The organism is Prevotella sp. khp1, assembly GCF_900102205.1.
GTDB lineage: Bacteria > Bacteroidota > Bacteroidia > Bacteroidales > Bacteroidaceae > Prevotella > Prevotella ruminicola.
Map to the genome: position 1 here is coordinate 1 of NZ_FNJZ01000001.1, position 57,671 is coordinate 57,671.

The window sequence follows — 57,671 nt, forward strand, 5'->3', positions numbered from 1 at the left end:
TGAGACAGTTCGGTCTCTATCTATCGTGGGCGCAGGAGTCTTGCGTGGTGCTGACACTAGTACGAGAGGACCGTGTTGGACAGACCTCCGGTTTACCGGTTGTACCGCCAGGTGCACCGCCGGGTATCCGAGTCTGGATTGGATAAGCGCTGAAAGCATCTAAGTGCGAAGCCAGCCGCAAGATGAGGACTCCATTGAGGGTCGTCATAGACGATGACGTTGATAGGGTGCAGGTGTAAAGACGGTGACGTCAAAGCCGAGCACTACTAATTGCCCGAAATCTTTCGCTTCATGCTGATATTATCAGATGTAGTTGTTTCTGAAATGAGCTTCTACACAGTTTTCTTGTGTGCAATTGTCAACCTTATACGTTGTCATTGATTTGGTTGTTGATAATGTTCAATGGTCAATATTCAATGTTCAATGAACGAACTATTAGGTGGTTATTGCAGTGGGGTCCCACCTCTTCCCATTCCGAACAGAGAAGTTAAGCCCACCTGCGCCGATGGTACTGCAATGCAATGCGGGAGAGTAGGAAGCCGCCGTCTTTATTTAAAACGCGAAAGCCCTGAGTTAGCAATAACCCAGGGCTTTTTTTAATGTTTCGCTCGACATCCCAAAGGGTGGCGCTTGCTACCGAAGGGACGCAAGAATGTTTCATGTCTCAAACTGCAACGCAGCTTGTAGCTCCTAGCGCCGTCACAATCGCCGTTGCGATTGATGCAATCATCTGCACAATAAATTTAATCGTTTCCTTCTTGCTCATAACTTCATGATTTTTAGTTGGTTAGCATCTTTAATGTTTAATGTTTAATGTTTTAGGCACGGATTTACACGGCTCTCTTTTAGAGAAACACAGCTGTTCTTTTTCATTGATAACATCCGTGTCCTTTTTTTTTTAAAAAGGCCGTGTAATCCGTGCCTAAAAACTAATCGCCGATCGGTTCGTTGTGGTTTCCACCGTTTCCACCGGTATTACCACCGCCACCGGTATTTCCGCCATTCGATGGCTGATCGGGATCCTCAACCGTACCAGGATCGGTACTGGTTACACGCTTCACCTCCTTACCATCGCGGTCGTAGCAGGTAATCTGGATAGCTGTACCAGCCAGCTCCTCCTTCAGATCTACGGCAGGGGTGAAGATAATACGTCGACTGGTTACCAGTCCCGCTTTCACCTCATCAACCTTTGCCACACTCTTGGCGCGGATGCCGAATCGCATGGTTCCCAAACCTGGCAGCGCAACCGAGTGACCCTCAGTGGCCCACGCCTTAATCACCTCGCCAGCAGCATCCCAGCATGCCTGCATAATTCCCTTGCTAACTCCGCTGCGCAGCGCAGCCTCCTTAATCACCTTCTCCTGACTGAGCGAGGTGTACAACTCAGGCATCATGATGTAACGATAAGTTCCCTCATACTTGCCAATCTTCTGCAACTTTTCCTGTGCTTTAACTTTAAGTGCCATAATTTTTAGTGTTTAGTTTGTGTTGTAAATAAAATTTTAATGTTTAATGTACTCGTCTCATCGATTTTGACAATGCAAAGGTACGGCTTTTTTCTTGCTTCTGCAATTTTTAAGCCCCAAAACTGCCTTATTTTAAGGCCCTTTTCTACACCCTCTTTTTTACGCTCACACGTGCGCGTTTTTTCTCCCTCACGTGAAAGGCGAAAATGGCTCGTGAAAAAACTCGAAAATTCAAAATTCAGAATTCAGTTTCTTTGTGAGCACACAGAAACTTGTAATACTTGTTTTTACTATATATATAATATATATATTATATATATAGTAATATTATTATGTAAATTTATTTTCTTGAATGGGTGTATGGCTGCGTAGAAAACTGAATTACTGAATTACTGAATTTTTTTGGTTGTTTCAGTTTTTTGTAATACCTTTGTGACTGCTTAAAAAACGAAGGAGGTGTTAGAACTCAGAAAGTAACCATAGATTGATAAATAGGAAGACGATCAACCGCTAATAGCTAATCAAACCTACTCTGAAGGTTTCAGAGAACTATCACATTATACAATAATTATGAATATTAGAAACTATATTTTATGTATGAATGAAGCCTGTAAAGGTTATAATAATCATCGTGACTTTGAATTTGAGGGTAATATCTACTTGTTTGGTTACACATTTTTGTGTAATGTCGGTGCTTGTGTATCAGAAATGCGTAGCTATATCAGTACTTTTTCTGATAAAGCGCATACAGCATCTATGGGGATCGATATGAAACTGTTGTTGTGTAAGGGCAGGATGTTGAATTGCCATCGTTTGCTGAAGGATTTGGAACAACATGGCGAAAAGCAGCTGGACGAGTTCGGATTTAAATATGGTGGTCAGCCCATAACAACAGCTTTGATGCTCAGTAATCTTATCAGAGAGAATGTAAAACTATTAAAGTCGCTCCTGGATGACGTTTGCCATTTGCTGCTGAAAGCTGGCAATGACTTTTTTGAGCGCTATTATCTAAACCAGAAAAAGCAGGTTGCGGAAGCGCCTTTAGAGGTGGAGTTCCATTATTGGAAACTGAATACTGTTGACGTGACACTGGACGTGCTGCGTGAGAAACAGGCGCTGGTTACAGCCGAAGTGCTGAAGAAGGGTGTGCTGAAGTACGATTCGCGGCCCACCGCCCGTGAACTGAAAATGGTGCGACTTGATATCCTAACTGATCTGTTACCAAAAGGTTACCCTTTGCCTGATGATTTTGATTGTACTTGTGCCAAGTTTAAACGTATCAGTTCGTGGGACGGTTTGATACTGAATTTGAACTACAGTATGCTGGGTAAGTATCTGTTTATGAACGACAGCCATCTTACTGCCAGCGATGTTCAGCATCTGGTTCAACTCGATATCAAGTTGCAGCTGATTAACAAAGAGATGTTGACGCTGATGTTTGAGAAAGCTCATGCCCCCGCGCCGCAACTGCCCCAGGGCGCCGATAAATATTGGCAGCGCCTGAAAGAAGAAGGGTTTGTAGATGCTAACTGCCAGCCGCTACCCGGTGTTACTCGCAAGCAAATGATGTATATAGCCGACTTGTTTTCGGAGAAGCTGGGCATGACGAAGAGTAAGTGGAAGTATTTCGAGGAGTTGTGGCATATTAATAATCTGGCTCAGGAAAAGTGGCAATGCCAACAAACAGGTACGCTACCCGAGCGATACAAGGATATCGATGCAGTTTTTAGTGATTAATGTAACTGTCTGATAATCAGTAGTTGTTTCCCCTATATAGTCCCTATTATAGCCCCTATAATAGCCCCTATATAGGGGCTTTTTGTGTTTCTATCGCCGTACCTTTGCAACGTCGAAAGGTACAAACGCCCAATCACCCAAACTTCGACAGCGATCTTTGACTTACTGATACAACGACCCCTCAGGTTGGCCTGGGGAAAACAACAGAAAACATTTATTATTAACTTAAATACATTATTAATTATGAAAATTACTATTACATGCGAAGAGGATGTGATTACCGCATCCGAACAGATTATCGCTCGCAAACTGGCTTACGAAAACCGCTTTGTGAACGACGATTGTTACACCGTGAAGCAGATAGCTGCTCCTTACCATCTGAAGCCTGGCGACTTAAACTCGTTTCTGTGCGATCGCCATGTGCAGCGCAAAGTAGGACGCAGTTATGTGTTGGAACCTAAGTACCGCGGCAAGGGCTATACTGCCGACCGCCGCCGTTACTACTTTAACGCCGATGGCCAGCTGCATTATAAGGTAGAAATGCTGTGGACGGCCAAAGGACGTGAGTTTGTTGAGAAAGAAATGCGTAAGTTGTGTAAATAAAAACAAGTATGAATGATGAAACAGAAAATTTGTAAACAAGTGGTGATGCACGATATCGCTGAGGGCGATCGCATTTACCAGCGTATGAAACAGGCGATGCTATCTGTCGAACCTAATATCGGTAGCACTGTATCTATGAATTATGCCCTCAGCAAGTTGATGGCCAACTATAAATTGATGATGAAACTACTTGACATCGAGGTGGAATCGTACATCGGCGATATGATGGCCTTCTGGGAGTATCAGCTGCAGCACAACCTGAACGATGAACAGCTTGATTTCGACGGGTTTGCTTATATGGTGGATCGAAACATGGAGGGCTTATGCAAACAGTAAGAAACCCTCAGGGCATACCTGTAAAAGTGTGTTGCGCCTCGTGTGCCTATCGCCAGTTGGTTGATACCCAGGCGCGCCGCCGCTGTGCCATCCGCGAAGAGAAAGTAAAGCCCAATCAGGTGTGTAGCCTATGGCAAATGAATACACCACTGAAGCTGGTCGGCATTGGTGCGGGTATGATTAAGCGTCGTGAGTATCTGCTTTATTACACCGAGCAGCGTGTAGAAGAACAACGCCGACGTGATGCAGGCGAGGCTGTGCGTGCCCGTAAAACCGAAACCATCCGCAAGGAATTTGAGAGTAACAATTGTAGTATTTACTTTTTACATTAAACATTATGGAAGCAATGATTTTAAGAGTAGTAAAGAGTGGTATGATGACCACTGTGAAGAGTGACAAGGCAGAAAATGGCGTACTTAACAAACGTACGTTGGTGCTGCAGGAAATGGGCGGTAAGTACGAGAGCAGTTATGTGGTAACGGCCCTGGGTAATCTGGCCACTATCGAGTTTGCTGAGGGACAGCTGGTAGTAGCCTCGCTGCGATTCACCACCCGCGAGTATAATGGGCAGGTGTTTATGGATGTGATTGCAAACGAGATCCACAAGATTAAAGATTAAACATTAAAAATTAAACATTGATGAAAAAGCTAAACAGAACAGTAACTATTAGCGGCATGATGGCCGTAAGTAAAAACCAGTGCGGACAGGAGTATGTACAGTTTCTGCCCGATGAACCACAGGCCGGATTGGTGCCGCCGTTTGCGGGTGCCGGTTACGGACAGATGTTGAGTAATGGCTCGATGGATTTCGTTAAACGCAAGTCGCGTCCCCGTAAAAAGCCTGTGTTTAAAGCTGATTATGCCAGTCTTTCGTTTGGCGGTAACGATCAGGACTACGTGTACATCAAGGTGCCCAGCTATATGCGAGCCGATCTGCCCAAACTGCTCCGTAAGGATATCAGTAAGATTGCAGCCTACCTGAAAAAGGAAGGATGGAGTAAATGATCTATCAGATTCTTAAAAACGAACACAAGTATGCTCGCTTGGTGAAAAATCGTGAAGATTTCTTAGCTCTACGAAACTCTCACGAAAATCTGGAAAACCTCGCCAAGGCCCGTGCTGGCGACGAAAAAGCAAAGGCTAAATTAGTGCAGTTTGCTTATAATCTGGGTGTGCTGTCAGGTTCGGCTTTGGCGGGTTGCAAAAGCATCGGCAGCTACTTTTTTCACGATGTGGATTGTTACGATGCAACCGAGAGTGCAGCGTTGGCACAACAGATTTTGGCTAAGAAAGATGAGATTGGCCTGATGCTGCTGGAGAAGAGCGCGAGTGGAGGATATCATTTGGTTTGTAAGCGCCAGCCAGGCTATACTATTCTTGAGAACCAGGTGCGCATTGCTACCATCTTGCAGATTGAAATGGACACCAACGTGCATGATTTACAAAGGGTGGTCTATTCGACTAGTGGTGATGAAAAAGATTTACTTTATCTTGATGACGAGCTGTTTAGTGAACCCATGACGGTTGAGGAGTGCGAGGCGGAATATGCCCGATTGAAAGACCGCGAACGTAAAGGTGAAGAGCAAGTGCCGGCTGGGGCTAAAAAGGCGAGGAAGCACTATAAGCCGTGGGAAGATGATTTAGCAACGGACAACAGGACTAACAGGTCTGATTCTGCTGCTGAAAATCCTTGTGACAGGGGACGGGTTCCTGTCACAAGACAAATCGCTCGCAGTGGTTGTGACAGGAACCCGTCCCCTGTCACAAGTAGTCCGTTGCAAAGAGAATTCCGAGGCATTGCATACTCCGATATTATTGCCGAATGGTGGCGGCAGAACGACGGATTGCCACAGGAGGGTGAGCGCAACGTAAAACTGTATCAGCTGGCCGTAAACCTGCGTGATATCTGTGATAATAACCGCGATTTACTTTTACAGATAATGCCTCGTTTAGGTCTCGGTGACGACGAGGTGCGCAGTATCCTAGATTCGGCTTGTAAGGAGTCGCCAAAGGGCATCTCAAAAGCCATGAATAATGTGCTGGATAGCCTGCAGCAAGAAGTGAAGCCGAATAGCGATTCCGATGATAGCACACCACCCGTTATGCCCGTCCGTCTGCCTAAACTTATTAATCTACTAACCAAGAATACCCCCAACCAATACAAAGCTGCGGTGGCCCATGCCGTGTTTCCGCCATTAGGCACCCATTTAAAAGAGGTGGAGTTTGAATATACCGATTACGTGCTGCATGAGGCCACGCTGATGAACTGCTTGATGGCACATACAGGTGCTGGTAAAGGCTGTATCGATGAGCCTATCCGCCATATTATGGCCGACATCAAAGCCCGCGATGCGGAGAATACCCGAAGAGAGGCAGAATGGAAAAAAGACTGTCAGAAGAAAGGCGCCAATAAGGATAAACTGATGCGCCCTGCAGGACTGGTGATTCAGGAGATTGATCCCGATATGACTAAGCCCGCACTCGTTACCCGTATGGACGAGGCTGAAGGCCACTTTGTATATGTAAAGCTGAACGAGATCGACCTGTTTGAGCAGCTGAAAGGTCAGACTGGCAAGCAGCATTTTCAGCTGATGTGCTTAGCTTTCGACCCAGGTGCGGAGTTCGGTCAAACACGTATCGGCACCCAGAGCGTAACTGCGCGCCCCAAATGTAGATTCAACTGGAACGCCTGTACCACTATCCAGAAAGGGCGCCGTTTTTTCAGTCGCGTACTTACCGACGGTCCCATCAGCCGTATCAATTTCTGCACCATCCCCGAGATGGAGATTGGTGCCGAACAGCCCATCTATGGTAAGTACGACGCGGCTTTTGATGCTGAGCTCAAACCCTATATCGATAATCTGACGTCGGCCCATGGCGTAGTTGACTGTCCGCAAGCCTTCAAACTGGCCAAAAAGTTACAAGAGGAGTGTGCCGAGTTCGCCCGCCTGTCGCAGGATGAAACCTACTGGAACCTGTCGCATCGTGCCATCGTTATTGCCTGGTTAAAAGCCTGTGTGCTTTACGTAGCCAATGGCTGTCAGTGGGAAAAGTCGATCGAGGCGTTTATCCGCTGGAGCCTGCAGTACGATCTGTGGTGCAAGATGCAGTTTTTTGGTGCTGATATCGAGGCTGCTAATTCTTTAGGTGAGCGTATTGCCAATCGTGGGCCTCGTAATCTGCTTGAATTGTTGCCCGATGAGTTTACGCTCGATGATGCCCGACGTGTAAGGAAACAGCAAGGTAAGGACGAGCAGAAAACGATATTTATGATTCGAAATTGGATGAACAGAAACTATGTGATTCAGAATTCAGAATTCAGTTTCGAGAAGAGCTATAAATACAAAAGTAAAAACAATAAGTAACAATGAATACAACACCTAGAGGAATACGTAATTGTAATCCACTGAATATCCGTCGCAGTGCGGCTAAGTGGAAGGGGCTTTGTGCCCAGCAGAACGATGCTTCGTTCTGTCAGTTCGAGAGCATGGAGTGGGGGTGGCGAGCTGCCTTCTGGTTGCTTACCCGCGTGTATTACCACACCTACCGATTGTTTACCATCCGTAAAATCATCACCAAGTGGGCGCCGCCTATCGAGAACCACACCGCAGCCTATATCCAGAGAGTGTCGCAGCTCTCTGGTATTGGCCCCGACGAGCCCATCGGCATCCCCAGCGATCGCCCCGCCCGTTGGATAAGCGTGGCCCGCGCCATGGCCATCCAGGAAAACGGCACCGTCCAGATTGATGATTTCGCCATGCTAAAAGGCTTCGACCTTTGCCGCCAAGACGCCCAATAGCATATCTACAGGGCTTTAGAATACCGCGCCGGATTGCAGTTCTGGAGGAAAGGGTTCTGAAGTCCTGTTTTTGTGTTGTTGAAAGTTTAAGAAATTTTCAGTGTAAAAACGAAGTGAATAATCGGGAGAAATATGCAGTGTGGCTTATTCCTTTTACTTTGGTTTAATGTTCAGGTGGTGAAAAATGCCATTTATAAAGGGATTATAGGTAACTTTATAAGAACATCTTACACATTTTCCTGGGGAGTTTCTGGTGATTCTCACACATTTTCCAGGCGACTTTTTGGTAGTTCCCACACATTTTCCGGGCGACTTTTTGGTAGTTCCCACACATTTTCCGGGCGACTTTTTGGTAGTTCCCACACATTTTATGGGCGACTTTTGGGAATAGGATTGTGTGGAATGTAAATAATCTTCGCTATGGTGGTATCAGCCTGAATTAAAGATATCTAACCTTTAACTTATTAAACTTTACGACGACGAAGAATAATCGGCATGCACACATAAAAATATCGAGAGGGATGAGCTTTGCGGCTCAACCCTCTCTTTGTTTTCGTTGGTAATAGTGTTAGTAGTAGTAAAGTTGTAGTTCCCAATTATTGGTAAAATCATCTTTTTCACCGCAAATATACGTAATAGTTGGTAATATTCGTCGATTAATGCTTAATTATTAACATCTTTTTACTATTTTGCGCCCTATTATTTTGTTGGGTGCCAAAAAATGTTGTATCTTTGCACCCATCTAATTAATCTTTTTGCAATATAAAACTATAGGTATGAAAATTTTTAAAACATGGATTACCGCCGCAGTGCTTTTTGGCGGATTGCTGTTAACAGCTTGTACTAACGATGACAACCCCAGTGGCAGCTCGGCCGGTAGCGTTGAGGAGCAGCTGCGAAAAATGACCCTTCGCGAAAAAGTAGGTCAGATGTTCTACGTGCGCCCCGAGGCCCTCGACACCACGATACACTGGAGCAGTTTCGAAGAACTTTCGCCCTACAAACTGCAGCAGATTAACGATTGCATGGCAGGTGTGGTTAAGAACTATCCCATAGGTGGCATGATACTCTATGCCTGGAACATCGAAGATGAAAACCAACTCTCTTCTTTCATCTCGCAGATACGTGCTCTCAATGGTAGTCCGTTGCTGTGTATCGATGAGGAGGGCGGTCGCGTGTCGCGCCTGGCCAACCATCCCAACTTCAATCTGCCCAAATATGAGTCGATGGAGTCGATTGGCGAAACCGGCGATCCTGCCAATGCCTACGAGTGCGCTAACACCATCGGCACCTATCTTACCCGTTATGGTTTCGACATCGATTTTGCCCCAGTGGCCGATGTCAACACCAATCCCGACAATGTAGTGATTGGTAAGCGCGCCTTCAGTAGCGATCCGGCTGTGGCAGCACCCATGGTAACCAGCTACCTGCAGGGTCTGAAAGATGCTGGCATCACGGGCTGTATCAAGCATTTCCCCGGACATGGCGACACCACTGCCGACACCCATTACGGCTATGCCAAATCGATGAAGACCTGGGACGAGATGATGGATTGCGAGATGGTAACCTTCCGTGCCGGTATCGCCTGGGGCTGTCAGCTGATTATGACTGCCCACATTGCAACCCCCAACGTGACTGGTACTGATGAGCCCGCCACCATGTCGCCCGTCATCCTTAAGGATAAGCTTCGTGGCGAGTTAGGCTATCGTAACATCATCGTTACCGATGCCATCAGCATGGGCGCCATCACCAAGCAGTACACCAACGCCGAAGCCGCTGTGGGCTGTATCAAGGCCGGTGCAGATATCGTGCTCGATCCCCGCAATCTGGTCGAGGCCTTCGATGCCGTGATAGCCGCCGTTAACGATGGCACCCTCAGCGAGGCCCGCATCAACCAGAGTGTTCGCCGCATCCTAACCCTCAAGCAGCAAATCCGCAACCGCACCAAGTAACTTTGGAAATCACATAAAACGAGAAAGAGGAATGAGCATCGCTGCTGATTCCTCTTTATGTTTTTTACAAACCACCAAAATATTTATTATCATAATTTTGCTGGTTGCGAAAAAAGTGCTACTTTTGTGGCCGAATTAAACTGAACAGAAAAATTGCAGTAAAAAACTATGCTCGAATATACATATAATTATAAGTTGCATATTGCGTTTCAAAACCTGATGGAGGATTATCGCGTGGATGCCTGGAGTGGAATACATAAATTATTCAGCTCTTATAGAGATGTGTTGCCTTGGATATACCGCGATAAGCGTCGTTATAAATTTGAAAACGTTGGTATCAGTTGCCCGGCAGATGTGAGCGATTTTCTGCATCAGTTCGGAAAAAAATATAAAGCGTATATCAGCCAACATGCTGTAGATTTTGAAGCCCAATCCGAAAAGGAACTCATCGAAACTGTTAGTATTTTGTTTAGGAATGAGCTCGAAAAACAACAGCTGTACGACGCTGACGTAATCGATGCACTGCGTGCCATTTACCCAGATTACACCTTGTTTGCACGCGACTTGCTGTACTATCCTTATCAAGTGTGTAATATTATATTTGTATATAACGAGAAATACGCATTAGCCTGTTTGGATATGATATTAAACATCTGTTCAAAGATTAAGGAAACTTTAAAGGCTCGTGCCTTATTTCATGGGAATTACGATGATTTTGTTGATGCCGTAAAAAGGCTTTCTTATTATCGGGATAATAATAATGTGCGTTTGGTTCATTTTGCCAATATCACCCCCGATAAGGATTCTTTGCTGAGACATGCGTTCGAGGACACACTGTCTCGATATGATAACAGAACCCAAAGTTCGATTGTAAAAGGTGAGATTGATTATCTTGAGTTCATGTGTTTTCTAAAGAACGAAAATGAATTATACCGTTTGCCTCGTGTGGGAATAGAGCGTTTTCAGCAATTAAAAAAGTTGTTGGCCGATTTCGAACCTATATATCATAAGATACTCTTTGATAATACAGATAACGTACGTTACAATCTCTGCAAGCACCAGTTCCACTTTCTTAGTAACGATGATGTCGAATTTGTTAGTCAGTTCTACGGCAAACATCATCATTATCCTATGTTCTACATCTTGTGTAGGTATTTTAATACCACTACCAATAATAATGCCAAGATTTTTGCATCGTACTGTGGCTTGGGTGATGAGGCTACGCTGGCAGCAGCTTGCAGTAAGTTATCAAGAGAGAGAATTCGACAAATTATTGGAATTAAATCGTTTGCCGACCAGGATTATAAAAACGTGATGAATCCCCAATGGTGGCAGCCGTATAACCTGTCGTTTACTGGTGTGCTAACCCCAAAAATGTCGCAGTTTAAAAATACTTCCCGCCGTGAGCATTTGTCTATCTCGTTTAATACCTATGCCTGCTTGGCTAACCTATTTCAGGATTCGCGAGTATTGCATTTTACAACCCGATATACTGATATAGGTATAGGCAAAATCTCTGCATATATCAATGCGAACCAGCCATTCCATACTTGTATTTACGATGCTAAGTATTTAAACTTTAATTTCTTTTCGGCTTTTGAGGATTTCGATATCATGGTACGCAAGTTCCGTAAAAATACCGATAAGATGTCATTACGCCCCTTTGTAAGCAATCCCAAATATTGGAGGGAGGGTAAAGTGATTAGTGCCGATAGTGTTGAGCATTTTTTGTATGTGTTCGAGTGTATCATCAAGGATTTCTGGGGTGTCTGTGTCCAAGATCATTATGTGCAGTTGCCTGCCAACCGCATTGATTACGCGGAGATATTCTATAACATTATCAAGGATAACGGTAAGGGAATGTTTGTTAAAGATATCTTTGCCCGCTATAAACAGCTTTATCCCCGAAGTAAATATAAAACCCCTTTACAAATCAAACCCTATCTGTTCAAGGATGAAAGGTTGATAAATATCGGTAAAACAACCATCTACTCGCTGGTCGAGTGGGGCGTTTTTTCTGGTTCATTGTTCGACTTGGTTATAGATGTGGTGGCCCAGTCCGATAGTCCTGTCCGCGTGCGCGATTTGATTAGCCAGGTACTCGAGCGCCGCCCCTCATCCACTAAACGTAGTGTAGAAAATATAATCTATCTTTGTGTAAAAGATGGACGTCTGGTTAGAGTTGGTAAGGCATTGATTGATATTCCTAATAGATAGCAATCGCACCAAATAACTTTGGAAATCACCTTAAATTCCGCGTCACAATCTGATGTAAAAGGAGGTTAAAAAACAAAAAGCACTCGGTCATTCGACATAAAATGACTACCTTTGTAGCCAAATCGTGTGAAACATGGAGTGGATAAACAATCTGCTTTTTAATCCATCGGCTATGCAGACCGTAGTGGTACTGTCGCTGATTTGTGCCTTGGGGCTTGCCTTGGGCAAGATTCGGGTCATGGGTATAAGCCTTGGCGTGGCATTCGTATTTTTTGTTGGTATCCTAGCAGGTCATTTCGGTTTTGAAGTAGATTCCAGGATGCTTGACTATGCCCAAAGTTTCGGTTTGATTCTGTTTGTCTATTGTCTCGGCCTGAGCGTGGGTCCCGGTTTCTTCGGTTCGCTGGCCCACGAGGGTGTTACACTCAACCTGTGGGGGCTGGCCGTCATTCTCATCGGCACGGCGATGGCAGTCTGTCTCTGTCCGCTTACAGGCATCAGTATGCCTGACATGGCGGGACTGCTCTGTGGAGCTACCACCAATACACCTGCACTGGGTGCTGCCCAGCAGACACTGTCACAGCTGGGCATCCCCCACAGTGGGACGGCCCTCGGTTGTGCCGTCACCTATCCGTTGGGTGTGGTAGGTGTCATCCTCGCCATCCTGTTTATGCGCAAATTTTTCGTACGCCCTGCCGACCTGATGCCCAGAAGTATCAGTGAAGAGAACGAGACCTACATTGCCCGGTTCAACGTGGTTAATCCCGCCATCGTTGGCAAGAGTCTGGAAGAGATTGCGACGATGACTCACTTGCGGTTTATCATCTCGCGTATCTGGCGCGGTGACGAAGTCATCGTGCCCAAGTCGACAACCCAACTACAGTTGGACGACCGCCTAATGGTAGTCACCAAAAAGGAAGATGCCTCAATGCTCGAAATCCTAATAGGCCTGCATGTGGAAGAGCCGGAAGACTGGAACAGCGAGAAGGTGGACTGGAATGCACTCGATAACAAGATGGAGAGCCGCGTGGTAGTGCTCACCAAACCGATACTCAACGGCAGGCGACTTGGCAGTCTGAAGATACGCCACACTTACCGTGTCAACATTAGCCGTATCACACGTGGTGACATCAAGTTGCTGGCCACGCCAGACCTGCGGTTGCAGTATGGTGACCGTCTTCACATCGTGGGTGACCCCAAGTCCGTCGATGCCGTTGAGGCTTTCTTCGGCAACAGCGTTCAGAGCCTAAACGAGCCCAACCTGGCCGCTATTTTCATTGGCATCATCCTCGGACTTGCCCTGGGCAGTCTCCCGCTCCAGTTGCCTGGCATGAGCATTCCGGTCAGGCTGGGCATCGCAGGAGGCCCCATCGTGGTAGGTATCATCGTGGGAGCTTTTGGGCCGCGGTTTCACCTCATCACCTACACTACCCGCAGTGCCTCGCTGATGCTCCGTAAGTTGGGGCTCTCGCTCTATCTGGCCTCTCTTGGTCTGGATAGTGGCGCACAGTTTTTCGAGACGGTCATAAGACCAGAAGGTATCCTCTGGATTTGCATAGGCTTTGCACTCACTGTTGTGCCTGTGCTATTGGTGGGCATGGCTGCCCTGCGGAGCCACAAGTTCGACTACGGCACCATCTGCGGCATCCTTAGCGGAAGTATGGCCAATCCGATGGCTTTGGCATATGTCAACGACACCATTGAGGGCAACAGTCCTTCCGTCAGTTATGCCACGGTCTATCCTTTGGGCATGTTCGCCAGAGTTATTCTCGTGCAGATGTTACTTATGATTGCGGGCGGCTGAATTAAAAGATAGACTATTCGGTCTCAGAGGTCAGCAGTTCCAGTGCCTTCATGCCCATGACGGAGTTACCCTTTATGTTAAGCCGGGGGCTCCAGGTGGCTACGGCATAGTGCAGCGGATGGATGGCCGCTATGCCGCCTCCCACGCCGCTCTTGCCCTCGCGGGATTCTGCCCGGATAGCCAAAGGCTACCTTTTGACGTGGCAAAATAGTAAGTATTTCTGAATGCTCCAAACATTTTGGTGAAATATTTCAAATTTTTCATTGTTTCTTTCTGTAATAGAAAAAAAAGAAGGAATGAGCATCGCTGCTGATTCCTATGGAATTGTGTACTTTGACTATAACCATCCTCGCATCACTGCGAATGTAAAATCTAACAAAAACAAATACGGCTGCAAAAGTACACGTATTTTTGTAAATCACCAAATAAAATCTACTTTTTGTTTTGCTAGATGCGAAAATTGTTGTACCCACGAATGAAATTTTGCAAGTATATCGAAAAAAAGTACTACTTTTGCAGACGATTATGAAGCAGATTGAAGTAGTTGCAGCGATTATTCGCAAAGACGATAAGGTGTTCGCCACCCAGCGCGGTTATGGCGAATGGAAGGACTGGTGGGAGTTCCCCGGTGGTAAAGTAGAACCAGGCGAAACACCCGAGGCAGCCTTGAAACGTGAGATACGCGAGGAACTTTCTACAGAGATAAGCGTGGATACATTTGTGTGTACCGTAGATTACGATTACCCCAAGTTCCACCTTACCATGCATTGCTATTATTGCAGTTTGCTTGATGAGGCTTTACACCTTAACGAGCACGAAGCAGCCCGCTGGCTAACTATAGATCAGCTTGATAGCGTAGATTGGTTACCAGCCGATTTGGTGGTAGTTGAGGACATCAAAAAAGGGGAATGAGCAGTCGCTGCTGATTCCTCTCACTATGATTATATAAATTATGAAAAAACTAATTTGGCTGCAAATGTACACGGATTTTTGCAAACCACCAAAAATAATCGTTGTTTTGTTTTGCAGGATACGAAATTTGTTGTACTTTTGCTGGGTAATCATATATTTTTTCATTATGAGCAAGTTAGCATCAAGAGCGTTAGAATTATTCAAGCAGCAGAGACGTTTGGCCGAATCAGATAACGGTCAAGAACTTTCATTAGACGAAATTAATGAAGAGATTCGTGCTGTGAGGAAAGGTAGGAGGCAATAAAAATGAGGAATCAGCATCGCTGCTAATCCCTCTATGTACCACTTTAATTTTATAGTCACGAATCGCATTACTGCGAATCCTGTTAAAATGAAAAATTTAATCGGCTGCAAAAGTACACATAAATTATAAAACTACCAAATAAATAGGTGAATTTATGCATCACGATGCCACCATTGCCCTCCATAAATACTAAGCATTTCTGATTCTGTAAAGTTGGTGTAGTCATTCCAGTTTGTTGAACCAAGAAATTCATCCTTCGCTGAATCGTAAATCCACCAATGGGTAGAACGAAAACAACCACCTAAATAATGAGTGTACTCATGTTCGTTGTCTGGGTCACTTTTTAATGCTTCGAGCATTTGCTCTGTCGAAATCCATTTCTTCTCCATAATTGTTTGTTTTAAAATCATCGCAAAGGTATAAGATCGCCCTAACCTGACCAAACAATTTTGATCAGTTTAGATCGAATTTTGATTGTTTAGATCTATGCATAATAATTATCAATAATTGTTTGTTTATTTGCTCGAAATGTTGTATCTTTGCACATGGATATCAACCAGAATTTATGATACAAGAAGATATTGCAGAATACGAAATACTTGAAGAGTTTTCCTCTTCAGAATGGATTGTTTCAGAGCCGCCAACAAGGGATCTTGATACCTTGCTGGAGGACCTACATTCATTGCAAGGTTCAGCATTTGTTACACAGCTTAAGTATATTGCATCTCACAAAGCGTTTACGCCGATTAATGGCGAAGAGGGAATATATAGTGTAGGTGGTGAACAGGATGCTGATTTCGAAAACCTGCTAAATGCAGCCCGCAAGGCTGTAGAACATGGTTACCGTGTATTTATCCTTCCTAACCCCAAAGGCATCAGAACTGCTGATTTTATCTTTGAAAAGAAAGGCAATTATAAAATGTATGATTTAAAAACTATTATAGGGCAGTCTTCTGTTGTAAATAGGTTGTTTGAATCTATAGGTCAGAGTAATAGAGTACTGCTAAATATTAATACAGAATATAATGCACGTTTGTTGGCATCAGATATTAAGTCGTATTTTGAAGTTAATGATGATGCAGTAGAAGTATTGATTTTTAAAGGGAAAAAAGTGATTTCTGTAAATAGAGTAGGAGTGGGAAGTACCAACTTTAATCGTGTGTTTCGAAAGAAGTACGAAAAATAAAAAGCCATCCATAAGGATGACTTTTTAAATGGAGTAGTGTCGATAAAGTCTTGCTCCCCGCACTCAGCGGCGTAGCCAAAAGTAAACTTTTGACGCTGCAAAGATAAGAATAATTCTGATACGTTCCAAATATTTTTGGTAAATATTTAGTTTTTAGTGAAATAAATGCTACTTTTGTAGCCGATTATGAAACAGATTGAAGTAGTTGCAGCGATAATACACGATGAGGCTGGTCGCATTTTTGCCACACAGCGAGGATACGGCGATATGAAAGATGGATGGGAGTTTCCTGGGGGCAAAATGGAACCTGGCGAAACGCCCGAAGAATCGTTGAAACGTGAAATTTGGGAAGAGCTGGAAACAAACATCACAGTGGAGCGGTTGGTTAAAACCGTAGAGTGGGATTATCCTAAGTTTCATTTAACTATGCATTGCTTCTGGTGTAGTGTAGTGAGTGGAGCCCTGACGCTTAAAGAGCACGAGGCAGCCCGCTGGCTAACTATAGATCAACTTGATTGTGTAGATTGGTTACCAGCCGATTTGGTGGTGGTTGAGGACATCAAAAAAGGGGAATGAGCATCGCTGCTGATTCCTCTCACTATGATTATATAAATTATGAAAAACTAATTTGGCAGCAAAAGTACATGGAATTTTGCAAACCACCAAAAATAATCGTTGTTTTGTTTTGCAGGATGCGAAAATTGTTGTACTTTTGCAGTGCAATCGTTCCGTCTGTGCCTGTGTAAAAACAGCACACAGCGGTTCTGGAGTGAACAGGGCTGATACGGTGCGGTGCATATTTTGCTGATTATAAGATACATATCTTATGACTAAGGTTTAAAGTTCAAAATGTCGACCAAACATTGAAGCAAGCCTTGGGAGTAAGGTGTGCCGTTATGGCATACCCTTCCCAATTGTTTTCGCTTCTGGGTCTTCTTGGTCGACTACCCGAACTTTGGAACACGAGGGAATCGGGTATGCTTTTTTATGTTTTGGCGAATAACTAAGAAACAAGAGTAATAATTTCATAAAGTCGACCAACAATATGAGGAATAATATTAGAAATGTAATATAGGCTTTCGAGTCTTGAACATCCTTGATTAGGCTGAGACACTGGAACTACGACCTCCGCAATTAGCATCAGTCAGACAAGGCATGGGTGTTCGCGCTCTCCATATGGGGCGTGGACTGAATAGTTATTGTCTGATGCGGCTGTCGTAGGCCCCAGTGTCGTCAATCTATCTTTTCATGCCCCTTCTTTTCCAAGCGAAAAGGAGGGCATTTTCGTTTCTCATAGTCGTATTTAAACGAAAGATGACAAAATATGATTAACTATCAATTTTTCCCTCGGTCTATAGGAGTCGTTCCAAAGTTGAATGATGTTATAGATTGTTTTAATAAGGTAGATGTAGAAAAGGACGCATCTTCTCACTTAAAATCTAATGATATGCTTTCACTTTTACGTCCATATCTGGAAAATATTGGCTTTAGTGTGGAAACTGGTAAAGGCATGAAAGAGAAAATTATCATTCCTGTTTTGTTTGGGGAAAATGGTGATGTTGATAAATTTTTTGCTGCAGATGCTTGGAGCGAAGATCATACTGTTGTATTAGAAGTAGAAGCTGGTAGAGCAGTTTTTAATAATCAATATTTAAAAGATATTTTTCAAGCATGCATGATGTATGAAGTTGAGTATCTTGTATTAGCTGTTTTAAATGAATATCATTTTAAGGTTAATGGAGTTGAAAGGGTTAGCAATGATTACCAATATGTAAAAACCTCTTTGGAAACATTGTATATAAACAGAAGACTTCAACTACCTCTTAAAGGAATTTTACTGATAGGATATTAATTATGTTTTACGGAATCGATATTTTTTCTGGCGCTGGTGGATTAAGTTTAGGGGCGGAAATGGCTGGTATAAATATCAGCCATGCTATAGAGATAAATAAAAGTGCTGCACAAACATTCCTGCGCAATCATAAGGGAGCAGAAGTATTACAAGGAGACATTCAAAAATTGGATCCTAAAACATTACATAATGACAAAAGGCCTACTTTCGTCATTATGGGTGGACCTCCATGCCAAGGCTTCTCCATGTCAAATACTAGAACAAGAAATATGGAGAATAAGAAAAACTTCTTGTTTTTAGAATTTGTCCGTTTTGTAAAAGAGATAAGGCCTGCATGGTTCGTTTTGGAAAATGTGTGGGGATTGACAAATATTAATGGAGGTGAAACGAAAAAAATGATAGAGGAATGTTTTCGTGCTATTGATGGCTATGAGAATATCTCTTCAGCAGTTTTGTGGGCTTCTGATTATGGTGTTCCTCAGAAAAGAAACCGTTTTTTTATGGTTGGAAATAGACTTGGAATCGATTTTAAATTCCCAGAAAAATTTGCAGAGACGGTCACTGTAGAAGAGGCAATTGGTGATTTGCCATCATTAAAAAATGGGGATATGTTGGATGAGGCTGCATATACAAAATCACTTGATGAAGCCAGTACTTATGCGAAAATGATGCGTCAAGGATCTGATAAAGCTCGTCAAAATTATGTTTCAAGAAACAATGATTTAGTTATTGAACGATATAAGTATATTGGCCAGGGGCAGAATTGGCGTGCTATACCTGATTTCCTTATGCAAAATTATGCAGATAAAGGTAGATGTCATAGTGGAATATATAAACGTCTGAAAGCTGATCAACCTTCAGTTGTTATTTCCAATTATAGAAAAAGTATGCTGATACATCCATATGAGGACCGTGGCATATCTGTAAGAGAAGCAGCAAGGCTTCAGAGTTTCCCTGATACATTTATTTTTGAAGGTCCTCTTATGCATATGCAGCAGCAGATCGGTAATGCTGTACCACCGTTGCTCTCAAAAGCTGTGTTTAAAGAGATAATTAAGCAAACAAAAGAGTATGAGCATAAATAAACAACTATTACCCAAAGCTGCCACCCTTATGGGGTCTTTACGTTCTATGGGCTATTCCTTTGAATCTGCAGTTGCTGATGTTATTGATAATAGTATCAGCGCTCATGCGAGTGTGGTCCAAATACTATTTCCAGATAATCCTCTCTCAACACTGGCTGTTGGTATCTTGGACGATGGAGATGGTATGTCAGACGATGAGCTACTTGAAGCAATGAGATATGGAAGTATCGCTTCTGAAGAGGAAAGGGCTGAAGATGATTTAGGACGTTTTGGTATGGGCTTAAAGTCTGCTTCATTATCGCAATGTCGTAGACTTACGGTAATAAGTAAAGATGGGCAAGACTTACACGGCTATAGATGGGATTATTCATACATTATAGAGCAACAAGATTGGATAATTCAAGAATTAACACGAAGCGAAATAGATTCTGTGCCATATATTGAGCGTTTTCTTACGCAGCAAAGGGGAACTATGGTAGTTTGGGATGATTTTGATGTATTATCCAAGTCAAGTGGCGGTCAGGTGTATGATACGTTGGTTGAATTGAGAAGTTCTTTGGAAGCTTCATTAGCACTTATCTTTCATAGGTATCTTTCTTCAAATGATAGTTCGAAATTAGAAATCTTTATAGATAATCTTTCTATATCTCCTTTGGATCCTTTTCTTGAAAAACATCCAAAGACAACGAGCAAAAAAGAAAAATCAATTGCTATACCAGATAGTAATGGATGTGAAAGGCAAATCCTAATAAAGCCTTTTATTCTCCCATTTGCAACCGATTTAAAGGAAAAAGATAAAAGGTTGGTGGGGGGTATTGAAAATTTGCGTGCTAAACAGGGTTTTTATGTGTATAGGAACAAACGCCTCATTATTTGGGGGACATGGTTTGGTATGAATAAAAGAGCAGAACTGACAAAAAATGCTAGGATTCGCGTGGATATACCGAATAGCCTTGATGATATTTGGGCAATTGATATAAAAAAACAAAATGCAAGCATACCCAAAAAAATACTTAATCAGCTGAAGAAAACCGTAATGGAAGCGCTGGATATTTCTGTACATCAACAGAACTACCGTGGCCGGACAAATAATGTTAATGATAGCATTGATTATATATGGGAAAGAAAGGAGGGTAGAAATGATACGTATTTTTATCAAATAAATCGAGACAGTAAACTCTTTCAGTATATAAGAGAGAAAATATCTGAAGAAGATATCATTTATCTTGATATGTTACTCACAGAAATAGAGAAGAATATTCCTATTCAGCAGATGTATATAGATAAGAGTAATGAGGCAATAGCTATTGAAGATACTAATTCGCGCTTGGATGACGTCTTTCAGATGGCAATATCTATGGCGCACACCTTAAGAACAATAAGAAAAGAGAGTACGGAAATAATAATTGATGACCTGATGAAATCAGAACCCTTCTGTTATTATCCTAAACTAAAAGATTTACTCAAAAATAATCTGAAAGATGAATTTAACGGATGAGCAATACTCGATTTTAAAGTCTTTTGCCAATAACTTTATTAGGCTTGACGAAGAGCAAGGTAAAGAGATTAAAATAGAAACTCTTAACTTGTACGTTGAACGTGCGGTTACTTTATTGCAATTTCAGCCTGACGAGGAGACAAAAAATAGATTGAAAACAGATCTAGAATATCAACATAAGATCGTTCATGAGAAAGGACATGCGATATTTGACGATTATGAGGATAAGCATAATTGGTATTCAAATATGAATGTTACAAATTCTTTCTTCTGGCCTCGTTACAAGGATTATATGCGTGAACATACAACGATCAGTCCGCGTAGCATAAACCTCTTAGAAGATACAACACTGCCTGATATATTAAATTGTCTTGGAAATCCAAATGAGAAATTTGAAGGAAAACGATTTGTAAGAGGGCTTGTTATTGGTGACGTTCAATCCGGTAAAACAGCGACCTATACAGGTTTGATTTGTAAAGCTGCTGATGCAGGCTACAAGGTTGTTATTTTATTGGCGGGAATAACAGAAAGCCTGAGACAACAAACTCAAGAGCGCATTGACGAAGGTATTGTTGGTTCATCATTAAAGTTAGATGGTAAGAGAGAAATTAGAAAGAATGTTGGCGTAGGTTTGCCGATAAGAGCAACATCTTTTACTTCATGCGTAAATGATTTTGTTGGGAATTGTGATAAGATAACAATGTCTCTTAATGCTCACAAATCATTGGTTCTCTTTGTAATAAAGAAAAATGTGTCAGTACTTAGAAAATTGCATGATTGGCTTGAAGAACAGAATATTGACCCTATTACTGGCTATATTGATGTTCCCATGTTGCTTATTGATGACGAGGCAGATAATGCATCAGTTAATACAAAGAAAGATGAAACAGACCCGACACAAACAAATAAACTGATTCGACAAATATGTCATTTGTTTAAGAATTCAACGTATGTCGGATTCACTGCTACTCCATTTGCCAATATCTTTATTGATCCAGAATCCGTTGACAGCATGAAGCATGCAGACTTGTTTCCAAAAGATTTTATATATGCATTACAATCGCCATCAAATTATGTTGGGGCAAGCAAAATCTTTTATTCCGATGGTATGTACCATCAGAATCTGCGTTATATTACCGATATTGAAGAGCCGGATTATACATCTGATGAGTATAAGGAAGACTCTAAGTTTGATATAGAAAAACTTAATGCCGGCCCATTTTATTACCGACACAAAAAAGAATGGGACGGTATTCTACCTGCTTCTTTACGCGAATCTGTTCTTTGTTTCTTTATAACTAATGTTATAAGAGATTTGAGAGGTCAAAAATCGGCTCCAAGAAGTATGCTTGTTAATATGTCGCGATTTGTTAAAGTTCAGGTAAAAATTACGGCGCATATAGAAAAAATATATAATGAGACTTACAACAATATTCGGTTTTCTTTTTCAGAGGACAATGGCGAAAATACGAATTTGCCACTATATATAGAGTTACAACAAATATGGAAAAAACATTTTACTAATGTAAAAGATGTCACTTTCCCCCGTGTTGTGAAAAAGAAAAATTTGCTGAATGCCATAGAGAAGATAGTTGTACTTACTGTTAATGGTTCTAAGCAAAGTGGAAAGCTTGATTATAAATCGAATAAATCTCTTAGGGTCATAGCAGTTGGAGGCTTGGCTCTTTCTCGAGGTCTTACCTTAGAAGGTCTTATTGTTAGCTATTTTTATCGTAATACTGCGACATTTGATGTTTTAATGCAAATGGGACGTTGGTTTGGATATCGATCCGGTTATGAAGATTTGTTCCAGATATGGACAAGTAAGGTTAGTGCTGATTGGTATGCAGAAGTTGCTAGTGCATCACAAGAGCTTAAAGATGACATTCAGAATATGCGTGAACAATATCTAACTCCCAAAGATTTTGGAATTAAAGTTAGAGATAATTGTGATGAATTACAAATAACATCATCAAATAAGATGCGTTCTGCATCGAGTATCTTTATGCAATATTCTTTTTATGGTAATATTTATGATACTCCATATATTACGTATAATGTAGAGCATAATAGAATAAATCTGGAAGGGGTTAGAAAATTAACAGCAACCCTCTTTGAAAATGGTTATAAGTTTCAATATACAAATTATAAGAAGGCAACTAAAGATGTCAAAGACTTGAGTGATGGTTCTTCTAGGTTTTTTTCAGATGTACCAAAAGCCACTTTAATTGATTTTTTAAGAGGAATAAAATGTTCGATGGCTAACCCCAATTTTAATGTTTCCAACATAATTGATTTTCTCTCGGATGAAAAAAATATAGGATTGGAAGAATGGAATATTGCGTTTAGTGGCGGTGACAGTGATTGTAATTACCCAATAGAAGGCTTGGAAATGGTGCACTGCATAAAGCGTGCAGTTTATCATGGGAATAAGAACGTAATCCAGTTAAGTGCTCGTCGCAGAGTATTATCAGGTAGTTCTGAAGGTAAATATGCATTATCTAAGGATGAAATAGAATATGTAGAAAAGATATACAACTCAAAGAAGAATATTCCAGTAAGAGCGTTTTTCGAAAATCTCCCTCAGAGGAAACCTATTTTTATTATTATGATGATTGATCCTCAATTTGATAATATAAATAAGCTGAATGAGTTTAAAGAGGAGTTGAATGGTGATAAAATTGTAGCCTTTGCTATCGGTTGTCCAGGCATTAAGGAGGTAGGGAAAGCTGTTATGTATAAAGTAAATAAGATTTATCAACGATTAAATATTGAGGGTGATGAACCCGAGGAGGATGAAGATGAAGAATGATATATATAAAATATTATCAGAAGAATTTCCCAGTAGGCATTTTGTGCGTATTGGTGATAATAAGCATATTTGTCTTTATGTGGGTAAAGACGATGATGCAAGATATTCATTTGATTTTCGAGGTAATTTCGTTCCTAGTAGGATACCGAGTTCTGACGTCATAGATGTAGGACAATATAAAAACGATAATGAGTATACATTGCGTTTTTCTCTTGAGAATAGAGATCTATTGGAGTATTTCTGTATTTTCTGTCAAGATTTATTGGAATCAACTAAAGCTGTTATTGACGATGCTACTGCTTATAAAACACTAAGATCTCGTTATTTTTCATGGCGACAGTTATTTAAACCAGATAAGGGAAGATTGACTGAAGCTGAAATAATGGGACTAATTGGAGAATTGCTATTCCTACAATCGCAATTGTTCCCCCAAAAGGGGATAGATGGAGCTATAGAAAGTTGGACTGGTAATGAAAAAACCCATAAAGATTTCTCATTTGATGATGTTTGGTATGAGATAAAGGCGATTAATTTTGGTAAAGAATCTGTTAGAATAGCATCGATTGAACAGCTCGACAGCGACGTTGAAGGGCATCTGGTCGTTTATACTTTGGAAAAAATGAGCCCCAATTTTAATGGCATAAAACTCAATCAGTTAGTATCAGATATTATTTCTCAATTAGAAAACGCTACTCAACGTGAGTTATTTATGGAAAAGTTAAATCTATATGGTTTTGATTTTTCACCAGAATATGACCAATGGGTTTATTCTTTACATGATGTAACTATGTACAAAGTTGCTGTAGGTGCTTTTCCTAGAATCGTTAGAGAAATGATTCCTGATGCCGTTACAAAGGTTACTTATGAGATAATCATAAGTGAAATTCAAGATTTTAAAGAATAAATAAATTAATTAAACTATGGATATAGAAGAATACCGTAAACAGTTTATCGACGAGATTCGTTTTGATGCAGAACATGAGGGAACTGATCCCGAAAGCATGTTTATTGAAAGAACGTTGGCCCTATTGGAAGAGTTAGGAGAATTGAATGACCCTATGCCGATGAGTGTTGAGTTGCGTAATAACAAGAATCAGCGTATGTCGTTTGATGCATATGCTTACGATGAAGCTGATAATGCGCTAGTCTTGATTTCAAGCGTTTTCTATAATGAACGTGACTCTAAACCAAATCTAGCAGAAGGAGGAATTAATGATATTCTTGGTTATATGCAAAACTTCATAGCAGAGGTAGATAAAGGGAATATTTCTAAGTATTGCGATGATTCTGACGATGTTATTCAAGTTGCCAAGGAGATTAAAGGTAAGATGGGAAAAGGTATCCTTACTACTGAGATATTAAGGTTCAAGTTCCTTATTATAACTAATGCTACTCTTTATTATAACGTAAAGAATCTGTCTCGTCCAGACTTTCTTGATCGCCCTGTGGATTTGAATGTTTGGACACTGGAACGTTTTTATCAGAATTATATTTCTAATTCTAGCGAGGTTTTGGAAATTAACACTGAAGACTTTAACTGTGAAGGTATTCAATATTTAAGGGCTGATATAGGTGATTATATGGAAAGGGACAATGAAAAAAAAGTTGATGCTGATATTGATTCCCAAAGAATTAGGTGTGATGTGTATCTAGGCATTGTTCCTGGTAAGTTTCTTGCTGATATATATATCAAATATGGTAGTAAACTCCTTCAGGGAAATGTACGTGCATTCCTGAAAGTTTCTGGTAAGGTGAACAAGGGTATTAGAAAAACAATAATAGAAAAGCCTAGTAATTTCTTTACATATAATAATGGTATTGCTGTAGTAGCTAGGTCCGTTGTGTTTTCTGCAGACAAGTCGAGAATAGTTTCCTTTAAGGATTTCCAGATAATAAATGGTGGTCAAACTACAGCATCACTTGCAAATGCCATTATCAAACATGAAGCCAAAAGAGGCATGGATACGCTATTTGTACCAATGAAACTTACTGTGCTCAATATGGATAGTGAAATGTCTGAGGATGAGGTGGAGATATACAATGAGGTTACTGAAAAGATTTCTAAATGTGCAAATTGTCAGAATCCTGTAACTTCTGCGGATTTCTTCTCCAATCATCCATTCCATGTGTTGATGGAAAAAATCTCGCAAAAAGTCATGGCGCCGCCTGTCAATGGATTGCCATATCAAACCATATGGTATTATGAAAGGACTAAGAATAAATGGGATCAGGAACAATTCAAAATGAGTGATGCACAAAAGAAACATTTCTGCGAGAAATATCCAAAAAATCAAGTCATTAAAAAAGAAAAATTGGCAAAGTGCTATAACACAATTCTTATGAATCCCCATCAAGTATGTCAAAGTTCTGCAATAAACTTTACTCGATTTGCAGATTTTGTAGATGATATGTATGAGAATCATCGTGATGATATCAACGAGGAGTTTTTTAAAAAGTGTGTATGCTCTGTTATTATGTTTGATACATTAGACAAGCTTATCAATAAAGCATCATGGTATCCAACAGGTGGTAATAAGGCACAGATCGTTCCATATACAATATCAAAACTGATGAAAATTATACCAAAAGAAAAAGATATTGATTGGACAAGTATTTGGCAGAAACAGATGCTATACCCGGAACTCGCAGAAGAATTATTAAAGTTAGCTTATGTAACACATAAATATCTAGAACAAAAGGCTGGTGGTGGACTTGTTCGCACTATTTCAAGAACAGCTGGTGTTTGGAGAGAATTCCAAGATGTTTCATATGAATTGAGTGAAAAGTTTTTGCGTACATTGGTTTCAAAAGAGGAAACAAAAGAAATAGAAAAAGCAGCTAAAAAAGCCCATAAGTTCAATGCAAATATTGATGTGGCTGTCGAAGTTTTCAATCTGGGAGCGAAGTATTGGATGAATGTATATGAGGATATGATGCGTGAGGCTATTTTGTCCTATGGTGATTGTTCCTTTATAAAGAGTGTCGCAGATTATATCGGTAGAAATAGTCTTCCGTCGACGGCTCAATGTAAAAGACTAATGAAAATTGTAGAAAAAGCCGAGGATAAAGGGTATATCATGCCATAAATATATATATATAGTTCTTGAAGTATTAGAAAGATGAAAGCTTATAGTATTGATGAATTGCTTGGTAGGAAGCATACTCGGAAAGACTTATATTTAAAAGAGGTCGTTATAGCTGATGGCGTTGAAAATATAAGTGGTAAACTTATGTGTAAATTTAAGCAAATGACATCTGTTATAATACCTAAAAGTGTAGAGAATATTGAGTCATATGCGTTTTATAATTGCCCCAATTTGACTTCGATATTCATACCGGAGTCAGTTAGTTTCATAAGTCCTTCAGCATTTAATTATTGTGAAAGTCTTGAATCAATAATTGTGGATGAAAATAATATTTTTTATGACTCTAGAGATAATTGTAATGCTGTTATAAGAAAAAAGGACAACATACTGGTTGTGGGATGTAAATCAACAGTTATTCCTGATGGGGTTAAAAGAATAGAAGCTTTTTCCTTGTATTCTTGTAAAGGTATTGTTGCATTAAAAATACCCCAAAGCGTATCTTTTTTTAGCGTTAATGTTCTACGTTCGAGGGAAGGATTGATGTCTATTGTTATCGACGATAAAAATAGCATTTTGGATTCTAGAGATAATTGTAATGCAATAATAAGGAAGAGTACAAAAACACTATTATATGGTTGTAATAATACAGTAATTCCCAAAGGAGTTGAGATTATAGATTATCGTGCCTGTGAAGGTTGTGTAGAACTTACAGAAATTACCATTCCAGAAGGAGTGAGGATAATATGCAGCAAGGCCTTTTATGGTTGCAAGAAATTAACTTCTATAACATTGCCGAATAGTATTGTAAGTATTGGAGATAAGGCTTTTTCTTGTTGCAGCAGGGTAAAACATTTTTATATCCCACATGGAAGTACTGAAAAGTTCGTGAAGTTGTTACCACAGTACAAAGATTGCTTCATTGAATTATAACGTTTCTTCTTGGTTTTATGTAAATGCTATCTTTAGACGGTTGTGCTAAAGATAGCATTTTCGTACTTTTGCAGCCATGGAAACTAATGTAAATAAAGACTTTGGCAAGCGTGTTGCCGAACTAAGAAAGAAAGCAGGTTATTCTCAGGAACAATTTGCCTTCAAGTGTGGCGTTGATAGGACCTATGTCGGCGTTGTAGAACGAGGGGAGAAGAGTCCAACGCTTAATACTATTGATAAGATAGCAAATGCCTTAGGAATTTCTAAAAGTGAATTGTTTAACTTTTAATCTGTATGAGCTATACAATTAGGGAGCGTTGCTATTATAAAAATAGCATTTCAGAGTTTACTTCTGAAGCTGTTGATAAAGTATTGGGTGGCATGCTGCGTTTATCTGAATATGAAGTAAATCCAGATACTCGCAATTCTTGGAAAGTTGAAATAACTACACTCCAAGAAATGTTTCGTATGTATAGTAACTGGGATGGCGGTATCGCATTTGAATTTACAATCCCCAGGATAGGAAAGAGATGTGATGTTATTGCAATAATAAATGGAGTTGTTTTTATTCTTGAGTATAAGACTGGCCAGCAGAAAAAAGTGAGTAGAAAGCAACAATTGGCTCAGGTTTGGGATTATGCTTTAGATTTGAAGAATTTTCATAGTACAAGTCATAACAGGATATTGGTTCCCATTTTGGTGAATGAAAGCCATGATATGCCAGAAGAACAGCAAATTCATAAAGCTGTAGATGATGTTGTTGCCCCATTGGAAGCAAATACCGAAGGATTGGGGCGTTTAATTGAAAAGGTGCTAAAACTATATTCTGGGAATTATATTGGTATCAAAGAGTGGAGTAATGGTGTCTATAATCCTACCCCCAATATTATTGAAGCTGCATGTTCATTATACAAGTATCATAATGTAAACGATATAAAACGTTCTGATGCTGACGATTTAATTGTTACTACTAAACGTGTAATGGATATTATTGAAGAGACAAAACGGTCTCATTCAAAAGCTATATGTTTTGTAACAGGCGTACCTGGTGCAGGAAAAACGCGTGTAGGCCTTGACGTGGCAATTGAAGAGTTTAATAAGGGAGAACATGCTGTCTATTTGTCAGGAAATGGGCCTTTGGTAAATGTGTTAACCGAAGCTTTGGCAAATGATAAAGCAGCATCGGACAAAATAACAAAAAAAGATGCCGAAAGGGAAGTACATTCTTTTATACAAGCCATTCATCATTATCGTGGTAATATGCTTAGTAAGATTACTGTAGAGAATGGGAAAATTAGAATAAAAGAAGATGCTGTAGAGAATCATGAGAAAAACGGCTATGCTGAAGTTGAGAATGTGGCAATATTTGATGAGGCCCAAAGAGCATGGACTCGCAAAGAATTGTCATCCTTTCTTAATAACGCGGATTTTCCTATGTCTGAACCTTCATTTTTGATTTGGTCAATGGATCAAAAGCCAGATTGGGCTGTGATTGTTTGTCTTGTTGGTGGTGGACAGGAGATTAATCATGGTGAGGCTGGTATTTCAGAGTGGATAAATGCTATTAATAATGATTTCCCACATTGGAAGGTTTACATTTCTGATCAATTAAAAGAGAAGGAATATGCAGAAGGTAATGTGGAAATGATGTTGAAAGAGAATCGTAATGTTCAGATTTATGATGAACTACATCTCAAAGCTTCTATACGTTCGTTTAGAGGAGAAGAATTATCTCCTTTTGTTCATTATTTATTAGAAATGGATATAGAACGTTCTAAGGAGCTACTTGCCAAACTGACAAATTATCCTATCGTTATGACCCGTTCATTATCCAAAGCAAAACAATGGCTTAGAGATAATGCTCGAGGTAGTGAACGTTATGGACTTTTGGCGTCTTCTCAAGCAAAAAGAATAGTGCCAATGGGATTGGCTTTGCAAGACCAAAAAGGAAAAATGGAAATTCAGTGGTTTTTAAAGGGGGTTGATGATATAAGATCGTCATACTTTCTTGAAAATGTGATGTCTGAGTTTAAAGTTCAAGGACTTGAATTGGATTGGGCTGGATTTATTTGGGATGCAGATTTTAGATATAATCCCAATGGCTGGGAATGCTATAACTTCAAAGGTACCAACTGGACAAATTCGTCAGAGAAAGACTATAAGATAAATGCATATCGTGTTCTGTTGACACGCGCACGTCAAGGAATGATAATTATTATACCGCCAAGTGATCCAGATGATTTTTCAAGAAAGGAAGAATATTATCAACCTACTTACAAATTCTTGAAATCATTAGGCATTAAAGAGATATAATCCCCCGCCTCTATACCAGAGCAGACAGTATAGGGGCGGAGATTTTTATATAGAGGTGTTAGCTTAAAAGAACTAACTTATTCTGGCTTATATCATAAGCAATAGGATGGGCGAATGATATACTGTGACCATCGTGGACGCAGGTGGTGTCGATACCTCGACGTTGGAATTCATCCATTAGGGCTGCGTCGTGATAAGCGCGCATCGAAGTGAAACCTCGAAGATTTACCTGAGAATTGAATACGTTAACTAACTCTGCGATTTGCATATCGGCAAATTGCAATGCAAACTTGATGTAATAAATGTGCTGTTGCATAACTTAGGATAATTTTGAAGTGAATAATAATGTTGCTTCCACATCGTACCTTGGCCACCGTGACATCCTAATGTTCGGTTGGCGAGTCCGCCATAATGGCGACTGCTCTTGATGTTTCTGGGTGCAAAGATACAAAGTTTTCTGTGGAGAACCAAAAGAAATGACTGTAAATTTTGTGGGTTGCGAAAATTGTGCTAATTTTGTGGCGAAATAGAAACAATTAATTCTTGACAGAATATGATAGCTTGTCTTATATGGGTTCTTTTGTATGCCTTCATAATATGGATGCTGGCTGCCATTACTTCATGGTGGGCTGTGATAATTATGCATATAGGAGCTGTAATATTTCTACTAATATACAAAGGTGACGCTATTTTTAGAGGAAGTAATTCACCTGAAAATCCGGATGATAAAACTTGTGACGATGAAAGTTATCGAGCTGCTCGTGAAGAACGGGATGCATATGATGACTACATTGCCTCTATAGATATGGATAAAGATAGATGAAACAAAAAGGGGAATGAGCATCGCTGCTGATTCCTCTGTGATAATTATAACTAATAAAACCCAATTCTTTCTCGCATCACTGCGAAAATAGAATGAACATAATCATTAAAATGAATTTCATTACCATTCATTTAACAATACGCCGCAAAGGTAATAAGAATTTGTCAGAATGCAAAAAAAATGCTAAAATAATTGGAAGATATTGAATTGTTATGTATATTTGCAAACAAACAATTTAATGAAAACCTTTATGAAGCAGATTTTGAACTGGGTGCTCGTCGCCACCCTCATTTGCGGCGCAAGTGTGTTCACATCATGTACTTCGAATGACGACAAACCCGTCAAACTCGACCTTTCAACAAAGTTGATGGGCAAGTGGATGGTGGACGAACTGGACGGTCAGGCGTGTCCTACTAACCTGAAAGCAGTCATTACTTTCTTGTCGCCGACGGAAGCGTATGGTAGTCTTTCTGACTACTATAGCGAGTCGTGGAACAACCATGCGTCGGCTGAGGTTACGATTAAAGGCAAGAATGTAACGCTTAGAGCGAAAGAAAATGAACATACTACGCATGTGACGGAAACAACCATCTACTCCATTACTGATAAGGATATGATGTTGAAGTCTGACTGGAAAGTCTATGTTGACGGTAATGTGGTAATAAATGAGATCTACAACAAAGAGCGCTATATACGTGTGACAAACGACTATGAGAATGATATTATTGGCACATGGGAAGGCAAGGTGACTAGCACTGAGGACGAGCACACCGATGGCGAATTGCACCGTTGGGAGTATAAAGCCGACGGCACCTACGCCTATTATAGTAAGGTGGAGGGGCAATGGCAGTCGGACACTGATTATCTTTCAAACTATTTCGTAGATGGTATCTTGCTTTGCACCCGCTGGAAGAAGACGGCCGACAGTGAAGAGCTGCGCGAGTGGTGGGAGATTGAGAGCATCAAGGATGGCGTGATGAAGTGGACGGCGCTGCGTATGCGTGATGATGGCTCAACCTACATCGCCACCTTCCAGATGACAAAGGTTGAATAACTTACATTAAACGTCAGAAAATTATTTCTGACGTTTAAACTCTATGGTCTTGGGCAGTTTTTGCCATTTACCTTTGAAGGGCACCTTGAGGGCGCTACCTGACTCTTGCTTGAGGATGAATACTGAATCGCCCTTGGCGGTGAGGGTGGCGGTGAGATCCTCGCTGCCGTAATCGTTGATCATCTGCAGCGTGGCCTTGTGGCCCTTTACCTCGGCATCGGTGATGACCCAGGCAAACGAGTTGAAACGCTTACTGAGATAGCCGGGCACCTGGCCAAACAAATCCTGCCCGGGTACGGTAACATCTTGTTGGTAAAAATTAATACGCATCACAATATCAAGTTCCTTATTTATAAGGTACGCGCGAAAGGGGCCTTGGGTGTTCTGCGCACTGGCCGTAATACTGGCCAAACACAGCAGGGCTGAAACTATTAACTTGTTCATATTACAACACTTATACGTTTTTTAGACCGCAAAGATACTAATCTAAATCATCTTTTAAACGTTTACACTGAAAAAAATAACAAAAAGATTGGTGATTTAATAATTTTTTAATTATCTTTGCAGCAAATTAGTTAGTATAACATGGCAAAGGAACGATTTACACCTGATTATATTTTTGAGTCGAGTTGGGAGGTTTGCAACAAGGTTGGCGGTATCTATACCGTACTTTCGACACGTGCTAAAACTTTGCAACAGGTTCTGAAAGACAAAATCATATTTATTGGTCCTGATTTCTGGAAAGAGCAGGAGAGTCCATACTTTAGGGAGGACAACAGCTTGCTGGCCGAGTGGCAGTGGGCTGCGAAAGAGCAGGGCCTGAAGGTTAGGGTAGGAAGATGGACCGTGCCCGGCGAACCGATTGCTATCCTGGTGGATTTTAACCTTTACTTCGAAAAGAAGAACGAGATTTACGGCTGGTTGTGGGAACACTACCAGGTGGACTCGTTGCATGCCTATGGCGACTATGATGAGGCATCGATGTTCTCGTATGCTGCAGCTCTCGTAGTAGAGAGTTTCTACAAGCACTGCCTGAAGCCCGAACAGAAGGTGATTTACCACGCTAACGAGTGGATGTGCGGACTGGGACTGCTGTACCTGAACAACAAGCTGCCACAGATTGGTACGGTGTTTACTACCCACGCTACGAGCATTGGAAGATCGATTGCTGGTAACCAGAAGCCGCTGTACGACTACCTGTTTGCCTATAACGGCGACCAGATGGCGGGCGAACTGAACATGCAGAGCAAACACAGTATTGAGAAGCAGACTGCACACTATGCCGACTGCTTTACCACAGTGAGCGACATTACGGCTAAGGAGTGCGTGGAGCTGCTGGATAAGCCGGTGGACGTGGTGCTGCCAAATGGTTTTGATAATAGTTTTGTGCCCGCCACAGCGCAGGCTTTTGCCCGCAAGCGTAAGGCCGCGCGCAAAAAAATGCTGCAGGTGGCTAATGCGCTGCTTGGCGAGGAGCTGGACGACGACACGCTGCTGATTTCGACTTCGGGACGATACGAGTTCCGCAATAAGGGTATCGACGTGTTTGTTGAGGCTATGAACCGACTGCTGCGCGACCGCGACCTGAAAAAGAAGGTGGTGGCATTTATCGAGGTGCCCGGTTGGGTAGGAGAGCCTCGTAAGGACCTGCAAGAGAGACTTGCTACATTAAACATTCTTTGCAAGCAAAGCGAACAAGTTCGAGCGAAACATGAAACATTAAATTCCAACAGCGAACAGCCATCATTTAACACTCCTCTTGAGGTGCCGATGGTGACGCACTGGCTGCACAACATGAGTCATGATAACGTGCTGAGCATGCTGAAATACTACGATATGCACAACCGTAAGGATGAGAACGTGAAGGTGATTTTCCTGCCTTGCTATCTGGACGGTAATGATGGTATCGTGAACATGACCTACTACGATGTGGTGCTGGGCAACGACCTGTGCATCTACCCATCGTACTACGAGCCCTGGGGTTATACCCCACTTGAGGCAATAGCCTTTAAGGTGCCTTGTATCACTACCGACCTGGCTGGATTCGGACTGTGGGCCAACACGGTGTTCGGTCACGACGGACAGCTGGAGGATGGTGTGAAGGTGATTCACCGCACGGATTACAACTATAGCGAAGTGGCCGATAATATCAAAGATACGGTGGCTGAGTTCTCGAACATGACTAAAAAGCAGATTGAGACTTGCCGCAAGAATGCTGAAGCCCTCTCGGAGAAGGCTCTCTGGACTCACTTTATCGAGTACTACTACGAAGCGTACGACATCGCTTTGCGCAAGGCGCAAATGCGAGTACATTAAACATTAAACATTAATGATTAAACATTAATTGTTAGAAAGATTAAAGAAGAATTCAAATAAAAATTTGAGAGATTATGAAAATTAAAGCTGATTATGCAAATGCTCCAATGTGGAAGGATTTGACCGTGAAGTCGAGTCTTCCTGAAGAACTGAAGTGTTTGGACGAGATTGCCCACAACATGTGGTGGGTATGGAACTACGAGGCTCGCGACTTGTTCCGCGACCTGGACCCTGAGCTTTATCATGAGGTAAAACACAACCCAGTTATGCTGCTTGAGCGACTGAGTTTTGCCCGTAAAGAGCAAATTGTAAAGGATAAGGCGCTGATGAAGCGCATTAAGAGCGTTTACACCTTGTTCCGTAAGTATATCGACGTAGAACCCGACAAGAAGCGCCCATCGGTGGCTTACTTCTGTATGGAGTACGGTATCCACTCGGCCCTGAAGATCTACTCGGGCGGTCTGGGTATGCTGGCCGGCGACTACGTGAAGGAGGCTTCTGACTCTAATGTTGATATGTGTGCCGTTGGTTTCCTGTACCGTTTTGGTTACTTTACACAGAGCCTCTCGATGGAGGGACAGCAGGTGGCCAACTACGAGGCACAGAACTTTAGCAACCTGCCTATCGAGCGCCAGCTTGACAAGGATGGTAGCCCCATGGTGATTGATGTGCCTTACACCAACTACCAGGTTCACGCTTATGTTTGGCGTGTAAACGTGGGTCGTGTAAAGCTGTACCTGCTGGATACCGACAACGAGATGAACTCGGAGTTTGACAAGCCTATCACCCACAGCCTGTATGGTGGCGACTGGGAGAACCGCTTGAAGCAGGAGATTCTGCTGGGTATCGGAGGTATGCTGCTGCTGAAGAAGCTGGGCATTAAGAAGGATATCTACCACTGTAACGAGGGACACGCTGCCCTGTGTAACCTGCAGCGTCTGTGCGACTATATCGACGAGGGTCTGACATTCAACCAGGCTCTGGAGCTGGTTCGTGCCAGCGGTCTTTACACCGTTCACACACCAGTACCTGCTGGTCACGACTACTTCGACGAGGGTCTGTTTGGCAAGTACATGGGCGGTTACCCACAGAAGCTGGGTATCTCGTGGGACGAGTTCATCGGCATGGGTCGTATCAATCCTAACGACCACAGCGAGCGTTTCTGCATGAGTACATTTGCCTGCAACACCTGTCAGGAGGTTAACGGTGTATCTATGCTGCACGGCTGGGTAAGCCAGAAGATGTTTGCACCTATCTGGGCCGGCTACTATCCCGAGGAGAACCACGTAGGTTATGTTACCAACGGTGTTCACTTCCCCACATGGTGTGCTACCGAGTGGCGTAAGGTGTATGCCAAGTACTTTGATGCTAAGCACATGAGTGATCAGAGCAACGAGGAAATCTGGCACGGCATCTACAACTGTCCTGATGAGGAGGTTTGGGCCACACGTATGGCACTGAAGAACAAGTTGTTTGACTATATCAAGGAGCAGTTCCGCGAGAAGTGGCTGAAGAACCAGGGCGATCCTTCGCGTGTGGTTTCACTGCTCGAGGGTATGAATCCTAACGCACTGGTAATCGGTTTCTGCCGCCGCTTTGCTACTTACAAGCGTGCACACCTGCTGTTTACCAACCTGGAGCGCTTGAGCAAGATTGTGAACGATCCTGAGCACCCAGTAATCTTCCTGTTTGCTGGTAAGGCTCACCCAGCTGATGGTGCCGGTCAGGGCTTGATCCAGCGCATCTACGAGATTTCGCAGCGTGATGAGTTCCTGGGCAAGATTATCTTCCTGGAGGACTACGACTTCCTGCTGGCCCGCCGCTTGGTATCGGGTGTAGATATCTGGATGAACACTCCTACACGTCCACTGGAGGCATCGGGTACATCGGGCGAAAAGGCCGAGATGAACGGTGTAGTAAACCTCTCAGTAAAAGACGGTTGGTGGCTTGAGGGCTATCGCGAGGGTGCCGGTTGGGCTCTTACCGAGAAGCGTACCTACCAGAACCAGGGCTACCAGGACAACCTGGATGCTGCTACCATCTACCACCTGCTGGAGAACGAGATTATCCCATTGTACTACGATAAGGATAAGAAGACTGGCCTGTCGAAGGGTTGGGTGAAGGTAATCAAGAACTCGATTGCTCAGATTGCTCCTCACTACACCATGAAGCGACAGCTTGACGACTACTACGAGAAGTTCTACAACAAGCAGGCTAAGCGCTTTAAGGCTCTGAGCAAGGACAACAACAAGCTGGCCAAGGAACTGGCTCAGTGGAAGGAGACCGTAGCTGAGCGCTGGGATGCTATCCGCGTGGTTAGCGCCGAGTGGGATTATCCTGCTGCCGGTATCGAGACTGCACAGAAGTACACCATCCGCTACGTGATTGACGAGCAGGGACTGGAGGATGCTGTAGCACTCGAGAAGGTGAACGTACATATTAATAAGGAGGGCGAGGAGCGCATCTTCTCGATCGAGCCACTGAAGATGGTGGGCCACGAGGGTAACAACTATATCTTTGAGGCTACACTGGCTCCACAGCAGGCTGGACAGTTCAAGAGCGCCATCCGTATGTATCCTAAGCATAAGGAGCTGCCTCACCGTCAGGACTTCTGCTACATTAAGTGGCTGGAGCTGCCTGCACACACCGTGTAATTACATTGGTACAAGCATAAAAAAGAACCCGGGTTCAATCTCTGAACTCGGGTTTTTTATAATTCTGGATGATGTATCGTCCTAATACGTTTTGCCGGTTACGCTGGCCGGTTTGGGTGATGCAATCGCTGATGCGGCGGTGCAGACTATCAACCTGCTGCTGCAACTGCTGGCGATGGGCGGCGTTGGTACGGGTGGAGAGCTGGGCCAGGCGGATAAGCTGGGTGCCAAGCTTCTGCACGGTATCGTTAAGGGCCTGCCACTGATTGTTGAGCTGGGTACCCGACACACGCGATGGGCGGGGGTGCTGGTTGAGCTCGATGGTGATTTCGCCAGGTTCGAGGAAGAAGCTGCAGCTGGTGAGCTGCTGGCGGTTGAGATAGGCACGGCAGAACAGCGTGGTATCGGTGGTGCCGGCAAACTTAAAGGTGCCGCCGCTAACGATGGCCTGGCCAAGAACCTTTTGTGGCGGGTCTTCGAATGCCAGGGTTACGGTGTCGCCATCCTTCAGCTGGGTAGCGCAACCCTTGATCTGATAAACATCAGACTGGCAGGCGCAAAGCATGAAGCTTGCAACTGCCAGTCCGATAAAACTTTTATTTGTCATTATACAATGTACAAATCGCTGATGCTCTTGTTGTCGATTACACGCTGGATGGCCTCGGCAAACATCTCGGCTACACTGAGCTGCTTAATCTTAGCACAACGCTGGGTGTAAGGAATAGAGTCGGTGAATACAATCTCCTCGAGGGCCGAAGCCTGTACACGATCGCTGGCAGGACCACTCATCACACAGTGGCTGGCGCAAGCGCGAACAGTGAGTGCACCGTTCTCCTTCATCAGGTCGGCTGCCTTGGTAATGGTACCGGCAGTATCAACCATATCGTCGATAATCACTACATTCTTACCTGCTACATCACCAATAATCTGCATAGATGCTACCACGTTGGCGCGGGCACGGGTCTTGTTACACAATACCAGTGGGCAGCCCAGGTACTTGGCGTAGGTGCTGGCACGCTTTGAACCACCAACATCGGGTGATGCGATTACCAGCTCGTCGAGTTTAAGCGACTGCAGGTAGGGCAGAATAACGTTTGATGCATACAGATGATCGACAGGAACATCGAAGAAACCCTGAATCTGGTCGGCGTGCAGGTCCATGGTGATCACACGGTTAACACCAGCAGCGCTGAGCAGATCGGCCACCAGCTTGGCACCGATGCTTACACGGGGCTTATCCTTACGGTCCTGGCGGGCCCATCCGAAGTAGGGGATAACGGCATTGATGGTACGGGCCGAAGCGCGCTTAGCTGCATCAATCATCAGCAGCAACTCCATCAAATTGTCGGAACTGGGGAAGGTGCTTTGAACCAGGAAGATGTCGCGACCGCGGATACTTTCCTCGTACGAAACAGCAAACTCTCCATCAGAGAATTTGGTGATTTGTAACTTACCTAACGGGCAACCAAGACTTTGACAGATTCTTTCTGCCAGGTATCTCGTGGCTGTTCCTGAGAATACCAAAAAGGAGCTCTTATCACTCATTGTTAATACCTATTTATATTTTTATATTAGTACTTTAGCATGCTAATCAATCGTTTTTCGCAGTTTTTCGAAGTGGTTAAGTAAGGCCTTGTAGTCGATCTCGTTGTGGATGTTGAAGCGGTTCCATAGGTCGCCGCATATCACCATGCCACCAAAGCCTAAATCCTTAATCTCCTTCACGCGGTCGAGATTCATTCCTCCTAAGGCGTAAACCTTCTTGTCTATCAGGCCCTGCTTGGAGGCTGCGCGTAACTCGTCCATCGTAAACGACTGCTTCTCGTCGGCATTGGTCTGACTGTCGAAAATAGAGTGTAGGAAAACATAGTTCGACTTTTTCTTTGTTTCCTTGAGTTCGCTGATAGCGTGGCACGTGCGGCTGATGTTGCCCTTATAGCCAACGGGAGCCTCGGTGAACGCATCGTCGATATGTATACCGCGCAGGCGATACTCCTCTTTTAAATAGAAGTGGCCGTGAACGGTTATGCGGTTGTGATAGTCGTCGCCAAGCAGAGTCAGTAAGCGCTCAGAATACATGGGCGAAGCACCTGGCTTGTACAGGTGCAGATTATCCAATCCCTCCTCGAAGAGGTTCACAAGTATCTTGTCCTCTTCGACGAAGAATGTGGGTTTCGTCATTACAATAAGCTTCATTTTTGCCATCTGTTCTCTTTCTAAGTGCAAAATTACACAGATTTTTCGATATTATCACCACTTTCGGCAAAAAAATAGTCATTAGGGTGCATTTTTCAGAAAGTTTTAGTAATTTTGCATCCTGAAAAGAGCAAAAGGAGGAAAAAAGGAGGAGTTTTAAATAGTGAAATAGTAAAATTGTAAAATAGTAAAATTAAAGAAAGATGAAAGCATTTGTTTTTCCCGGACAGGGAGCACAGTTTGTAGGAATGGGTAAGGATCTGTATGATACCAACCCCCTGGCAAAGGAACTTTTTGAGAAGGCTAACGAGATTCTTGGCTATCGTATTACCGATATTATGTTTGCTGGTACCGACGAGGAGCTGAAGCAGACTAAGGTTACACAGCCTGCCGTTTTCCTTCACAGCGTTATCTCGGCACTCTGCATGGGCGACGCTTTCGATCCTAAGATGGCTGCTGGTCACTCACTGGGTGAGTTCTCGGCTCTTACAGCTGCTGGTGCCCTGAGTTTTGAGGATGGCTTGAAGCTGGTTTATGCTCGTGCTATGGCTATGCAGAAGGCTTGCGAGGCTCAGCCCTCAACTATGGCTGCTATCATTGCTCTGCCCGATGAGACTGTAGAGCAGGTTTGCGCCGAGGTTAGCAAGCTGGGTAAGGGTGTAGTAGTAGCCGCTAACTATAACTGCCCCGGACAGCTGGTTATCAGCGGTAACGTTGAGGCTATCGAGGAGGCTTGCGAGCGCCTGAAGGCTGCTGGTGCTAAGCGTGCACTGGTGCTGAAGGTAGGTGGTGCTTTCCACTCGCCACTGATGCAGCCTGCTAAGGACGAGCTGCAGGCAGCTATCGAGGCTACTGAGATTAAGACTCCTAAGTGCCCCGTTTACCAGAACGTAGATGCTAAGCCTCATACCGATCCTGCTGAGATCAAGGCTAACCTGATTGCTCAGCTCACAAGCTCGGTCCGCTGGACTCAGAGCGTACAGAACATGATTGCCGATGGTGCCGACGACTTTACAGAGTGCGGTCCTGGTAAGGCCCTGCAGGGTATGATCGTTAAGATCAATAAAGAGGTCAATGCACACGGTATTGAGTAAGATTAAACATGAAACATTAAACATTAATGATGAATAGTTCGAAGATAATTATTTATCAGGTGTTTACCCGCTTGTACGGCAATAAGAATGTGACGCGCCATGAGGACGGAACATTGGCCGAGAACGGTTGCGGAAAACTGAACGACTTCACGCCCAAATCCTTGAAAGCTATCAAGGAGATGGGCGTGAGCCATATTTGGTACACAGGTGTTATCCGACATGCATCGCAAACTGATTACACCCAGTACGGCATTCCACGTCAGCACGCTGCGGTGGTGAAGGGTAAGGCTGGATCGCCTTACGCCATTACCGACTACTATGATATCGACCCTGATCTGGCCGAGAACGTAGAGCAGCGCATGCAGGAGTTTGAGGCGCTGGTAGAGCGCACACACAAGGCCGGACTGAAGGTGATTATCGACTTTGTGCCCAACCATGTGGCTCGTCAGTATCACTCTATCTGCAAGCCCAAAGGGGTGAAGGATCTGGGCGAGGAGGATAACCCACAGAACGGATTCGACCCGCAGAACAACTTCTATTATTGTCCCGGACAGCGTTTCCATCCTTACTTCGACCTGTATCACGGCGAGGCCGAGGAGTATGACGAGGAGCCTGCCAAGGCCACGGGTAACGACTGTTTCCACAATGCACCAGGCATGAACGACTGGTACGAGACGGTGAAGCTGAACTACGGTGTGGATTACTATGCCGGCGGCGTGGGCCACTTTAATCCTATCCCCAACACATGGGATAAGATGACGGATATACTGCTCTTCTGGGCGGCTAAGGGCGTTGACGGATTCCGTTGCGACATGGCCGAGATGGTGCCTGCTGCCTTCTGGCATTGGGCCACGGATAAGGTGAAGTACCGCTATCCCGAGTGCGTGTTTATCGGCGAGGTGTATAACCCCGGCGAGTATCGCAACTACCTGGGTGCCGGATTCGACTACCTGTACGACAAGGTGGGCATGTACGATACGGTGCGCAGCGTGATTTGCAACCAGCAGAGTGCCCATGCGATTACAGGCGCCTGGCAACAGACGGATGATATCAAGCAGCACATGCTGTACTTCCTGGAGAATCACGACGAGCAGCGCGTGGCCAGCGACTTTTTTGCCGGCGACGGCCGCAAGGGCATACCGGGCTTAGTGGTATCGGCCCTGCTGCAGCAGAACCCGCTGATGATTTACTTCGGACAGGAGTATGGCGAGCGTGGTATGGACAAGGAGGGCTTTAGCGGCTGCGACGGACGAACCACCATTTTTGACTACTGGAGCGTGGACACCATGGTGCGTGCGGCTAACCGCAAATATACCATCCGCGAAAAGTATATCTACGATATGTATTGCAAGGTGATGACGCTGGCACAAAAGGAGAAGGCTATCACGCAGGGCGAGATGTTCGACCTGATGTATGCCAACGGCCATCTGCAGCGCCAGTATGCGTTTATACGCAAGCACGGCACCGAGGCCATCCTGGTGATTGCCAACTTTGCCGATCAGGCTACCACCGTGAACGTAAATATTCCCGCTCATGCCTTCGACTATTTAGGCTTAAGCGAGAAAAACGCGCAGGTAACCGACTTGCTCACCGGCACGAAATCGCGCCTCCATTTTAAGCGCGACGAAGCGGTACAGGTAGAAGTTCCCGAAAATGGTGCCGCCATCCTAAAATTCCGCGCGTAAAATTTATTAGGCACGGATTAACACGGCTTTTTTATAAAAAATACACGGATTTATAATAAAAAAACACGGCTAAAGTTGAAATAACCAAAGCCGTGTTTTTAATTTATTAAAGCCGTGTAAATCCGTGCCAAAAAATCTCCGTGTAAAATCGCGTCAAAAATAAAAATTCGTGTTAATTCGCGAAATTCGTGCCTAAAAAATCCGTGCCTAATAATTAGATTTCACTGATGCTGCCGACGCCGGAGCGGTGGGTATTCTTCTTCTTGGGATGACCGCCGTACTCTAACGAACCTACACCCGACACGCGGCCTTCGATGCTTTCGGAAGCATAACACTTGATGCTGCCCACACCTGATACGCTGGCTGTTACGTTCAGTGCCTTTAGGTTGCCAGCCTCGATACTGCCAACACCGCTATTGCGCAACTCAACATCATCGGCAATACCGCTGACTGCAATCTCACCAACACCACTATTGGTAATCTCTAATTTATCGGTATCCAGACTGTCCATCTTAATGTTAGAGGCACCACTATTGGTTACCTTGGTAAGGTCGGCAGTATAAACCTTGATTTTTACCTCTTGTGTGTTCAGATTGAGATTTTTCTGTGTGTACTTAATGTTCAGTGCGTCGTTGCCACTTTCGAACTTGTAGTATTCAATATAATTGTCGGGAGCAGTGAGCTCGATGGTGCCGCTCTTTTTCACGTCCTGCACGATCTCTACGTGGCCCACGCAAATCATGTTTACTTCCTCGAAAGTATCAACCTTATAGGTCTTGGTTACGATGTTGTCGCTGGGGGTTACCTTGTTGATACCCAAATCTAACTTACACGATGTGAGCGCCAAAGCACATACCATCAATAATAATACCTTTTTCATATTCATTTATTTATTTAATTGTTTTATTTTATTCTTTTGACGCATGTAAGGCGGAAAAAGTTGCAAGAAACTTGTTTTTTTTAGTTAAAATTCGTATTTTTGCGCCAAAATTTTAAAGATATGGCCGATTTTGTATTGAACGAGCACAACAAGGAGGAGTTTCCGCCAGCCCATACAGCCGAGCATCTGCTGAACCAGACGATGATCAGGATGTTTGACTGCGGACGATCGTATAATGCCCATGTGGAGCGTAAGAAGAGTAAGATGAGTTTCCACCTGGCCCAGAAACCATCGCGCGCCGAGGAGCGTGAGATTGAGGAGCGCATGAACGACCTGATAGCACAGGACTTGCCTGTGACGTTTGAGTTTGTGACCCGCGACACGATACCCGATGATGTGACGCTTGACCGACTACCCGATGATGCATCGGAGACCATCCGCCTGGTGCGCATTGGCGATTACGACGTGTGTCCCTGTATAGGTAAGCATGTGCGCAGCACCTCGCAGATAGGGCGCTTTGAACTGCTGGGCACCAACTGGGACGAACAGGAACGATCGTTTCGCGTAAGATTCAAGATAGTACAATAAAAAAATCCCGCTCAAAAAGGCGGGATTCTTTATGTTGTTACTTCTGCTGATCCTGAGGAATCTGAATTTTTGAGAACACGGGGTTGTGGTCGGAATAACTCAACTCGCGCTTGTAATACGACAAGCCTAAGAAGGTTTTATCGTGGAAAATATAGTCGATGCGCACTTTCTTGTTACCACCACGGAAGGTGTACATAAAGCCGCTGCCGCACTCCTTGAAGCCATCGACCTTATCGCCCAGCATGGTGTTGTAGACGTAAGAGTAGGGCACATCGTTGAAGTCGCCGCATACAATGATGGGGCGCTCGCAATCGCGCATGTCCATCGCCAGCACGTTGGCCTGGCCCGAACGGGCTATCATACCTAAGGTGTAGTTGCCGTAGAAGGCACGCATCAGGGCGTTACCCTCGATATCCATACCCTGATTCATCAGCTTGCCGGCCTTGTGCAGGGTGCTGTTGATACCGGTGGTTTCCAAGTGGGCGTTATACACACGAATCACGGTTCCCTTGTAGTTTACCTCGGCCCACATGGCGCTGTTGTTGGTCATCTCGAAGTTCATGTTCTTCGACTTAACGATGGGGTAACGGCTGTAGATAACCATATCGTTCTCGCCCTGGGCCATATAGGGGAAGTACTCCTTGTAAGAGTCGCTGTTCTTCTTGTCGCCGCTCTGGTCGTTATACTCCTGGAAACAAGCCACATCCACCTTCTGTTTCTTCATCTCGCTCAGAATATCCTGGGCAATAAAGCCTGAGGTTTCGCGACCGAACATAGCCACGTTGTAGGTAGCAATCTTGATGCCGGGCTTGATGTCGGCATGCTCATCGAGCGAACCAAACTGATAGATGGTGCCTGAGTAGGGGATGCAGCACATGATGGCAATGAGCGGAATGAAAGCCCAATGGAAACGGCGCATAATAACCCAGTAAAGAAACAGTACCACATTGGCTGCTATCAGCACGGGCAGGGCATAAACCAGCATGGCGCGGGCTGTATTACCTGCAGGCTGAACATCACCACCGTAGAGACCTACAAGGGTGAATATCATGACAAGTACGGTGAGAATAAGAATGGAGAATGAAAAGTACTTTTGTACAGCAAGTTTTCCCATAATGTGTGAGTATAAAAAATATATGTGTAGTTATGCTTAGTCGAGGTATTTGCCAACTATCTCGATCAGGTTCTCAACCTTGAATGGCTTGGCCATGAACTCGTCGCAGCCAGCATCCTTTGCATCGCGGATATTCTCCTCGAAGGCATAGGCGCTCAGGGCGATAACGGGTGTGTCGGTATCTATCTCCTTAATGATGCGGGTGGCATCAAGACCGTTCATCTCGGGCATACGAATGTCCATCAGTATCAGATCGGGGTGCTCTTCCTCGTTCATGGTTACAGCCTCGATACCGTTATGGGCACGAATAAGGCGGTAACGCTTGTGGAGCACAATTTTTACCAGTTCGTAGTTGCTGTCCTCGTCCTCGGCTACCAGGATGGTCTTCTTGTTCTTATCGTCGGGGCGACCGCTTACACGGATGGTGCGAACGTTCGAGGTGGTGGTGTTGCGGGCTGGTGCTATGCCGCCAATGGTACCCTCGAAGGGCAGCACAAAGTGGAACAGCGAACCCTCGCCAAGTTTCGACTCGACATAGATCTTACCGCCCAGCTTCTCGACAATAATCTTACAGAGTGCCAAACCAAGGCCGTAGCCGTTGTTGTTGGTCTCGGCATCGCGAGAAACGTAGGTGTTAAAGATATGCTGAAGATCCTCGGGGGCAATACCCGTACCGGTGTCTTGCACAAAGAATTCGATGTTTGAGCCTTCGTCGAGCATGCGGTAACCATAGGTGATGCTGCCGGCCGAAGTATGTTTCAAGGCGTTGCTGATAAGGTTTGAGAATACCTGGGTGATACGGTTGGCATCGGTGTTGAAGGTAACGGCCATATTGGGCTTCTTCCAACTGAGCTTAACCGTCTCGGGGCAACGGAACTTAAACAGATTCTTGATACTGTCGCAGAGCTGGTTGAGGTCGGTGCTCGACTTCTTCATCGTGATTTCGCCGGCCTCTACACGTGAGAGGTCGAGAATCTCGTTTACCAGGCTCATCAAACGGTTGTTGTTGCTTTCAATGATTTCGAAGAACTTCATGCGGTCGTCCTGTGAATCGGTCTCGACCAATACGCGAGAGAAACCCTCGATGGCATTCAAGGGGGTGCGGATTTCGTGGCTCATATTAGCCAGGAAAAGCGACTTCATCTTGCTCGCTTTTTCTGCTTTTTGGGCCTTCTCCTCATATTCTTTCAGCTTCTGATTTGCGATGGCTAGCTGTTCTTGCGCAAGGGATAATTTGCGATTGGCCTCCGCATATTTCTGAAGCATTATTTCCTTCTCGCTATATTCCATGTTGTTTGTAAAAGTCACTATTTGGCTACAAAGGTAATGCTTTTTTTGTAAACACAAAAGAAAAATGAAAGAAAATTAGCAAAATTTTCAACTTCTCTTGGCTTTTTCCCAAGCGCCACTGTGATTATGGCTGCGCAGGTAGGCCATTCCGCGAAAAACATTGAGGTTCATAAAAACAAAATAGTAGGCGGTGTAAAGCAGCTTGTTCTTAACGCCGTGACGGGCCAAAAGCCAGCCGGCAAAGGCGCCTAGATAGAACAAAATCTGTGCTGCTAACATCAAATCGAAGAACGAACCTGCGCGCATTACAGAAAGTAATACGTTGATACCCAGTAAGATAACCATTGCAATTGGAGTAACGCTCCAACGCAGCACGCGGTGACTGATGTACTGGAAGCTTACCAGCGGGTACTTGATGGGGTTGAGCAAACTGCGCAACCACCAGATGCTTTGAAGTCCGCCGGCAGCGATACGGCGCTTGCGTTTGCTCTCTTCAAAAATGTTGGCAGAGCCGTACTCCTGAGCGTAGGCATCGGGGGTGTAGGCGATTCGCTTGCCATCCTGTACCACAAACATTGACATCATGAAATCGTCTAACAGGGCATTGTCGGGAACCTCGCGTACCAGCTGGGGATCGATGGCGTAGAGTTCGCCGGCGGCACCCATGGCCGAGAACAGCTCGCTGTCCCAACGTTTCAAGGTGCTCTCGTAGCGCCAGTACAGACCTTCGCCCTCGGCAGCCATCTGGCCCTCCTTGCGGGCGGCCACGCGTTTCTCGCCCGATACACAGCCCACGGTGGGGTCGGTAAACAGGCGGGCAATCTCCTTCATGGCGCCTGGATTAATCATGGTGTTGGCATCGGTAAAGGCCACATAGCGGGTCTTGAGTTCCTGCAAGCCGTGCTTAAGGGCGGCCGACTTGCCGCGGCGCTCGGGGCTGAACACGATATCAACCTCGGGGTAGGCCTTAAGCAGCTCGTTGGTGCGGTCGGTGCTGCCATCGGTTACCCACATAATACGGAACTTTTCGCGGGGGTAATCGATAGCCAGGGTGTTGGCCATCTTCTCGGCCACCACATCTTCTTCGTTATAAGCACAAATAAGCAGGGTGATGGTGGGCAGCTGCTCATCGGCAGGCACGACGGCCTTGCGGGGAGCGCCCGCAAAAAGCCGTTTTAGCCTGAGGATGATGTATAATAGAATTCCATAACCTAAATAGGTGTAGAATACTATGAGCAACATGGCCCAGAATAGGATTTTTAGTGTGAGCATAGGTTTTCGATATAAGAGTTTTATTACTTTGTTTCGATTTCTTCCTTCATGTCTATATATTGCCTGTCGGCATCATAGAACTCGTACTGAAGGAACGCCAGCTTCTGCGAGGGGATGACCCGTACGCCCAGTCCGTACTTCATTTGCCACTTCATCTTGAGGCTGAATAGGCCTTGGTTAATGTAGGCGGCAACGTAGGGATGAACGTGCAGATAGAACTTGCGCATACCTATCTTATTTACTAGGGTGTCAATCTTACTCTCGAGGGTATCAGTGAACAGGATGCTCGACTTGATAGTGCCTTTACCGAAACAAGTGGGGCAGGTTTCCTCGACGTTCACATTCATAGCGGGGCGAACGCGCTGACGGGTAATCTGCATCAATCCGAACTTAGAAAGGGGCAGGATATTGTGCTTGGCTCTGTCCTTCTGCATGTTCTTACACATGCGCTCGTAGAGCAGCTGGCGGTCCTCGGGTAACTTCATGTCGATAAAGTCGACGATGATGATACCACCCATATCACGGAGCCTGAGCTGGCGGGCCAGCTCGTCGGCAGCTCCAAGGTTGGTTTCGAGGGCGTTGGCCTCCTGATTGTTCTCTTTCTTGATTCGCGTACCGCTATTCACATCCACTACATGCATGGCCTCTGTGTGTTCGATAATCAGATAAGCACCATGTTTGTAGTTTACCGTTTTTCCAAAGCCCGACTTGAGTTGCTTGGTTACATCGAAATTGTCGAAAATGGGTACCGTGCCGTTATAGAGCTTAACGATATCCTTCTTTTCGGGTGCGATGAGTCCCAGATAGTTCTTGATTTCGTCGTAGATGCCGCTGTCGTTTACATGGATGCCGTCGTAAGTGGGATTGAAGAGATCGCGCAACAGTGCTACGGCCCTGCTTTCCTCCTCGAAGCAGAGTTGTGGTCGCTCTGTGGTCTTCTGTACTTTGCTAATCACGTCTTCCCAACGCTTCAACAGTATCTTCAGCTCGGCATCAAGTTCAGCTGCGCGCTTTCCCTCGGCTACTGTACGTACAATAACACCGAAATTCTTTGGCTTGATGCTCTGAATAAGCTGTTTCAGTCGGCTACGTTCTTCGCCCTTCTTGATTTTGGTCGAAACAGAAACACCGTCCTCGAAAGGAATAAGCACCAGATAACGGCCGGCAAAACTCAACTCGCAGGTGAGGCGTGGACCCTTGGTGTTAATAGGTTCCTTTACAATTTGTACCAGTATTTCCTGACCAACCTTCAAGGTGTTGGCAATGCTGCCATCCTTTTTAAGTTCTGGCTGGATGTGGGCTTTCTGGATAGGGTAGAGCTTCTTGCGGTCGCTCACTACCTGTTTCAGATATTTCTCGTAAGAGTTAAATTGAGTTCCCAGATCAAGATAATGCAGGAATGCAACACGTTCGGATCCGACATCAACGAAACAAGCGTTAAGTCCTGGCATCAGCTTCTTGACCTTTGCCACATAAATGTTGCCCACCGAGAACGATGCCGTGCGCTGCTCCTGCTGGTACTCTACCAGCTGCTTATCCTCGAGCAGGGCAATGCTTATGTCCTTTGGCTGCACATCAATGATAACTTCACTTGTCATTGTTTTTCTCCTTAATTGTTTTCCTTAAAAATTCTTGAGGGAATGTCTCGTTAGCACTAAAAAGGGTGTGCCGCTATCCATTATAGATTAGCAAGACACACTCCTTTCATTTCTTTACTATTGGTCACAGAGGATCAAGATTTACTTGCTCTTATGACGATTCTTGCGCAGGCGCTTCTTACGCTTGTGAGTAGCCATCTTGTGGCCCTTCTTTTTCTTTCCGTTTGGCATAATACTTAATAATTTATAATGTTAATTACTTCATTTTTTCAATAAAGCTCTTCGAAGGCTTGAAGGCGGGAAAGTCGTGAGCCTCGATTACCAGTGTGGTGTTCTTAGAGATGTTGCGGGCGGTCTTCTGAGCACGACGCTTCACTACGAAAGTACCGAAGCCACGCAGATATACATTCTCCTTCTCAGAAGCGAGACTCTCGCGGATGCACTCCATGAATGCCTCTACTGAGATGGCTACATCTTTCTTAGCCAGGCCGGTCTCTTCAGCAATTCTGTTGATGATTTCTGCCTTTGTCATTTCTTTATCTGTTTCTTTCTCTTTTATATATTAATAATGTGTAAACTCGAAATTCTTCGATTTCGGACTGCAAAGTTACTAATTTTCAGCCGATTACGAAAATATTTCTCGTTTTTTTTTCAAAAAATCACAAAAATCACCGCTTTTTGGCCGTTTTTTTGTATCTTTGCACCACAAAATGAAGGAAAAATAACATGAAGCAGACAAAAATTGTAGCTAGCATTAGTGACAGAAGATGTGATCAGGATTTCATCCGCAGTCTCTTCGAGGCAGGCATGAATGTAGTGAGAATGAACACGGCGCATGCCGATGAACAGGGTATTAAAAACATAATTAATAATGTGCGTAGCGTGAGCCACCACATTGGTATCCTTATCGATACCAAGGGTCCTGAGGTGCGTACCACCGGATGCCCAGAGCCCATCGCCTATAAAACAGGTGATGTGGTGAAGATTTTCGGTCGCCCCGAAATGGATACCACACACGACATCATTAACCTGTCGTATGCCGACTTTGCTGCCGACGTACACGAGGGTTGCCATATCCTGTTCGACGACGGTGCACTCGACATGAAGGTGATCGGTATCAACGGTCCAGCTGTGATCGCTCAGGTGCAGAACGACGGTGTGCTGGGTTCGCACAAGAGCGTAAACGTGCCCGGCGTTCATATCGCACTGCCTACGCTGACCGAGAAGGACCGCAAGAATATTAAACTGGCCATCGACCAGGACATCGACTTTATTGCTCACAGCTTTGTGCGCTCGGCTGCCGACGTGCGTGCCGTGCAGGCTATCTTGGATGCCTACAACAGCGACATCAAGATTATCTCGAAAATCGAGAACCAGGAGGGTGTGGACAATATCGACGAGATTATCGAGGCTTCGTACGGTATCATGATTGCACGTGGCGACCTGGGTATCGAGGTGCCCATCGAGCGTATTCCTGGTATCCAGCGACAGATTATCCGCAAGTGCGTACGCGCTAAGAAGCCTGTAATCGTTGCTACACAGATGCTGCACACCATGATTAATAACCCACGCCCCACACGCGCCGAGGTTACTGATATTGCTAATGCTATCTACTATCGTACCGATGCACTGATGCTGTCGGGCGAGACTGCCAGCGGAAAGTATCCTGTAGAGGCCGTTCGCACCATGGCCGCTATCGCCGAACAGGCTGAGAAGGACAAGATGCGCGAGAACGACATCGAGGTGCCCCTGTCACCAACATGCGACATCCGCGAGTTTATGGCTCACTCGGCTATCGAGGCTACCGAAAAGCTGGGTGTGAAGGGTATCATCACCGACGCCAGCTCGGGCGACACCGCTCGCAACCTGGCTGCCTTCCGTGGTCCTAACCCCGTGCTGGCTATCTGCTACAACGATAAACTGCAGCGTCTGCTGAATCTTTCATATGGTGTAATCCCTGTATATCAGAAGGAGCATATCGACAACGAGGTGCTGTTCCATGCGGCTGTACGCATGCTGCGCCAGAAGGGTTATGTGCAGGATGCTGATAAGATTGCCTACCTGAGTGGAAACGTAGGCGAGGGTGGTGGCACCAAGTTCCTGGAGATTAACACCGTGAAGGAGGTGATGACCAACCAGTATAAGTTCCACCTGCCACACTCAAATAAATAGACTTTACTTTATAAACTAACATTAATGGATATGAATTTTAAAAGAACACTCATGACGATGAGTATCGCAGCTGTGATGCTGCCAACTTTTGCCGCTGACGGACTGCCTAAGGGCGCACCCGATTTCAGCAAGATTAAGGAAACCGACTACCTGCCTGCCATCGAGAAGGCTATCAAGCTGAAACGACAGGAGATCAACAAGATTGTAAGCAACAAGCAGAAGCCTACCTTCAAGAACACCATCCTGGCGTTGGAGAAGAGCGGACTGGAGCTTGACAAATGGCTGAACGTAGCCGAGGGACTGGCCAGCGCACACAAGACGCCCGCCATTGCCGAGGCTGAGAAGAAGTCGACACCGCTGCTGACTGAGCTGGAGAACGAGATCTCGTTCAACAAGGCACTGTTTAAGCGTGTGAAATATGTTTACAACAACGAGTACAAGAACCTGAAGGGCGAGGACAAGCGCCTGACCGAGGTGGTATATAAGGGTTTTGTACGTTCGGGTGCTCTGCTGGATGATGCCAAGATGGAGCGCATGATGCAGATTAATATGCGTATATCGGAGCTGCAGCAGCAGTGGGGCGACATGCTGCCCGCTGCTACCAACAACGCTGTGGTTTGGGTGTATAGCAAGGACGAGCTGAAGGGCTTGAGCGATGCTGATATTGCCCAGTGCAAGAAGGATGCCGAGACTCGTGGAGGTAAGGCTCCTTACGCTATCGTGATAGTAAACACTACCCAGCAGGCTATCCTGAGCAGCTTGGAAAACCGCGATCTGCGTCGCCGTGTGTTCGAGGCTTCACGTCATCGTGCCGACGGCTCTGATCAGTACAACACCTTCCCCCTGGTAGTTGAGATTGCTAAGCTGCGCGCCGAGAAGGCCGAGCTGATGGGCTATAAGAACTACGCCTCGTACTCGCTGGAGCGTACGATGGCTAAAAACTCTGACAATGTGTACAACTTCCTGAAGCAGCTGATTGCTGAGTACACACCAAAGGCCCAGGCCGAGACCAAGGCCATCGAGGAGTTTGCCCGCAAGGAGATGGGACCCAACTTCAAGCTGCAGCCTTACGACCGTTTCTACTATTCGGCTAAGATGAAGCAGGAGATGCTGAACCTGAGCGACGACGAAGTAAAACCTTACTTTAACATCGACAGCGTGATTGTGAACGGTGTGTTCTACGCTGCTCATCGTGTTTACGGTTTGAACTTCGTGCAGCGCAAGGATGTGCCTACTTATCACCCCGACATGAAGGTGTTTGAGGTACGCGATAAGAATGGAAAAATGCTGGCTTTGTTCTATAGCGATCCTTATCGCCGCCCCACCAAGCGCGGCGGTGCCTGGATGAGCGCTTTTGCCAAGCAGAGCGGCTTGCGCCAGCAGTTGCCTATTATATATAATGTAACCAACTATGCCAAGGCTCCCGAGGGTCAGCCCACGCTGATTACCTGGGACGAGGTAACAACACTGTTCCATGAGTTTGGTCACGCCCTGCACGGTATGCTCTCTAACTGTTATTACAACACCCTGAGCGGTACCGCTGTGGCTCGCGACTTTGTGGAGATGCCATCGCAGTTTAACGAGAGCTTTGCCTCGATTCCTGAGATCTTCGACCACTACGCCAAGCACGCTGTTACCGGTGAGCCTATGCCTGCCGACCTGAAGGAGAAGATGCTGAAGAGCATTAACTTCCAAACAGCCTACGCCCTGGGCGAGAACCTGGCTGCTACTTGTCTGGATCTGGCTTGGCACCATCTTTCAGTAAACGAGATACCTACAGCCGACGACGCTGCGCAGTTCGAAATCGACGCGCTGAAGAAGATCGGTCTTTACGATACCCAGATTCCACCACGCTACAGCACTTCTTACTTCAACCACGTTTGGGGCGGAGGTTATGCTGCCGGCTACTACAGCTATCTGTGGACCGAGGTGCTGGCCTGCAACGTGGCCGATACCTTTGAGAAGTTGGGCGCCTTGAAACCCGAGACCGGCGATGCCTTCCGAATGAAGGTGCTGAGCCGCGGTAACACCAAGGACCAGATGGAGATGTTTACCGACTTTACTGGCATGAAGAACCCCGACGCTTCGGGTTTCCTGAAGTATAGAGGTCTGTAAACCTGCTAGTTGGTTAATAATTCCTAAATGATAGACCCTAAAAATGGTAATATCAAATAATTGGAGTAATTTTGTAGGTCAAAAAGAAGGATATATTAAGTTGTTTAACATTTAAATGTTTTATTATCAATGATTTATTCAAAAGAAGTGGAGAACATGTGTAGCGTTTGTAAGGGCGCTTACCATGGACCTGCACCTATCCCCGAGGAGGGCAAATGGGTAGCAGTAAAGGAAATCAAGGAAATTTCTGGTTACACCCACGGTATTGGCTGGTGCGCACCTCAGCAGGGTGCCTGCAAGCTGAGCCTGAACGTTAAGGACGGTGTTATCCAGGAGGCTCTTGTTGAGACCATCGGATGTACTGGTATGACTCACTCAGCTGCTATGGCTTCTGAGATTCTGCCTGGTAAGACCATCCTCGAGGCTCTGAACACCGACCTCGTTTGCGATGCTATCAACACCGCTATGCGCGAGCTCTTCCTGCAGATTGTTTACGGACGTACACAGAGTGCTTTCTCTGAGGGCGGTCTGGCTATCGGCGCTGGTCTTGAGGACCTCGGTAAGGGTCTTCGCTCACAGACTGGTACACTTTATGGCACCGTTGCTAAGGGTACACGTTACCTCGAGCTCACTGAGGGTTACATCACAAAGCAGTACCTCGACGCTAACAACGAGGTTTGCGGTTACGAGTATGTACACCTCGGCAAGATGATGGAGGCCATCAAGAACGGTATGGACGCTAACGAGGCTATGAAGAAGTTCACTGGTTCTTACGGTCGTACAACCGAGGAGCAGGGTGCAGTTAAGGCAATTGATCCACGTAAAGAATAATAGGAGGATACGACAATGATTAGAAAAGTACAGTTTGAGAGTCAGGAGCGCCGTATCAACCAGGTTCTTGCTGCTCTGAAGGAGAATGGCATCAACTCTATCGAGGAGGCCAATGAGATTTGTGAAAAGGCTGGTATCGATCCATATCAGATGTGTGAGGACACACAGCTGATCTGTTTCGAGAACGCTAAATGGGCATATGTTTGTGGTGCTGCTATCGCCATCAAGAAGGGCGTTAAGACTGCTGCCGAGGCTGCTGAGGCCATCGGTATCGGTCTGCAGAGCTTCTGTATCCCCGGATCAGTAGCCGACGATCGTAAGGTAGGTATCGGTCACGGTAACCTCGCCGCTCGTCTGCTCCGTGAGGAGACTGAGTGCTTCGCTTTCCTCGCTGGTCACGAGAGCTTCGCTGCTGCTGAGGGTGCTATCAAGATTGCTGAGATGGCTAACAAGGTTCGTAAGAATCCTCTGCGCGTTATCCTGAACGGTCTTGGTAAGGACGCTGCTCAGATCATCAGCCGTATCAACGGTTTCACATACGTACAGACTAAGTTCGATTACTTCACTGGTGATCTGAACGTGGTTAAGGAGGTTCCTTATGGTAACAACCCAAGCCGTCTGAAGGTTAAGTGCTATGGCGCTGACGACGTACGTGAGGGTGTAGCTATCCTGTGGAAGGAGAACGTAGATGTATCAATCACTGGTAACTCTACAAACCCAACACGTTTCCAGCACCCAGTAGCTGGTACTTACAAGAAGGAGCGCGTACTCGCTGGTAAGCCTTACTTCTCAGTAGCTTCTGGTGGTGGTACCGGTCGTACTCTGCACCCAGATAACATGGCTGCTGGTCCTGCTTCTTACGGTATGACCGACACCATGGGTCGTATGCACTCTGACGCTCAGTTCGCTGGTTCTTCATCAGTACCTGCACACGTTGAGATGATGGGATTCCTGGGTATGGGTAACAACCCAATGGTAGGTGCTACTGTTTCTGTAGCAGTTGCTATCGACCTCGCCCTGAACAAAAAGTAATTTATTTACTTGAGATATTAAAATTTAAGCCTCGCCAATCGGCGGGGCTTATTTTTTGTTGTTATCAGCAAGCGGGCGTAGGGCTTACTGCACCTTGGTCATGTGATAACCCATGCGCTTAAGCTGAATGGCGGCTCCCATCAGGTAAAGCTGGTGCAGACAGCTCACATAACCATTGAAAGCCTCTTTAGTGCCGGGCTCCAGGTGCTGGTGCATCAGTGCGTTGTAAACACGCTGGGCGCACTCGCCGGTAAGTTTTTCAAGAGCGCTGTAATCGTCGCCCTGCAGCAGGAGTACTTCCTCACGGATGTATTCGTCCATTGCATCGTAGCCGCGCTTGTCGCGCATGTAAGCATACAGGTCTTCTACCTTCGAGTAGATCTCCCATTCGGTATCCCACATCTTGGCTACGGCCAGACCGATATACATCATCCAACCCAACGAGGCCGAAGGATAAGCCTGGAACTCGCGAATGCCATCGGGGATATAAGCCTTGGCTATCTCCTCCCACTTGTCTTCTACATCGGGGCACTCGGGCAGGCGCTCATCTACCTCGTTCAAACTCTGCAGAAACTGGTGCAGATCATTACGTAATTGTTCTTCAAATTTTTCCATTTCGGGTGCAAAATTAATTCTTTTCTGGCAAATTACAAAAAAAAATTGTATCTTTGCACCAAATTCTAACACAACAATGAAAATAGTAATTCTTGACGGGTACACAGCTAATCCTGGCGATTTGTCGTGGAACGAGCTGGAGAAGTTGGGCGATGTTACGGTGTATGAGCGTACGGCGCCCCAGGAGACGGTAGTACGTGCGGCCGAGGCCGACGTGGTGTTAACCAACAAGGTGCTGATAACCAGCGAGGTGATGGCACAGTTGCCCAAGCTGAAGTATATCGGCGTGCTGGCAACAGGCTACAACGTGGTGGATATCAAGGCGGCACACGAGCGCGACATTGTGGTAACCAACGTGCCGGCTTACAGCACCGAGAGCGTGGCACAGATGGTGTTCTCGCATCTGCTTACGGTAACTAACCGAACAGAGCATTATGCCCAGCAGAACCGCGAGGGCAAGTGGAGTAGGAGTAAGGACTTCTGCTACTGGGATGCCCCACTGACCGAGCTGGCCGGTAAGACATTCGGCATTGTAGGTTTGGGAAATATCGGTATGCGTGTGGCCCAGATTGCGCTGGCTTTCGGTATGAAGGTAAAGGCGCTGAGCAGTAAAGAGGTGCTGCCAGCCGGTATCGAGAAAGTAAATCTGGATGAGTTGTTGGCTACCAGCGATGTGCTGTCGCTGCACTGTCCGTTAACCGACAGCACGCGTCACCTTATTAATAAAGAGAGTCTGAAGAAGATGAAGCCATCGGCCATCCTGATTAATACCGGTCGCGGACCGCTGATTGACGACGATGCTGTGGCTGAAGCGCTGGAAGAAGGACGCCTGGGTGCCTTCTGTGCTGATGTGATGACCGTTGAACCGCCTGCTGCTGATAATAAACTGCAGAAGCAGCCCAACGCTTATATCACGCCGCACATTGCTTGGGCAAGCACCGAAGCAAGAGTGCGACTGATACAGGTAGCAACCGAAAATGTACGTTGCTTTATTAGCGGAAAACCACAGAATATGGTTTAGATCTCGAAATCGAGGCAGGAGCGCTGAACGGTGTAAGGACGAACCTTGCCGTTGGCTACGGCTACATGCTCGGGGTGAACGGCATAGCCCTTCAGCGCTTCTTCGCTTTCGAGCGTGCTGTCGAGCATCACGTCGGCATTTGATGAAGCCAGACGGCCATCGATATGAACCTTAACATCAAGCAGTCCGGGTACCTTACCTACCAATCCCTCAAGACCAGCCTTGATACCTGCCTTAACGGTCTGCTTCTCCTCTTCACTCAGTTCTGGATTCAATGTCCAAAGAATAATATGCTTTACCATAACCTAAATAATTAATGTTTGTTAGGTGCAAAAATAGGCAAAATAATCTGTTTGGCAAAGAAATTTGCCGAAAACAAAGCACAATTCAAGGATTTTTAGTAAATTTGCGCCAAATAACAAAAATCAATAAATCAATATGGCAACAGTTGACGACAAGAAAGTGATTTTCTCGATGGTTGGCGTGAGCAAAACTATCCAGCAAAATCAGAAACAAGTACTCAAAAACATCTACCTGAGCTTTTTCTATGGCGCTAAGATTGGTATCATCGGTTTGAATGGTGCCGGTAAATCTACGTTGATGAAGATTATCGCCGGACTGGATCAGCAGTATCAGGGAAACGTGGTGTGGAGCCCGGGTTACAGTGTGGGTTATCTGCCACAGGAACCACCTTTGAACGAGGAGAAAACGGTAAAGGAGAACGTGATGGAAGGCGTGCAGCACGTGTACGATGCGCTGGCCGAGTACGACGAGATAAACGTAAAGTTCGGATTTCCAGAATATTACGAGGATGCCGATAAGATGGATAAGCTGATGCAGCGTCAGGCTGAACTGCAGGATATCATCGACGCTACCGATGCCTGGAATATGGACTCGAAGCTGGATCGCGCGATGGCTGCGCTGAACTGTCCTCCTGGTGATTGGAGCGTGAAAAACCTCTCGGGTGGTGAGCGCCGTCGTGTGGCTTTGTGCCGCTTGTTGCTGCAGAAGCCTGATGTGTTGTTGCTCGATGAGCCTACCAACCATCTGGATGCTGAGAGTATCGATTGGTTGGAGCAGCACCTGCAGCAGTACGAGGGTACGGTGATTGCCGTTACGCACGACCGTTACTTCCTGGATGATGTGGCTGAGTGGATTCTGGAACTGGATCGCGGCGAGGGTATCCCCTGGAAGGGTAACTACTCAAGCTGGCTGGAGCAGAAGAGTCAGCGTTTGGCACAGGAAGAGAAATCGGCTTCGAAGCGTCGCAAGACTCTGGAGCGCGAGTTGGAGTGGGTACGTATGGCGCCTAAGGCCCGTCACGCTAAGGGTAAAGCCCGTCTGAACTCGTACGAGATGATGCTGAACGAGGAGCAGAAGCAGAAGGAAGAGAAGCTGGAAATCTTTATTCCTAACGGACCTCGTCTGG

51 protein-coding genes, 2 rRNA genes, 2 pseudogenes and 1 riboswitch (1 of these 56 running past the window's edge) are annotated in these 57,671 nt (G+C 44.9%); of the genes and pseudogenes, 38 read left to right on the forward strand and 17 right to left on the reverse strand.

Going from position 1 to position 57,671, the window contains the following annotated elements; all coding sequences use genetic code 11:
* Both BLR73_RS00005 and rrf read left to right on the forward strand, forming a co-directional pair.
* Positions 1-291 (forward strand): 23S ribosomal RNA (locus BLR73_RS00005); the annotation flags it as partial.
* 144 nt (positions 292-435) lie between these two features.
* Positions 436-548, forward strand: a 5S ribosomal RNA gene (gene rrf, locus BLR73_RS00010).
* 116 nt (positions 549-664) lie between these two features.
* Here rrf and BLR73_RS14220 read toward each other — a convergent pair.
* Both BLR73_RS14220 and BLR73_RS00015 read right to left on the reverse strand, forming a co-directional pair.
* Complete coding sequence (locus tag BLR73_RS14220; RefSeq protein WP_176763569.1) at positions 665-766, reverse strand: smalltalk protein; 102 nt, start codon at positions 764-766, stop codon at positions 665-667.
* A gap of 163 nt (positions 767-929) precedes the next feature.
* On the reverse strand, positions 930-1,466 hold the full coding sequence (locus BLR73_RS00015; RefSeq protein ID WP_091857716.1) for an HU family DNA-binding protein: 537 nt from the start codon (positions 1,464-1,466) through the stop codon (positions 930-932).
* A 768-nt stretch (positions 1,467-2,234) separates the two neighbouring features.
* On the opposite strand from BLR73_RS00015, the gene BLR73_RS00020 reads away from it, so the two are divergent.
* The 11 genes from BLR73_RS00020 to BLR73_RS00070 all read left to right on the forward strand — a co-directional run bounded on the left by BLR73_RS00020 (position 2,235) and on the right by BLR73_RS00070 (position 13,914).
* Complete coding sequence (locus BLR73_RS00020; protein ID WP_143010845.1) at positions 2,235-3,203, forward strand: hypothetical protein; 969 nt, start codon at positions 2,235-2,237, stop codon at positions 3,201-3,203.
* A 243-nt stretch (positions 3,204-3,446) separates the two neighbouring features.
* Entirely contained in the window at positions 3,447-3,806 is a 360-nt protein-coding gene (locus BLR73_RS00025; protein WP_143010846.1) for a phage antirepressor KilAC domain-containing protein, read from the forward strand.
* 15 nt (positions 3,807-3,821) lie between these two features.
* Positions 3,822-4,142, forward strand: coding sequence for a hypothetical protein (locus tag BLR73_RS00030; RefSeq protein WP_143010847.1), 321 nt, complete (start codon positions 3,822-3,824; stop codon positions 4,140-4,142).
* A complete protein-coding gene (locus BLR73_RS00035) occupies positions 4,130-4,474 on the forward strand; it encodes a hypothetical protein (protein WP_091857724.1) in 345 nt (114 codons plus the stop codon). Before BLR73_RS00030 ends, BLR73_RS00035 begins: the two co-directional genes overlap by 13 nt.
* Before the next feature lie 5 nt (positions 4,475-4,479).
* Positions 4,480-4,761, forward strand: a complete 282-nt coding sequence (locus BLR73_RS00040) for a DUF3127 domain-containing protein (protein ID WP_091857728.1) — start codon at positions 4,480-4,482, stop codon at positions 4,759-4,761.
* Positions 4,762-4,781: 20 nt separating this feature from the next.
* Positions 4,782-5,147 carry a hypothetical protein gene (locus tag BLR73_RS00045; protein WP_073048034.1) on the forward strand — a complete coding sequence of 122 codons (366 nt, stop codon included), beginning with the start codon at positions 4,782-4,784 and terminating at the stop codon, positions 5,145-5,147.
* The gene (locus BLR73_RS00050; RefSeq protein ID WP_091857732.1) at positions 5,144-7,507 is read left to right on the forward strand and encodes a hypothetical protein; all 2,364 of its coding nucleotides are present in this window, start codon (positions 5,144-5,146) and stop codon (positions 7,505-7,507) included. Before BLR73_RS00045 ends, BLR73_RS00050 begins: the two co-directional genes overlap by 4 nt.
* 2 nt (positions 7,508-7,509) lie before the next feature.
* On the forward strand, positions 7,510-7,941 hold the full coding sequence (locus BLR73_RS00055; protein ID WP_091857736.1) for a hypothetical protein: 432 nt from the start codon (positions 7,510-7,512) through the stop codon (positions 7,939-7,941).
* A gap of 776 nt (positions 7,942-8,717) precedes the next feature.
* The gene (locus tag BLR73_RS00060; protein ID WP_091857741.1) at positions 8,718-9,893 is read left to right on the forward strand and encodes a glycoside hydrolase family 3 protein; all 1,176 of its coding nucleotides are present in this window, start codon (positions 8,718-8,720) and stop codon (positions 9,891-9,893) included.
* Between the two features lie 168 nt (positions 9,894-10,061).
* Positions 10,062-12,110 (forward strand): hypothetical protein, encoded by a 2,049-nt coding sequence (locus tag BLR73_RS00065; protein WP_091857744.1) that lies wholly within the window; start codon positions 10,062-10,064, stop codon positions 12,108-12,110.
* Positions 12,111-12,243: 133 nt separating this feature from the next.
* Entirely contained in the window at positions 12,244-13,914 is a 1,671-nt protein-coding gene (locus BLR73_RS00070) for a putative transporter (protein WP_028907820.1), read from the forward strand.
* A gap of 13 nt (positions 13,915-13,927) precedes the next feature.
* On the opposite strand, the pseudogene BLR73_RS00075 reads toward BLR73_RS00070, so the two are convergent.
* Positions 13,928-14,071: pseudogene (locus tag BLR73_RS00075) on the reverse strand (glutaminase); the annotation flags it as partial.
* A 368-nt stretch (positions 14,072-14,439) separates the two neighbouring features.
* Here BLR73_RS00075 and BLR73_RS00080 point away from each other — a divergent pair.
* Entirely contained in the window at positions 14,440-14,826 is a 387-nt protein-coding gene (locus tag BLR73_RS00080) for a (deoxy)nucleoside triphosphate pyrophosphohydrolase (RefSeq protein WP_091857747.1), read from the forward strand.
* Between the two features lie 456 nt (positions 14,827-15,282).
* On the opposite strand, the gene BLR73_RS00085 is transcribed toward BLR73_RS00080, so the two are convergent.
* On the reverse strand, positions 15,283-15,519 hold the full coding sequence (locus BLR73_RS00085; protein ID WP_041385613.1) for a hypothetical protein: 237 nt from the start codon (positions 15,517-15,519) through the stop codon (positions 15,283-15,285).
* Positions 15,520-15,695: 176 nt separating this feature from the next.
* Here BLR73_RS00085 and BLR73_RS00090 point away from each other — a divergent pair, with 176 nt between their 5' ends.
* The 11 genes from BLR73_RS00090 (at position 15,696) to BLR73_RS00140 (ending at position 29,892) form a co-directional block, all read left to right on the forward strand.
* The gene (locus BLR73_RS00090; RefSeq protein ID WP_091857753.1) at positions 15,696-16,316 is read left to right on the forward strand and encodes a hypothetical protein; all 621 of its coding nucleotides are present in this window, start codon (positions 15,696-15,698) and stop codon (positions 16,314-16,316) included.
* Positions 16,317-16,502: 186 nt separating this feature from the next.
* Positions 16,503-16,892: a (deoxy)nucleoside triphosphate pyrophosphohydrolase gene (locus BLR73_RS00095; protein ID WP_091857756.1), complete on the forward strand. Its 390-nt coding sequence runs from the start codon at positions 16,503-16,505 to the stop codon at positions 16,890-16,892.
* 748 nt (positions 16,893-17,640) lie between these two features.
* Positions 17,641-18,168 carry a hypothetical protein gene (locus tag BLR73_RS00100; RefSeq protein WP_091857759.1) on the forward strand — a complete coding sequence of 176 codons (528 nt, stop codon included), beginning with the start codon at positions 17,641-17,643 and terminating at the stop codon, positions 18,166-18,168.
* 2 nt (positions 18,169-18,170) lie between these two features.
* Positions 18,171-19,253: a DNA cytosine methyltransferase gene (locus BLR73_RS00105; RefSeq protein ID WP_091857762.1), complete on the forward strand. Its 1,083-nt coding sequence runs from the start codon at positions 18,171-18,173 to the stop codon at positions 19,251-19,253.
* The gene (locus BLR73_RS00110; RefSeq protein ID WP_091857766.1) at positions 19,240-20,751 is read left to right on the forward strand and encodes an ATP-binding protein; all 1,512 of its coding nucleotides are present in this window, start codon (positions 19,240-19,242) and stop codon (positions 20,749-20,751) included. The genes BLR73_RS00105 and BLR73_RS00110 overlap by 14 nt, the downstream gene beginning before the upstream one ends.
* Positions 20,735-23,563 carry a Z1 domain-containing protein gene (locus tag BLR73_RS00115; RefSeq protein WP_091857768.1) on the forward strand — a complete coding sequence of 943 codons (2,829 nt, stop codon included), beginning with the start codon at positions 20,735-20,737 and terminating at the stop codon, positions 23,561-23,563. Before BLR73_RS00110 ends, BLR73_RS00115 begins: the two co-directional genes overlap by 17 nt.
* Positions 23,553-24,467 (forward strand): PD-(D/E)XK motif protein, encoded by a 915-nt coding sequence (locus BLR73_RS00120; RefSeq protein WP_091860016.1) that lies wholly within the window; start codon positions 23,553-23,555, stop codon positions 24,465-24,467. Before BLR73_RS00115 ends, BLR73_RS00120 begins: the two co-directional genes overlap by 11 nt.
* 16 nt (positions 24,468-24,483) lie before the next feature.
* Complete coding sequence (locus BLR73_RS00125; RefSeq protein ID WP_091857770.1) at positions 24,484-26,649, forward strand: AIPR family protein; 2,166 nt, start codon at positions 24,484-24,486, stop codon at positions 26,647-26,649.
* Between the two features lie 33 nt (positions 26,650-26,682).
* On the forward strand, positions 26,683-27,579 hold the full coding sequence (locus BLR73_RS00130; protein ID WP_091857773.1) for a leucine-rich repeat domain-containing protein: 897 nt from the start codon (positions 26,683-26,685) through the stop codon (positions 27,577-27,579).
* Positions 27,580-27,655: 76 nt separating this feature from the next.
* Positions 27,656-27,868, forward strand: coding sequence for a helix-turn-helix domain-containing protein (locus tag BLR73_RS00135; protein WP_091857776.1), 213 nt, complete (start codon positions 27,656-27,658; stop codon positions 27,866-27,868).
* Between the two features lie 5 nt (positions 27,869-27,873).
* Entirely contained in the window at positions 27,874-29,892 is a 2,019-nt protein-coding gene (locus tag BLR73_RS00140) for a DUF2075 domain-containing protein (protein WP_091857779.1), read from the forward strand.
* 58 nt (positions 29,893-29,950) lie between these two features.
* On the opposite strand, the gene BLR73_RS00145 is transcribed toward BLR73_RS00140, so the two are convergent.
* Positions 29,951-30,208, reverse strand: coding sequence for a hypothetical protein (locus tag BLR73_RS00145; RefSeq protein ID WP_091857782.1), 258 nt, complete (start codon positions 30,206-30,208; stop codon positions 29,951-29,953).
* Positions 30,209-30,328, reverse strand: a riboswitch (SAM-I-IV-variant riboswitch).
* A 204-nt stretch (positions 30,329-30,532) separates the two neighbouring features.
* Here BLR73_RS00145 and BLR73_RS00150 point away from each other — a divergent pair.
* Both BLR73_RS00150 and BLR73_RS00155 read left to right on the forward strand, forming a co-directional pair.
* Positions 30,533-30,715 carry a hypothetical protein gene (locus tag BLR73_RS00150; RefSeq protein ID WP_139208896.1) on the forward strand — a complete coding sequence of 61 codons (183 nt, stop codon included), beginning with the start codon at positions 30,533-30,535 and terminating at the stop codon, positions 30,713-30,715.
* A gap of 250 nt (positions 30,716-30,965) precedes the next feature.
* Positions 30,966-31,769, forward strand: coding sequence for a hypothetical protein (locus BLR73_RS00155; protein ID WP_143010848.1), 804 nt, complete (start codon positions 30,966-30,968; stop codon positions 31,767-31,769).
* A gap of 21 nt (positions 31,770-31,790) precedes the next feature.
* On the opposite strand, the gene BLR73_RS00160 is transcribed toward BLR73_RS00155, so the two are convergent.
* The gene (locus BLR73_RS00160; protein WP_074760896.1) at positions 31,791-32,213 is read right to left on the reverse strand and encodes a hypothetical protein; all 423 of its coding nucleotides are present in this window, start codon (positions 32,211-32,213) and stop codon (positions 31,791-31,793) included.
* Between the two features lie 141 nt (positions 32,214-32,354).
* Here BLR73_RS00160 and BLR73_RS00165 point away from each other — a divergent pair, with 141 nt between their 5' ends.
* Both BLR73_RS00165 and glgP read left to right on the forward strand, forming a co-directional pair.
* Positions 32,355-34,085 (forward strand): glycogen/starch synthase, encoded by a 1,731-nt coding sequence (locus BLR73_RS00165; protein ID WP_091857790.1) that lies wholly within the window; start codon positions 32,355-32,357, stop codon positions 34,083-34,085.
* Between the two features lie 74 nt (positions 34,086-34,159).
* A complete protein-coding gene (glgP, locus tag BLR73_RS00170) occupies positions 34,160-36,739 on the forward strand; it encodes an alpha-glucan family phosphorylase (RefSeq protein WP_091857793.1) in 2,580 nt (859 codons plus the stop codon).
* A 34-nt stretch (positions 36,740-36,773) separates the two neighbouring features.
* Here glgP and BLR73_RS00175 read toward each other — a convergent pair whose 3' ends face one another.
* Genes BLR73_RS00175 through BLR73_RS00185 form a run of 3 tightly spaced genes read right to left on the reverse strand, consistent with a single transcriptional unit; the run spans position 36,774 to position 38,935 of the window.
* On the reverse strand, positions 36,774-37,346 hold the full coding sequence (locus tag BLR73_RS00175; protein WP_013063625.1) for a DUF4369 domain-containing protein: 573 nt from the start codon (positions 37,344-37,346) through the stop codon (positions 36,774-36,776).
* Entirely contained in the window at positions 37,346-38,284 is a 939-nt protein-coding gene (locus BLR73_RS00180; protein ID WP_013063227.1) for a ribose-phosphate pyrophosphokinase, read from the reverse strand. Before BLR73_RS00180 ends, BLR73_RS00175 begins: the two co-directional genes overlap by 1 nt.
* A 42-nt stretch (positions 38,285-38,326) precedes the next feature.
* A complete protein-coding gene (locus BLR73_RS00185) occupies positions 38,327-38,935 on the reverse strand; it encodes a thiamine phosphate synthase (RefSeq protein WP_013063409.1) in 609 nt (202 codons plus the stop codon).
* Positions 38,936-39,138: 203 nt separating this feature from the next.
* Between BLR73_RS00185 and fabD the strand changes: the two genes are divergently transcribed.
* Both fabD and BLR73_RS00195 read left to right on the forward strand, forming a co-directional pair.
* Positions 39,139-40,029 (forward strand): ACP S-malonyltransferase, encoded by an 891-nt coding sequence (gene fabD, locus BLR73_RS00190; protein ID WP_013064140.1) that lies wholly within the window; start codon positions 39,139-39,141, stop codon positions 40,027-40,029.
* A gap of 26 nt (positions 40,030-40,055) precedes the next feature.
* Entirely contained in the window at positions 40,056-41,714 is a 1,659-nt protein-coding gene (locus tag BLR73_RS00195) for an alpha-amylase family glycosyl hydrolase (protein WP_091857796.1), read from the forward strand.
* A gap of 214 nt (positions 41,715-41,928) precedes the next feature.
* Here the strand turns inward: BLR73_RS00195 and BLR73_RS00200 are convergent, their stop codons facing one another.
* Positions 41,929-42,594: a GIN domain-containing protein gene (locus BLR73_RS00200; protein ID WP_176763570.1), complete on the reverse strand. Its 666-nt coding sequence runs from the start codon at positions 42,592-42,594 to the stop codon at positions 41,929-41,931.
* A gap of 126 nt (positions 42,595-42,720) precedes the next feature.
* On the opposite strand from BLR73_RS00200, the pseudogene BLR73_RS00205 reads away from it, so the two are divergent.
* Positions 42,721-43,182 (forward strand): annotated as a pseudogene (locus tag BLR73_RS00205) (hypothetical protein); the annotation flags it as partial.
* A 37-nt stretch (positions 43,183-43,219) separates the two neighbouring features.
* Here the strand turns inward: BLR73_RS00205 and BLR73_RS00210 are convergent.
* From BLR73_RS00210 to BLR73_RS00230, 5 genes are all read right to left on the reverse strand, one after another.
* On the reverse strand, positions 43,220-44,296 hold the full coding sequence (locus BLR73_RS00210; protein WP_084163186.1) for an endonuclease/exonuclease/phosphatase family protein: 1,077 nt from the start codon (positions 44,294-44,296) through the stop codon (positions 43,220-43,222).
* Positions 44,297-44,332: 36 nt separating this feature from the next.
* Positions 44,333-45,586: an ATP-binding response regulator gene (locus BLR73_RS00215; RefSeq protein WP_091857801.1), complete on the reverse strand. Its 1,254-nt coding sequence runs from the start codon at positions 45,584-45,586 to the stop codon at positions 44,333-44,335.
* A gap of 87 nt (positions 45,587-45,673) precedes the next feature.
* A complete protein-coding gene (locus tag BLR73_RS00220; protein WP_033151328.1) occupies positions 45,674-46,858 on the reverse strand; it encodes a glycosyltransferase family 2 protein in 1,185 nt (394 codons plus the stop codon).
* A 23-nt stretch (positions 46,859-46,881) separates the two neighbouring features.
* Positions 46,882-48,456, reverse strand: a complete 1,575-nt coding sequence (locus tag BLR73_RS00225; RefSeq protein WP_033151329.1) for an Rne/Rng family ribonuclease — start codon at positions 48,454-48,456, stop codon at positions 46,882-46,884.
* Positions 48,457-48,712: 256 nt separating this feature from the next.
* On the reverse strand, positions 48,713-48,988 hold the full coding sequence (locus tag BLR73_RS00230; RefSeq protein ID WP_013063334.1) for an HU family DNA-binding protein: 276 nt from the start codon (positions 48,986-48,988) through the stop codon (positions 48,713-48,715).
* Positions 48,989-49,182: 194 nt separating this feature from the next.
* Between BLR73_RS00230 and pyk the strand changes: the two genes are divergently transcribed.
* The 4 genes from pyk to BLR73_RS00250 all read left to right on the forward strand — a co-directional run bounded on the left by pyk (position 49,183) and on the right by BLR73_RS00250 (position 54,606).
* Positions 49,183-50,628 carry a pyruvate kinase gene (gene pyk, locus BLR73_RS00235; protein WP_074760883.1) on the forward strand — a complete coding sequence of 482 codons (1,446 nt, stop codon included), beginning with the start codon at positions 49,183-49,185 and terminating at the stop codon, positions 50,626-50,628.
* Between the two features lie 24 nt (positions 50,629-50,652).
* A complete protein-coding gene (locus tag BLR73_RS00240; RefSeq protein WP_091857803.1) occupies positions 50,653-52,743 on the forward strand; it encodes a M3 family metallopeptidase in 2,091 nt (696 codons plus the stop codon).
* A gap of 129 nt (positions 52,744-52,872) precedes the next feature.
* A complete protein-coding gene (locus BLR73_RS00245) occupies positions 52,873-53,574 on the forward strand; it encodes an iron-sulfur cluster assembly scaffold protein (RefSeq protein ID WP_013065322.1) in 702 nt (233 codons plus the stop codon).
* 15 nt (positions 53,575-53,589) lie between these two features.
* Complete coding sequence (locus BLR73_RS00250) at positions 53,590-54,606, forward strand: GGGtGRT protein (protein ID WP_013063070.1); 1,017 nt, start codon at positions 53,590-53,592, stop codon at positions 54,604-54,606.
* A gap of 84 nt (positions 54,607-54,690) precedes the next feature.
* On the opposite strand, the gene BLR73_RS00255 is transcribed toward BLR73_RS00250, so the two are convergent.
* On the reverse strand, positions 54,691-55,221 hold the full coding sequence (locus BLR73_RS00255) for a hypothetical protein (protein ID WP_033151332.1): 531 nt from the start codon (positions 55,219-55,221) through the stop codon (positions 54,691-54,693).
* A 76-nt stretch (positions 55,222-55,297) separates the two neighbouring features.
* Between BLR73_RS00255 and BLR73_RS00260 the strand changes: the two genes are divergently transcribed.
* Complete coding sequence (locus tag BLR73_RS00260) at positions 55,298-56,242, forward strand: D-2-hydroxyacid dehydrogenase (RefSeq protein ID WP_041385626.1); 945 nt, start codon at positions 55,298-55,300, stop codon at positions 56,240-56,242.
* Here BLR73_RS00260 and BLR73_RS00265 read toward each other — a convergent pair.
* The gene (locus tag BLR73_RS00265) at positions 56,239-56,544 is read right to left on the reverse strand and encodes a Dabb family protein (RefSeq protein WP_013065314.1); all 306 of its coding nucleotides are present in this window, start codon (positions 56,542-56,544) and stop codon (positions 56,239-56,241) included. The genes BLR73_RS00260 and BLR73_RS00265 overlap by 4 nt on opposite strands.
* Positions 56,545-56,680: 136 nt before the next feature.
* On the opposite strand from BLR73_RS00265, the gene ettA reads away from it, so the two are divergent.
* On the forward strand, positions 56,681-57,671 hold the 5' portion of the coding sequence (gene ettA / locus BLR73_RS00270) for an energy-dependent translational throttle protein EttA (RefSeq protein ID WP_091857806.1). 707 nt of this gene lie beyond the right edge of the window; only the first 991 of its 1,698 coding nucleotides appear in the window; the start codon lies at positions 56,681-56,683; its stop codon lies beyond the right edge, outside the window.

What these genes read in the sequence shown, in the direction of transcription:
- BLR73_RS14220 (WP_176763569.1), bottom strand. Translation starts at nt 766, where the DNA reads ATGAGCAAGAAGGAAACGATTAAATTTATTGTGCAGATGATTGCATCA.
- BLR73_RS00015 (WP_091857716.1), bottom strand. Translation starts at nt 1,466, where the DNA reads ATGGCACTTAAAGTTAAAGCACAGGAAAAGTTGCAGAAGATTGGCAAG.
- BLR73_RS00020 (WP_143010845.1), top strand. Translation starts at nt 2,235, where the DNA reads ATGAAACTGTTGTTGTGTAAGGGCAGGATGTTGAATTGCCATCGTTTG.
- BLR73_RS00025 (WP_143010846.1), top strand. Translation starts at nt 3,447, where the DNA reads ATGAAAATTACTATTACATGCGAAGAGGATGTGATTACCGCATCCGAA.
- BLR73_RS00030 (WP_143010847.1), top strand. Translation starts at nt 3,822, where the DNA reads ATGAAACAGAAAATTTGTAAACAAGTGGTGATGCACGATATCGCTGAG.
- BLR73_RS00035 (WP_091857724.1), top strand. Translation starts at nt 4,130, where the DNA reads ATGCAAACAGTAAGAAACCCTCAGGGCATACCTGTAAAAGTGTGTTGC.
- BLR73_RS00040 (WP_091857728.1), top strand. Translation starts at nt 4,480, where the DNA reads ATGGAAGCAATGATTTTAAGAGTAGTAAAGAGTGGTATGATGACCACT.
- BLR73_RS00045 (WP_073048034.1), top strand. Translation starts at nt 4,782, where the DNA reads ATGAAAAAGCTAAACAGAACAGTAACTATTAGCGGCATGATGGCCGTA.
- BLR73_RS00050 (WP_091857732.1), top strand. Translation starts at nt 5,144, where the DNA reads ATGATCTATCAGATTCTTAAAAACGAACACAAGTATGCTCGCTTGGTG.
- BLR73_RS00055 (WP_091857736.1), top strand. Translation starts at nt 7,510, where the DNA reads ATGAATACAACACCTAGAGGAATACGTAATTGTAATCCACTGAATATC.
- BLR73_RS00060 (WP_091857741.1), top strand. Translation starts at nt 8,718, where the DNA reads ATGAAAATTTTTAAAACATGGATTACCGCCGCAGTGCTTTTTGGCGGA.
- BLR73_RS00065 (WP_091857744.1), top strand. Translation starts at nt 10,062, where the DNA reads ATGCTCGAATATACATATAATTATAAGTTGCATATTGCGTTTCAAAAC.
- BLR73_RS00070 (WP_028907820.1), top strand. Translation starts at nt 12,244, where the DNA reads ATGGAGTGGATAAACAATCTGCTTTTTAATCCATCGGCTATGCAGACC.
- BLR73_RS00080 (WP_091857747.1), top strand. Translation starts at nt 14,440, where the DNA reads ATGAAGCAGATTGAAGTAGTTGCAGCGATTATTCGCAAAGACGATAAG.
- BLR73_RS00085 (WP_041385613.1), bottom strand. Translation starts at nt 15,519, where the DNA reads ATGGAGAAGAAATGGATTTCGACAGAGCAAATGCTCGAAGCATTAAAA.
- BLR73_RS00090 (WP_091857753.1), top strand. Translation starts at nt 15,696, where the DNA reads ATGATACAAGAAGATATTGCAGAATACGAAATACTTGAAGAGTTTTCC.
- BLR73_RS00095 (WP_091857756.1), top strand. Translation starts at nt 16,503, where the DNA reads ATGAAACAGATTGAAGTAGTTGCAGCGATAATACACGATGAGGCTGGT.
- BLR73_RS00100 (WP_091857759.1), top strand. Translation starts at nt 17,641, where the DNA reads ATGATTAACTATCAATTTTTCCCTCGGTCTATAGGAGTCGTTCCAAAG.
- BLR73_RS00105 (WP_091857762.1), top strand. Translation starts at nt 18,171, where the DNA reads ATGTTTTACGGAATCGATATTTTTTCTGGCGCTGGTGGATTAAGTTTA.
- BLR73_RS00110 (WP_091857766.1), top strand. Translation starts at nt 19,240, where the DNA reads ATGAGCATAAATAAACAACTATTACCCAAAGCTGCCACCCTTATGGGG.
- BLR73_RS00115 (WP_091857768.1), top strand. Translation starts at nt 20,735, where the DNA reads ATGAATTTAACGGATGAGCAATACTCGATTTTAAAGTCTTTTGCCAAT.
- BLR73_RS00120 (WP_091860016.1), top strand. Translation starts at nt 23,553, where the DNA reads ATGAAGAATGATATATATAAAATATTATCAGAAGAATTTCCCAGTAGG.
- BLR73_RS00125 (WP_091857770.1), top strand. Translation starts at nt 24,484, where the DNA reads ATGGATATAGAAGAATACCGTAAACAGTTTATCGACGAGATTCGTTTT.
- BLR73_RS00130 (WP_091857773.1), top strand. Translation starts at nt 26,683, where the DNA reads ATGAAAGCTTATAGTATTGATGAATTGCTTGGTAGGAAGCATACTCGG.
- BLR73_RS00135 (WP_091857776.1), top strand. Translation starts at nt 27,656, where the DNA reads ATGGAAACTAATGTAAATAAAGACTTTGGCAAGCGTGTTGCCGAACTA.
- BLR73_RS00140 (WP_091857779.1), top strand. Translation starts at nt 27,874, where the DNA reads ATGAGCTATACAATTAGGGAGCGTTGCTATTATAAAAATAGCATTTCA.
- BLR73_RS00145 (WP_091857782.1), bottom strand. Translation starts at nt 30,208, where the DNA reads ATGCAACAGCACATTTATTACATCAAGTTTGCATTGCAATTTGCCGAT.
- BLR73_RS00150 (WP_139208896.1), top strand. Translation starts at nt 30,533, where the DNA reads ATGCATATAGGAGCTGTAATATTTCTACTAATATACAAAGGTGACGCT.
- BLR73_RS00155 (WP_143010848.1), top strand. Translation starts at nt 30,966, where the DNA reads ATGAAGCAGATTTTGAACTGGGTGCTCGTCGCCACCCTCATTTGCGGC.
- BLR73_RS00160 (WP_074760896.1), bottom strand. Translation starts at nt 32,213, where the DNA reads ATGAACAAGTTAATAGTTTCAGCCCTGCTGTGTTTGGCCAGTATTACG.
- BLR73_RS00165 (WP_091857790.1), top strand. Translation starts at nt 32,355, where the DNA reads ATGGCAAAGGAACGATTTACACCTGATTATATTTTTGAGTCGAGTTGG.
- glgP (WP_091857793.1), top strand. Translation starts at nt 34,160, where the DNA reads ATGAAAATTAAAGCTGATTATGCAAATGCTCCAATGTGGAAGGATTTG.
- BLR73_RS00175 (WP_013063625.1), bottom strand. Translation starts at nt 37,346, where the DNA reads ATGACAAATAAAAGTTTTATCGGACTGGCAGTTGCAAGCTTCATGCTT.
- BLR73_RS00180 (WP_013063227.1), bottom strand. Translation starts at nt 38,284, where the DNA reads ATGAGTGATAAGAGCTCCTTTTTGGTATTCTCAGGAACAGCCACGAGA.
- BLR73_RS00185 (WP_013063409.1), bottom strand. Translation starts at nt 38,935, where the DNA reads ATGAAGCTTATTGTAATGACGAAACCCACATTCTTCGTCGAAGAGGAC.
- fabD (WP_013064140.1), top strand. Translation starts at nt 39,139, where the DNA reads ATGAAAGCATTTGTTTTTCCCGGACAGGGAGCACAGTTTGTAGGAATG.
- BLR73_RS00195 (WP_091857796.1), top strand. Translation starts at nt 40,056, where the DNA reads ATGATGAATAGTTCGAAGATAATTATTTATCAGGTGTTTACCCGCTTG.
- BLR73_RS00200 (WP_176763570.1), bottom strand. Translation starts at nt 42,594, where the DNA reads ATGAAAAAGGTATTATTATTGATGGTATGTGCTTTGGCGCTCACATCG.
- BLR73_RS00210 (WP_084163186.1), bottom strand. Translation starts at nt 44,296, where the DNA reads ATGGGAAAACTTGCTGTACAAAAGTACTTTTCATTCTCCATTCTTATT.
- BLR73_RS00215 (WP_091857801.1), bottom strand. Translation starts at nt 45,586, where the DNA reads ATGGAATATAGCGAGAAGGAAATAATGCTTCAGAAATATGCGGAGGCC.
- BLR73_RS00220 (WP_033151328.1), bottom strand. Translation starts at nt 46,858, where the DNA reads ATGCTCACACTAAAAATCCTATTCTGGGCCATGTTGCTCATAGTATTC.
- BLR73_RS00225 (WP_033151329.1), bottom strand. Translation starts at nt 48,456, where the DNA reads ATGACAAGTGAAGTTATCATTGATGTGCAGCCAAAGGACATAAGCATT.
- BLR73_RS00230 (WP_013063334.1), bottom strand. Translation starts at nt 48,988, where the DNA reads ATGACAAAGGCAGAAATCATCAACAGAATTGCTGAAGAGACCGGCCTG.
- pyk (WP_074760883.1), top strand. Translation starts at nt 49,183, where the DNA reads ATGAAGCAGACAAAAATTGTAGCTAGCATTAGTGACAGAAGATGTGAT.
- BLR73_RS00240 (WP_091857803.1), top strand. Translation starts at nt 50,653, where the DNA reads ATGGATATGAATTTTAAAAGAACACTCATGACGATGAGTATCGCAGCT.
- BLR73_RS00245 (WP_013065322.1), top strand. Translation starts at nt 52,873, where the DNA reads ATGATTTATTCAAAAGAAGTGGAGAACATGTGTAGCGTTTGTAAGGGC.
- BLR73_RS00250 (WP_013063070.1), top strand. Translation starts at nt 53,590, where the DNA reads ATGATTAGAAAAGTACAGTTTGAGAGTCAGGAGCGCCGTATCAACCAG.
- BLR73_RS00255 (WP_033151332.1), bottom strand. Translation starts at nt 55,221, where the DNA reads ATGGAAAAATTTGAAGAACAATTACGTAATGATCTGCACCAGTTTCTG.
- BLR73_RS00260 (WP_041385626.1), top strand. Translation starts at nt 55,298, where the DNA reads ATGAAAATAGTAATTCTTGACGGGTACACAGCTAATCCTGGCGATTTG.
- BLR73_RS00265 (WP_013065314.1), bottom strand. Translation starts at nt 56,544, where the DNA reads ATGGTAAAGCATATTATTCTTTGGACATTGAATCCAGAACTGAGTGAA.